General features: G+C 76.8%; 49 protein-coding genes and 1 tRNA gene (1 of these 50 only partly in view). 11 read left to right on the top strand and 39 right to left on the bottom strand.

Features of this window, described 5'->3' with window-relative positions:
• Positions 1-948, top strand: partial view of an EAL domain-containing protein gene (locus K5O09_RS09555; RefSeq protein WP_222169349.1) — the 3' portion only. The gene continues 366 nt to the left of window position 1, outside the view; 948 of the gene's 1,314 nt are visible here — the last part of the coding sequence; the start codon falls outside the window, past its left edge; the stop codon is at positions 946-948.
• A 25-nt stretch (positions 949-973) separates the two neighbouring features.
• On the opposite strand, the gene K5O09_RS09550 is transcribed toward K5O09_RS09555, so the two are convergent.
• The 3 genes from K5O09_RS09550 to K5O09_RS09540 form a co-directional block, all read right to left on the bottom strand.
• Entirely contained in the window at positions 974-1,831 is an 858-nt protein-coding gene (locus K5O09_RS09550) for an aminotransferase class IV (RefSeq protein ID WP_255595196.1), read from the bottom strand.
• A gap of 55 nt (positions 1,832-1,886) precedes the next feature.
• Positions 1,887-2,621, bottom strand: a complete 735-nt coding sequence (locus tag K5O09_RS09545; RefSeq protein WP_222169348.1) for an ANTAR domain-containing protein — start codon at positions 2,619-2,621, stop codon at positions 1,887-1,889.
• Between the two features lie 173 nt (positions 2,622-2,794).
• The gene (locus K5O09_RS09540; RefSeq protein WP_222169347.1) at positions 2,795-3,802 is read right to left on the bottom strand and encodes a phosphotransferase family protein; all 1,008 of its coding nucleotides are present in this window, start codon (positions 3,800-3,802) and stop codon (positions 2,795-2,797) included.
• A gap of 91 nt (positions 3,803-3,893) precedes the next feature.
• Here K5O09_RS09540 and K5O09_RS09535 point away from each other — a divergent pair, with 91 nt between their 5' ends.
• Entirely contained in the window at positions 3,894-4,766 is an 873-nt protein-coding gene (locus tag K5O09_RS09535) for a formate/nitrite transporter family protein (RefSeq protein ID WP_222169346.1), read from the top strand.
• Here K5O09_RS09535 and K5O09_RS09530 read toward each other — a convergent pair.
• The 10 genes from K5O09_RS09530 to K5O09_RS09485 form a co-directional block, all read right to left on the bottom strand.
• Complete coding sequence (locus tag K5O09_RS09530; protein ID WP_222169345.1) at positions 4,757-5,704, bottom strand: M15 family metallopeptidase; 948 nt, start codon at positions 5,702-5,704, stop codon at positions 4,757-4,759. The two genes, K5O09_RS09535 and K5O09_RS09530, sit on opposite strands and share 10 nt — an antisense overlap.
• 263 nt (positions 5,705-5,967) lie before the next feature.
• Positions 5,968-6,600 carry a DUF3618 domain-containing protein gene (locus tag K5O09_RS09525; protein WP_222169344.1) on the bottom strand — a complete coding sequence of 211 codons (633 nt, stop codon included), beginning with the start codon at positions 6,598-6,600 and terminating at the stop codon, positions 5,968-5,970.
• Positions 6,593-7,093 carry a phage holin family protein gene (locus tag K5O09_RS09520; protein WP_370635415.1) on the bottom strand — a complete coding sequence of 167 codons (501 nt, stop codon included), beginning with the start codon at positions 7,091-7,093 and terminating at the stop codon, positions 6,593-6,595. Before K5O09_RS09520 ends, K5O09_RS09525 begins: the two co-directional genes overlap by 8 nt.
• Positions 7,090-7,968, bottom strand: a complete 879-nt coding sequence (locus K5O09_RS09515; protein ID WP_222169343.1) for a hypothetical protein — start codon at positions 7,966-7,968, stop codon at positions 7,090-7,092. Before K5O09_RS09515 ends, K5O09_RS09520 begins: the two co-directional genes overlap by 4 nt.
• 11 nt (positions 7,969-7,979) lie before the next feature.
• Entirely contained in the window at positions 7,980-8,861 is an 882-nt protein-coding gene (locus tag K5O09_RS09510) for a manganese catalase family protein (RefSeq protein WP_222169342.1), read from the bottom strand.
• A gap of 208 nt (positions 8,862-9,069) precedes the next feature.
• Entirely contained in the window at positions 9,070-11,832 is a 2,763-nt protein-coding gene (locus K5O09_RS09505; protein WP_222169341.1) for a hypothetical protein, read from the bottom strand.
• Complete coding sequence (locus K5O09_RS09500) at positions 11,829-15,056, bottom strand: FtsX-like permease family protein (RefSeq protein ID WP_222169340.1); 3,228 nt, start codon at positions 15,054-15,056, stop codon at positions 11,829-11,831. The genes K5O09_RS09505 and K5O09_RS09500 overlap by 4 nt, the downstream gene beginning before the upstream one ends.
• Positions 15,053-15,733, bottom strand: coding sequence for an ABC transporter ATP-binding protein (locus K5O09_RS09495; protein WP_222169339.1), 681 nt, complete (start codon positions 15,731-15,733; stop codon positions 15,053-15,055). Before K5O09_RS09495 ends, K5O09_RS09500 begins: the two co-directional genes overlap by 4 nt.
• The gene (locus tag K5O09_RS09490; protein ID WP_255595193.1) at positions 15,730-16,659 is read right to left on the bottom strand and encodes an ABC transporter ATP-binding protein; all 930 of its coding nucleotides are present in this window, start codon (positions 16,657-16,659) and stop codon (positions 15,730-15,732) included. Before K5O09_RS09490 ends, K5O09_RS09495 begins: the two co-directional genes overlap by 4 nt.
• 64 nt (positions 16,660-16,723) lie before the next feature.
• Positions 16,724-17,185, bottom strand: coding sequence for a hypothetical protein (locus K5O09_RS09485; protein ID WP_222169338.1), 462 nt, complete (start codon positions 17,183-17,185; stop codon positions 16,724-16,726).
• 169 nt (positions 17,186-17,354) lie between these two features.
• On the opposite strand from K5O09_RS09485, the gene K5O09_RS19550 reads away from it, so the two are divergent.
• From K5O09_RS19550 to K5O09_RS09465, 4 genes are all read left to right on the top strand, one after another.
• Positions 17,355-18,968, top strand: a complete 1,614-nt coding sequence (locus tag K5O09_RS19550; protein ID WP_222169337.1) for a UbiA family prenyltransferase — start codon at positions 17,355-17,357, stop codon at positions 18,966-18,968.
• A gap of 110 nt (positions 18,969-19,078) precedes the next feature.
• Positions 19,079-20,146 (top strand): type III polyketide synthase, encoded by a 1,068-nt coding sequence (locus K5O09_RS09475; protein ID WP_222169336.1) that lies wholly within the window; start codon positions 19,079-19,081, stop codon positions 20,144-20,146.
• Complete coding sequence (locus K5O09_RS09470) at positions 20,143-20,673, top strand: isoprenylcysteine carboxyl methyltransferase family protein (RefSeq protein WP_222169335.1); 531 nt, start codon at positions 20,143-20,145, stop codon at positions 20,671-20,673. The genes K5O09_RS09475 and K5O09_RS09470 overlap by 4 nt, the downstream gene beginning before the upstream one ends.
• Positions 20,670-21,710, top strand: coding sequence for an NAD(P)/FAD-dependent oxidoreductase (locus K5O09_RS09465; protein WP_222169334.1), 1,041 nt, complete (start codon positions 20,670-20,672; stop codon positions 21,708-21,710). The genes K5O09_RS09470 and K5O09_RS09465 overlap by 4 nt, the downstream gene beginning before the upstream one ends.
• An 88-nt stretch (positions 21,711-21,798) precedes the next feature.
• On the opposite strand, the gene K5O09_RS09460 is transcribed toward K5O09_RS09465, so the two are convergent.
• From K5O09_RS09460 to K5O09_RS09445, 4 genes are all read right to left on the bottom strand, one after another.
• Complete coding sequence (locus K5O09_RS09460; RefSeq protein WP_222169333.1) at positions 21,799-23,931, bottom strand: iron ABC transporter permease; 2,133 nt, start codon at positions 23,929-23,931, stop codon at positions 21,799-21,801.
• A 10-nt stretch (positions 23,932-23,941) separates the two neighbouring features.
• Positions 23,942-24,937 (bottom strand): iron-siderophore ABC transporter substrate-binding protein, encoded by a 996-nt coding sequence (locus K5O09_RS09455; RefSeq protein WP_222169332.1) that lies wholly within the window; start codon positions 24,935-24,937, stop codon positions 23,942-23,944.
• Between the two features lie 227 nt (positions 24,938-25,164).
• A complete protein-coding gene (locus tag K5O09_RS09450) occupies positions 25,165-25,992 on the bottom strand; it encodes an ABC transporter ATP-binding protein (RefSeq protein WP_222172697.1) in 828 nt (275 codons plus the stop codon).
• Positions 25,993-26,060: 68 nt separating this feature from the next.
• The gene (locus K5O09_RS09445; protein ID WP_222169331.1) at positions 26,061-29,651 is read right to left on the bottom strand and encodes an ABC transporter ATP-binding protein; all 3,591 of its coding nucleotides are present in this window, start codon (positions 29,649-29,651) and stop codon (positions 26,061-26,063) included.
• Between the two features lie 105 nt (positions 29,652-29,756).
• Here K5O09_RS09445 and K5O09_RS09440 point away from each other — a divergent pair, with 105 nt between their 5' ends.
• The gene (locus tag K5O09_RS09440; RefSeq protein ID WP_255595192.1) at positions 29,757-30,512 is read left to right on the top strand and encodes a VOC family protein; all 756 of its coding nucleotides are present in this window, start codon (positions 29,757-29,759) and stop codon (positions 30,510-30,512) included.
• A gap of 3 nt (positions 30,513-30,515) precedes the next feature.
• Here the strand turns inward: K5O09_RS09440 and K5O09_RS09435 are convergent, their stop codons facing one another.
• From K5O09_RS09435 to K5O09_RS09330, 22 genes are all read right to left on the bottom strand, one after another.
• Positions 30,516-30,884 (bottom strand): hypothetical protein, encoded by a 369-nt coding sequence (locus tag K5O09_RS09435; RefSeq protein ID WP_255595191.1) that lies wholly within the window; start codon positions 30,882-30,884, stop codon positions 30,516-30,518.
• 86 nt (positions 30,885-30,970) lie between these two features.
• Positions 30,971-32,953 (bottom strand): ABC transporter ATP-binding protein, encoded by a 1,983-nt coding sequence (locus K5O09_RS09430; protein WP_222169330.1) that lies wholly within the window; start codon positions 32,951-32,953, stop codon positions 30,971-30,973.
• A complete protein-coding gene (locus tag K5O09_RS09425) occupies positions 32,950-34,683 on the bottom strand; it encodes an ABC transporter ATP-binding protein (protein ID WP_222169329.1) in 1,734 nt (577 codons plus the stop codon). Before K5O09_RS09425 ends, K5O09_RS09430 begins: the two co-directional genes overlap by 4 nt.
• A gap of 147 nt (positions 34,684-34,830) precedes the next feature.
• The gene (locus K5O09_RS09420) at positions 34,831-36,108 is read right to left on the bottom strand and encodes an MFS transporter (RefSeq protein ID WP_222169328.1); all 1,278 of its coding nucleotides are present in this window, start codon (positions 36,106-36,108) and stop codon (positions 34,831-34,833) included.
• 106 nt (positions 36,109-36,214) lie between these two features.
• Complete coding sequence (locus K5O09_RS09415; protein ID WP_222169327.1) at positions 36,215-36,373, bottom strand: hypothetical protein; 159 nt, start codon at positions 36,371-36,373, stop codon at positions 36,215-36,217.
• 90 nt (positions 36,374-36,463) lie between these two features.
• Positions 36,464-38,164, bottom strand: coding sequence for an FAD-dependent oxidoreductase (locus K5O09_RS09410; RefSeq protein ID WP_222169326.1), 1,701 nt, complete (start codon positions 38,162-38,164; stop codon positions 36,464-36,466).
• Complete coding sequence (gene trxA / locus K5O09_RS09405; RefSeq protein WP_222169325.1) at positions 38,161-38,538, bottom strand: thioredoxin; 378 nt, start codon at positions 38,536-38,538, stop codon at positions 38,161-38,163. The genes K5O09_RS09410 and trxA overlap by 4 nt, the downstream gene beginning before the upstream one ends.
• A gap of 116 nt (positions 38,539-38,654) precedes the next feature.
• Positions 38,655-39,227: a VanZ family protein gene (locus tag K5O09_RS09400; RefSeq protein ID WP_222172472.1), complete on the bottom strand. Its 573-nt coding sequence runs from the start codon at positions 39,225-39,227 to the stop codon at positions 38,655-38,657.
• Between the two features lie 257 nt (positions 39,228-39,484).
• Positions 39,485-39,558 (bottom strand) — tRNA-Pro (locus tag K5O09_RS09395).
• A 27-nt stretch (positions 39,559-39,585) separates the two neighbouring features.
• Positions 39,586-40,875, bottom strand: a complete 1,290-nt coding sequence (locus K5O09_RS09390) for an MFS transporter (protein WP_255596268.1) — start codon at positions 40,873-40,875, stop codon at positions 39,586-39,588.
• Entirely contained in the window at positions 40,872-41,531 is a 660-nt protein-coding gene (locus K5O09_RS09385; RefSeq protein ID WP_222172471.1) for a GntR family transcriptional regulator, read from the bottom strand. The genes K5O09_RS09390 and K5O09_RS09385 overlap by 4 nt, the downstream gene beginning before the upstream one ends.
• A gap of 126 nt (positions 41,532-41,657) precedes the next feature.
• Complete coding sequence (locus tag K5O09_RS09380) at positions 41,658-42,845, bottom strand: hypothetical protein (protein WP_222172470.1); 1,188 nt, start codon at positions 42,843-42,845, stop codon at positions 41,658-41,660.
• Positions 42,842-44,404 (bottom strand): ribosome biogenesis GTPase Der, encoded by a 1,563-nt coding sequence (der, locus tag K5O09_RS09375; protein ID WP_222172469.1) that lies wholly within the window; start codon positions 44,402-44,404, stop codon positions 42,842-42,844. The genes K5O09_RS09380 and der overlap by 4 nt, the downstream gene beginning before the upstream one ends.
• 114 nt (positions 44,405-44,518) lie before the next feature.
• Positions 44,519-45,226: a 1-acyl-sn-glycerol-3-phosphate acyltransferase gene (locus K5O09_RS09370; RefSeq protein ID WP_222172468.1), complete on the bottom strand. Its 708-nt coding sequence runs from the start codon at positions 45,224-45,226 to the stop codon at positions 44,519-44,521.
• A complete protein-coding gene (gene cmk / locus K5O09_RS09365) occupies positions 45,223-45,981 on the bottom strand; it encodes a (d)CMP kinase (protein ID WP_222172467.1) in 759 nt (252 codons plus the stop codon). Before cmk ends, K5O09_RS09370 begins: the two co-directional genes overlap by 4 nt.
• Positions 45,963-47,084, bottom strand: coding sequence for a prephenate dehydrogenase (locus K5O09_RS09360; protein ID WP_222172466.1), 1,122 nt, complete (start codon positions 47,082-47,084; stop codon positions 45,963-45,965). The genes cmk and K5O09_RS09360 overlap by 19 nt, the downstream gene beginning before the upstream one ends.
• On the bottom strand, positions 47,081-47,815 hold the full coding sequence (locus K5O09_RS09355; RefSeq protein ID WP_370635564.1) for a pseudouridine synthase: 735 nt from the start codon (positions 47,813-47,815) through the stop codon (positions 47,081-47,083). Before K5O09_RS09355 ends, K5O09_RS09360 begins: the two co-directional genes overlap by 4 nt.
• A gap of 456 nt (positions 47,816-48,271) precedes the next feature.
• Positions 48,272-48,946 (bottom strand): SMC-Scp complex subunit ScpB, encoded by a 675-nt coding sequence (gene scpB, locus K5O09_RS09350; protein ID WP_222172465.1) that lies wholly within the window; start codon positions 48,944-48,946, stop codon positions 48,272-48,274.
• Positions 48,943-49,821, bottom strand: coding sequence for a ScpA family protein (locus K5O09_RS09345; RefSeq protein WP_222172464.1), 879 nt, complete (start codon positions 49,819-49,821; stop codon positions 48,943-48,945). Before K5O09_RS09345 ends, scpB begins: the two co-directional genes overlap by 4 nt.
• Entirely contained in the window at positions 49,805-50,671 is an 867-nt protein-coding gene (locus K5O09_RS09340) for a ParA family protein (protein WP_222172463.1), read from the bottom strand. The genes K5O09_RS09345 and K5O09_RS09340 overlap by 17 nt, the downstream gene beginning before the upstream one ends.
• A gap of 29 nt (positions 50,672-50,700) precedes the next feature.
• Positions 50,701-51,765, bottom strand: a complete 1,065-nt coding sequence (locus K5O09_RS09335; protein WP_222172462.1) for a site-specific tyrosine recombinase XerD — start codon at positions 51,763-51,765, stop codon at positions 50,701-50,703.
• A 26-nt stretch (positions 51,766-51,791) separates the two neighbouring features.
• Positions 51,792-52,748 (bottom strand): heme o synthase, encoded by a 957-nt coding sequence (locus K5O09_RS09330; protein ID WP_222172461.1) that lies wholly within the window; start codon positions 52,746-52,748, stop codon positions 51,792-51,794.
• A 325-nt stretch (positions 52,749-53,073) separates the two neighbouring features.
• On the opposite strand from K5O09_RS09330, the gene tal reads away from it, so the two are divergent.
• From tal to pgl, 4 genes are read left to right on the top strand one after another with little or no spacing between them, the layout of a single operon-like run.
• Positions 53,074-54,192 (top strand): transaldolase, encoded by a 1,119-nt coding sequence (gene tal / locus K5O09_RS09325; protein WP_222172460.1) that lies wholly within the window; start codon positions 53,074-53,076, stop codon positions 54,190-54,192.
• Entirely contained in the window at positions 54,189-55,730 is a 1,542-nt protein-coding gene (gene zwf / locus K5O09_RS09320; protein WP_222172459.1) for a glucose-6-phosphate dehydrogenase, read from the top strand. Before tal ends, zwf begins: the two co-directional genes overlap by 4 nt.
• Entirely contained in the window at positions 55,727-56,644 is a 918-nt protein-coding gene (gene opcA, locus K5O09_RS09315) for a glucose-6-phosphate dehydrogenase assembly protein OpcA (RefSeq protein ID WP_222172458.1), read from the top strand. Before zwf ends, opcA begins: the two co-directional genes overlap by 4 nt.
• Positions 56,641-57,420: a 6-phosphogluconolactonase gene (gene pgl, locus K5O09_RS09310; RefSeq protein WP_222172457.1), complete on the top strand. Its 780-nt coding sequence runs from the start codon at positions 56,641-56,643 to the stop codon at positions 57,418-57,420. Before opcA ends, pgl begins: the two co-directional genes overlap by 4 nt.
• The last annotated feature ends 251 nt before the right edge of the window (positions 57,421-57,671 follow it).

The following is a 57,671-nucleotide window of genomic DNA, read 5'->3' as shown; positions in this document are numbered from 1 at the left end:
GAGACCCTCGCCCGGCGGGACCCGCACGTCCGCGTGGTCGTGGAGATCACGGAGCGTGCCCTGGCGCACGACCCGGCCGGCATCCTCGACGCGGCCGCGCTGCTCCGGGCGGCAGGCTGCGCGATCGCGCTGGACGACGTCGGCGCGGTACCCGACTCGCTCGCGTTCCTGCCGCTGCTCGCCCCCGAGGTGATCAAGCTCGACCTGCAGCTGCTGCGCACGCTGGAGGACCCGGCGACGATCACGGTGGCGGGGGCCGTGCGGGCCCGGGCCGAGGCCACCGGGGCCCGGGTGGTCGCCGAGGGCATCGAGACTCGCGACGACCTCACCCGGGCGCTCGTCCTCGGCGCGGACCTGGGTCAGGGCTGGTACCTGGGGAGGCCGCACCGCGTGCTGCCCGCCGGCGAGCGGCACACCGGCCGGTTGCACCGCGCCCCGGATCCGCCGGACGGCGACGCGACGCCCTACGACCTCGTGGCGTCCCGCCGGGCGGTCCGCCTGGCGCCGAAGCACCTCCTGCTGCCCCTGTCGCGCACGCTCGAGACGGCGGCCCTCGCGCAACGGGTGCCGCCGCTGCTCCTCGGCACGTTCCAGGACGAGCGGCACTTCACCGGCCAGTCCGCGCTGCGGTACGGGCACCTCGCCGAGCGGCTGCCGTTCGTCGGGGCGCTCGGCACCGGCTCCCCCGCCTCGGTGCCCGGCGGCGTGCGGTGGGCACGCGTCGAGCCGGACGAGCCGCTGGCCCGCGAGTGGGCCGTCGTCGTGCTCGGCGCCCACGAGTCGGTCGCCCTCGTCGGCCGCGAGGTCGGGCCGCCCCCGACCGCGCCCGCCGGCTCGCGCGAGGACCGGTCCCGCCAGTTCGAGTTCGCGGTGACGCACGACCACGCGCTGGTCGCGCAGTCGGCGCACGCCCTGCTGCGCCGGTTCGGGGCGGACGGCCGCGACTGACGCGGGCTCCACCGCCCCGCTCGCGTCAGGGGTCCCGGTGACGCCGCTGCCCCGCGGCGAAGGCCTCCGCCGCCGCACGCGTGACCGGTCCCGGCACACCGTCGGCCACCGGTGCGCCGTCCACCACCACGACAGGTTGCACGTCGCGACCGGACGACGTGAGGAACACCTCGTCGGCCGTGGCCAGCGCGTCGTAGGGGAGGTCCGCCTCCCGCCCGCCGTACCACTCGAGCACCAGCGCACGCGTCACGCCGGCGAGGCAGCCGGACGACAGCGGCGGCGTGAGCAGCTCGCCGTCGCGCACCACGAACACGTTGCTGCCGGTGCCCTCGCAGAGCATCCCGCGCGTGTTGGCGAACACCGCCTCGCTCGCCCCGGCGGCGTGCGCCTGCGCGAGCGCCAGGACGTTCTCGCCGTAGGACGTCGTCTTCAGGCCGGTCAGCGCGCCGACGTCGTTGCGGCGGTACGGCACCGTCACCACGGCGGTCTCGGGGTCCGGGTCGTGCCCGGGCGTCACCCCCAGCACCAGGGTCGGCGGGCCGTCGACGCGTCCGCTGCCCAGCAGGCCCGGACCCGCGGTGAACGTGATCCGGAGCAGGTCGTAGGCGCTGGTGAGGACGGCCGCGTTCGCCTCGAGCACCTCGTGCGCGGCCCGCCGCACGACCTCGGGGTCGAACCCGCGCAGCCCGATGCCCGCCGCCGACCGCGCCATGCGCCGCACGTGGCGCGTGAGCGCGAACAGCCGGCCACGGTCCACCTTGACCGCCTCGAACACGCCGTCGCCGACCACGAAGCCGTGGTCCCGGGCGGACGTCGTGGCCTCCGCGTCCGGCACCAGGCGGCCGTTCACCCAGAACGTCGTGGCCGTCAGGTCCTCCGCCACCGTGCTCTCCCTGCGTGCGCGTCCCGGTCCGTCCGCCGCAGCGTACGTGACCCGGTCACGCGCCGCGCTGGGCCGGCCGGCGGGCGTGCTCGAGCACCGAGGCCGCGACGGACTCCAGCGTGCGACCCTGCTGGCTCGCGAGAACCGTCAGCACGCGGCGCGCCTCCTCCTCGCCGCAGCCGCGCACCTCCATCAGCGCGCCGACGGCCGTCTGCACCCCGACCCGGGGCCGGTGCGCCGATCCCGGTGCCCGCGCCGGCGGGCGGCGCTCCGGGATCGTGCTGTGCAGAGCCACGAGCGAGGCGGCCTGGCGGGCGAACCGGCCGGCCCGGCGACGCGTCTCCGCATCGGCCGCACCGGGCGTCGTCAGGTACAGCGCCAGGGCCAGCCTCCCGCCGCGTGCCACCTCGGCGCCCACCACGGCGGCGCCACGGAAGCCCTCGCCCCGGGCCGTCGCCCGCCACGCCGACCAGCCCTCCGCCGCGTCGAGGTCGGGGAGCAGCACGTCGGGGCCGCCGCCGAGGACGGCGCCGACCGGCCCGTCCGGAGCGACCCTCCCCACCGCCGGGAGGGACCCTCCCGGGAGGTCGGAGACCGCCGGACCGTCGGCCCGACGCGCGGTCTGCGACGTGGCGGCGACCGCCTGGTCGACGTCCCGCCGTCGCACCCACACCGAGGCGACGACCGCGCCGCCCGTGGCCGCCGCGAGCCGTCGCGTCAGGACGTCGAGCAGCCCGCGGACGCTCCGGCCCGGCTCGGTGGCCGCTCTCGGCGCACGCGGCTCCGCCATGCTCCGCCCCCTGAGGCAGCGGCTGGCGCGGCCTCACCGACGGTGCCGCTGGTGGCGGACGCGCGCTGCCGACGCGCCCGGGTCATGGTGGCACGCCACGGGGCTGCGGCCGGCCGGTTCCGGCGGTGGATCCGGTCCCGAACCGACCCCGTCACCCGCACGGGTGACACGCCCTACCCCGCGAGCCGGTCCAGCACCGTCCGCAGAGTCGCCTCGCAGGCGGCGCGGTGGGCGTCGGCACCGGGACCGGCGTAGCCGCGCGGGGTCATCTCGACCAGCAGCACCAGGGTCATGGACATCCGGTACAGCAGCAGCCGCGCGTCGCCGGCGGGCGTCCCGAGCGGCAGGGGTCCGACGGCCCCCGCCGCGTCGGCGTACCCGGCTACGAGGTCGGCCGGCACCGGACCGAGCCCGGTCTGGTCGGCGCCCGCCAGCTCCAGCAGCGGGTCCCCCCACACGGCGCGCTCGGGGTCGATCACCCCGGTGAGGCGCAGGGTCGCCGGGTCCACGAACAGGTTGCCCGCCCACAGGTCGGTGTGCACGAGCGCGGGCCGGCGCACCTCCGCCAGAGCCGTCCGGTGCCGCGCCACCGCGGCCCGGACCTCCGGCTCCGGGAGCCCGGTCCCCCACCGCCGCGCGTCGGCGAGCAGCGCCCCGACGATGCGGTCGAAGGTGTCGGGCCAGGTGGTCCCGGCCAGGGCGGTCGTCGGGTCGGGGTAGCCGAACCGCTCGCCCGTGACCGCGTGGAGCCGGGCCATGAGCGCCCCGAGCTGCGGACGGACCCGCGCCTCGACGTCCGGCGGCAACGTCCCGTCGACCGCCAGGTCCAGCAGCGGGACCCCGTCCAGGTGGCTCGCGACCACGACGTCGGAGGGGACCGCCGCGCGCGTGAAGTCGGTGAGCAGCAGCCGGGGCATGAGGAGCTCCGGGCGCTCCCCGGCGAGGCGGTACACCAGCGCCTCGGTCCGCAGCAGGTCGTGCTCGTAGGTGAGCAGCCGCTCCGTCGCGGTCGGCGCCGTCTTGACCACCACGCGCGTGCCCCCGGCGAGGGTGGCGCGGAACGTCGTGGCGAACAGGCCCCCGGTGAGGCGGTCGAGGGCCACGACCTCCCCGAGCGGTGCGAGCACCCCCGGGAGGGCCTCGCGGAGCTGCTGGTCAGGTGCGACGTCGGCGTCGAGCATGGGCACACGCTAGCGGCGGCCGCGCTCCCGTCCGCAGGACCCGCGGCCCGCCTGCTGCGGGGCGGGTCGCGGGTGTGGCACCGTGTGCGCCGTGAGTCCCGCCGACCCGCAGTCCCTGTTCCCGGGCAAGCAGTTCATCAGCACCGCCCTGGAGGTCCTCGAGACCAAGACCACGATGTCCGGCGGTCTCGCCCGGCGCTACCTGCAGCGCGCCGCCATGGCGGGGGTGCTGATCGGGCTGCTCTACGCGACGTTCTACGCGCTGGTGGCGGCCTTCGCCGCGATCGACGTCGGCGACGGCACGCTGCGCACCGTGGGCCGCGTGGTCGGCGCGGTCGTCTTCGGCTGGGCGCTGGTGTTCATCTACTACTCCCGCTCCGAGCTGCTGACGTCGAACATGATGATCGTCTCGATCGGCGCCTACCACCGCCGCACGTCGTGGGGGCGGGCGCTGCGGCTGCTGGGCCTCTGCTACCTCGGCAACGTGCTGGGCGGGCTGTTCGTCGCGGTGCTGCTGCGGTTCTCCAGCCTCGTGGAGGGCGCCCCGGCCGCCGAGATGGCCGACTCCGTGGCCCACAAGCTGGCCTACGTCACCGACGGGCCCGCCGGCTGGGTCGACCTGCTCGTCCGGGCGCTGCTGTGCAACTTCTGCATCAACATCGCGATGCTGCTCGTCTACAACGGACTCATCACGGACGACCTGACCAAGTGCCTGGTGATGATCACGTCGGTGTTCATCTTCGCGTTCCTCGGGCTCGAGCACTCCGTGGCCAACACGGTGCTGTTCTCGGTCGTGGGGCTCCGCGACGGGATCGACCTCGGCGCCGCCGCCGGGAACGTCGGGATCGCGCTGCTCGGGAACTTCCTGGGCGGCGGTCTGCTGATCGGCCTGTACTACGCGTACGTCAACGACGACTCGCAGTGGCTGCGGCAGACCGGGGGCGGGGAGTCGTCTCAGGGGTGACCGGGCCCGCCGGGCAGCCGGAACAGCTCCTCCAGCGTGCCGACGCCGCGACGCTCCATCTCCGCCAGCAGGTCCTCGCCGACGTAGCGCAGGTGCCAGCCCTCCGGGGCGAAGCCCGTGACCGGCTGCCCCTGCGCCGTGTAGCGCAGCAGGAACCCGTGCTCGGCGGCGTGCTCCGCGACCCACCGGCCCTCGGGCGTCTGGGCGAAGCAGTCCTGGAAGTCGCACTCCGGCGCCGAACCGCTGCCGACGTCCACCGCGAGCCCGGTCTGGTGCTCGCTGTGGCCGGCGCGCGCGGAGACCTCGTCGGCGCGCTGCCCTCCGACCTGGGCGACCCACCCGGCGTGGACCTGCTCCTGGTAGGCCCGGGACCGGAACCCGCTGCGCAGCTCGAGGGCCACGCCGTCCGCCGCCGCGGCGCCGAGCATCCGGGCGAGCGGGTCCGCGACCGACGCGCGGACCTCGTACCCCGCGACCGTGACCAGGTCCGACGGCGCCCAGTCCACCGGGTCGAGCGGGCGCGACTTGTTCACGACGACCCACGGGCTCGCCGGGTCGCTCGTGGAGCGCGCGGAGAGGTCGAGCCCCGCCCGGGCCGGGGGCCGCAGCTCCGGGAGCACCAGCGGCACGGGTACCTCCGGCACCGCGCCGGGCCCGCCACGCGCGCGCGGGTCGGGGTCGAGCAGCCGGTCCTCGGGATCGGCCGCCGGCCGCGCCCCCTCCGCGACGTCGGCGGGAGGCACGGCGGCGGCGTGGTCCCGGGCGGCGCTCGCGGTCGCCCCCGCGAGCGCGGCGGCGAGGGGTGCGGCGTCCCGGGTGTCCGCCGCGCTCGCGGGCGCTGCGGTCACGCGTCCCCCGGGCGGGACGGCGCCGCTCGCGTCGTGGAGCGCCAGGCCGATCCCCAGAGCCCCGGCGACCAGCGAGGCGGCGACCTGCACGACCCGCGTCGGGGCGGTCCGGGACGGACGCCTCCGCCGCCCGCGACCGGAGCCGAGGAGCCCGGGGAGGGCGGCGACGGCGTGCCGGTCGGGCGCGAGGGGTGACACGGACCAGGTCTCCGGAGCAGGGGGCGGGGTCCCAGTCTCCGACGGACGGCGCCCGGAGGCCAGCCCCGCGCGCGGCCGGCCGCCGTCCGGGGGTCGTGCGGACGCGGCGACGCCGCCTGCGGGGCACGGGGTCCCGGAAGCGGCGTCGACGCGGCTCAGCCCTGCTGCGAGGCCCCTCGCACGTGCTCGGTGGAGTCCTGCGCCTGGTCGCGCAGCTCGTGAGCAGCCTGCGTGCCGTGCTCCTGCACCGTCCCGACGGCGTCGGAGCCGCGCTCCTTCACGGCCTCGACGGCGTCCTGCGCCGGTCCCCGCAGGTCCTCGGCCGACTGCCGGGCAGCCTGCTTCATCTCGGGGACCGCTGCCCGCACCTGCTCCTCGACGGTCTGCGCCGCCTGCTGCTCGCGCCGCGACGCCGGCAGCAGCGACGCGGCGAGCAGGCCCACCCCGAACGCGACCAGGCCTGCCGCGAGCGGGTTGCCCCCGGCGTGTCGCGCCGTCGCGTGCGGGGCGTCGCGCAGACCGGCCCCGACGCCGGTGGCGGTGGCGCCCGCGGCGTCCCGCGCCTGTCCGGCCGCCCCGCGCACCGACCCGCCGGCCGAGCCCGCGGCGTCGTGCACGCTGCCCATCACGCGGTCGCGGACCGCGCCGACGCGGCCGCGCACCCTGTCGGCCTGGCGGTGGGCGACCTGTCGCGGGTCGAGCGCGTCACCGACTGCGTCCACGTCCGCGGACAGCTCCGCCCGCGTCTGCTCGATCCGATCGCGGATCCGCTCCGGGTTCTCACTCATGGTTCGCCTCCTCCTCGCCCTTCAGCGCGTTCGGGATCTTCCTGACGGTCTCCGCCGTGCGCGGCGTGCCCTGCACCCGGCGGAGCTCGGCGCGTCCCCGGAGCGCCAGGACCGCCCCCACGACGCCCCACACCGCGGCCACCACGACGGCGGACCACGCCTTGCCGATCGGCAGCCCCCACCACAGGGCGACCGACAGGAACAGCAGCACGAAGTGGCCGGCCACGCCGGCGCCCGCGAGCAGTCCGCTGCCGCGCCCGGCCCTCCGGGCCGACTGCCCGAGCTCCGCCTTGGCGAGCTCGACCTCCTGCCGGACGAGCCGGGAGAGGTCCTGGGTGACGGAACCGATGAGGTCACCGAGCGACGGCCGCTCCGGCTCGGGACGCGGTGCGGGTCCGGCGCCCGTCCCGTCCGGGGGCCCCGCCCCCGGCGCCGGGCCTCGTGGCACCGCGCGCTGGTCGGCCGCGACGGTCGGGTCTCCCGGGCCGGTCACGGCTGGTCCTCGCGCTGCGCGCCCGCCAGCGGGTCGCCCCCGGCCGTGCCCGCGTCGTCGGCCGTGGGCAGGTGGCCGGGTGTCGGCGCCACCGGGGCCTCTCCCCCGCTCTGCGCCCACGCCCGCTCCTCGCCGAGGGCGGGACCCGGCTCCCGGTGCAACGGCTCGCCGTCGCCGGCGGCGAGCCCCTCGGCTCCCCCGCCGGGGACGGCACCCTGGCCACCCGGGTCTCCGGCGGCGGTGCCCGCGGCGGGCAGGGCGGACCCGCTATCCGGCGACCCGCCGGCCGACCCCGCGGACGGCGTCGACAGCCCGGTGGTCGATCCCGGCAGGTCACTACCCGCCGGCCCGCCGCCGGCCGGCCGCGATGCCGAGCCCGCGCCGCTCGGAGGGGCGTCCTTCAGACCCCTCGCGAGGCGACCGACGACGACGCCGGCCCCGGCGGCGAGCGCCAGGAACGTGCCGGGCCGCCGCCGTGCGAAGTCCGCGACCTCGCCGAGCACGTCGCCCGGCTCGCGGTCCTCGAGCCACGAGGCCACGGCCCCGGTCCGCCCCGCCACGTCCCGCACGAGGTCCTGGGCCAGACCCCCCTCCGACGCCTCGGCCATGCGTCCGAGCTCGTCGCCGAGGCTGCGCAGGCCCTGGGCGGCGCGCGCCTGCTGGTCCGCGGCCTGGGACCGGACGCCGTCGCGGGCCTCCCCGAGGAGGTCGCGCGCCTGCTGCGTGGCCTCGGCAGCGACGCCGCCGGCCTCGTCCTTCATCTCGTGCAGCAGGTCCTGGCCGGACTCCGCCGCCTGGTGGGCGATCCCCTGTGCCTCGTCCTTCGCGGTGCCGACCGCCGCAGCGGCCCCGCCACCCGTGTCCTGAGCGCTCATGGCGTTCTCCTTCACTCGCTCTTGAGGGTGTCCTTGACCTTGCCCGTGACCTTCTCCACGACGTCGGGCTGGGGGGTCGTGCCGTACAGCCGGGGGTCCGGCTGCGTGGGCGGCGGCATCGGCACGCCCGCAGGCGGCTCCGGCACGTAGGTGAACTCACCGAGGCCGTCCGGGGTCGGGCCGGAGGCCCAGGACCCCTCGCCCGCCTGGGCGCCGTCGGAGAAGTTGATGTACTGGTACGCCACCTCGCGGTCCTCCTGCCCGAGCGGGAAGTTGCTCGGGACGGGAAGCCCCTCGAGGCCCTCCTCCTGGAGCTCGCGCGCCGCGGCGATCCACTGGTTCTGGTGCATCGTGTCTCGCGCCAGCAGGAACGCGAGCAGATCGCGGACGCCGTGGTCGTCGGTCATGTGGTAGAGCCGGGCGACCTGCACGCGGCCCTGCATCTCGGCGTTCGCGTTCGCCGTGAAGTCGGCGAGCAGGTTCCCGCTGGCGGTGACGTAGCCCGCGCTCCAGGGGTTGCCCATGCTGTCGACCGGGCGCGCCCCGGCGCCCGCCACGATGGCGTGCTGCAGGTCCGTGCCGCCGAGCACGGCCGCGACGGTCGGGTCGTCCTGCACCGCCTCGTCGGTCACGCCGACCGGCGCCTTCTCCAGGAGCTGGGCGATCATCGTGGCGAGCATCTCCACGTGGCCGAACTCCTCGGCGCCGATGCCGTACAGCAGGTCGCGGTACTTGCCGGGGAGGTGGGTGTTCCAGGACTGGAACCCGTACTGCATCGCGACCGTGATCTCGCCGTACTGCCCGCCCAGGACCTCCTGGAGCTTGCGGGCGTAGACGGCGTCCGGGCGGTCGGGCTTGGCCTCGTGCTGGAGCTCTTGGCGGTGGAAGAACATCGCGACCTCCGCGCCCCGTGGGCGCTGGTTCGTGCGGGAGCGGTCACCGCGGTCGCGAGGGCGGGAGCCGTCCGGCGTCCGCCCCCGGGGACCGGGGATGGCGCCGACGGGCTTCCTCCGCCGGTGCTGTGGGGCGGACCTGCCGGCCCGCCGTGCTCGACGCTAGGTCAGCGGGTGAGGTCCCGCCACACGGCGGCGTCGCCGCAGGTCACGGCTCCGGGATCCGCAGGGACGCCCCGACACGGTGGTCGCGTGAGCCCGCCTGCTCGACGACGGCGAGCACCACGACCGCCGAGACGACGGCCGCGGCCGTGAGGCCCGCGGCGCCGAGCAGCCAGCCCAGGGTCGCCCGCACGGCCCCGCCGCCGACGACGACCGAGGCCGCCAGCAGGCCGCCGCCCGCGCCGAGCACGACCGCGGTCGCGGCGGCCGGCAGCAGCTCGGCCACCGCCACGGCCCGCGCCTCGCGGTCGCCGAGCCCGAGCGTCCGGAGGGTGTCCAGCGCCCGCCGGCGCGCCGGCCCTCCCGCCGCAGCCGCCTGCAGCGCTGCCAGGACGCTCAGCGCGAGCAGCAGCGCCGCAGCGACCACCGCGACGCCCAGCCGGGCCCGGAGCAGGACGCCGGAGCCCAGGTCCGCCAGCACGTCGGCCCGCACCGCGACGTCCGACCCCGGGGGCGGCGGGGCGTCGCGCACCGCGTCCGCGGCGCCGGGGCCCGTGAGCCAGGCGGCGTCCGGGGACCCCGCGTCCGGGGATCCCGCGTCCCGGACGGCGTCCTGCCCGGCGTCTGCCAGCGCGGCGGGGTCGACGACCACGGTGGGCCGGCCCGCCCCGCCCGCCCCGCCGGCGGACGGGACCGGTACGCCGAGGCCCTCGAGCGTCCGGTCGGCGCCCCAGAGGCCGGCCACGGTGACCGTCCCGACGACGGTGCCGCCACCCGGCCCGGCTCCTCCTGCCCGCGCAGCCACGGCGAGCCGCTCCAGGTCCGCGGGCGGGGCGACGAGCACCCGGACGCGCTGCGGGCCCTGCTCCGTCGCGGCCTGCACGTCGTCCTCGACCCGCGCCGCGACCACCGCCGTGACGCCGGGGGACGCCGCCCAGACGGCGGCCGCCTCCGCGAGGTCCGACCCCGGCGCGGCGCGGACGGCGACGTCACCGCCGACGGTGGTCCACGACGCGACCACGGCGTCCCGCCGGGCGCCGGCTCCCACGGCGCACGCGACGACGACGAGAGCGGCGCACAGCGTCAGGCAGACCACCGCCGCCGGCGCGGCGCCCGCCTCCCGGGCACGGGCCAGCCCGAGGACGGGGACGGCTCCGCGCGACCGCGCGGCCAGCGGTCCCGCCGCGCGCAGGACCAGGGGGACGAGCCGCGCGACGACCACGGCCACCACGCCCGCGACGAGCGTGGCTGCGGACGCCGCGAGCAGGTCCGTCCCACCGTCGCGGCGGGCGGCCACGGCGAGCACCGCGGCGACCAGCAGGGCCCCCTCCGCCGCCAGGCGGCGCCCGCGCCGTCCCGCAGCCGGACCGCGCGCCGACGTGCCGCCGCTGCCCGCCGGCCCGGACGGCCGTGCCCGGCGGCGGAGCGGTCGACCGTCCACCGCACCGGTGGCGTCGCGCGGCGGGTCGCCCGCTGCCCGCGCGACCAGCAGCCCGGCCACCGGGCTCGCCAGGACCGCCACCGCCGCCGGCACCAGGGCCGCGGTGCCGAGGGGCCCCGGGACGACGACCGCGGCGAGAGCCACGCCGGCCGCGGCGCCCGCGGCCGCGACCAGCACCGCTTCCGCACCGAGCTCGACGAGCGTCGCCGGCAGGGCCGACCCCCGTGCCCGCCGGAGCACCAGGTCGGGCTCCCGTCGCCGCGCGAGCACGCGTGCCGCGAGGACCAGCAGCGCGGACGTCCCCGCGCCCGCGGCGACGCCCAGGGCGAGGGACTGCGCCCGGGCCGCGTCGACGTCCGCCCGCACCCGCCGCAGGACGTCGTCGAGGCCCGTGAACAGGCTGCTGCTGGACGCCGCCTGCCCGAGCGCGGCCGGCGCAGCCTGCACCGCCGGGAGCTCGGCGAGCAGCCGGTCCGCACGCTCCGCCGACAGCGCGCCCGCGGTCACCGGGATCCGCACGACGCGCTGCACGTCGCGCGGGCCGACCGCCTCCAGGCCGTCCCGCAGCGACGTGTCCGGCAGGAGGGCGGCGACCTGGGTGGTGGTGGCGGGCCCCTGCCGGGTCACGCGCGGCCGGAGCACCTCCGGGGCGTCGACCCACCGCGACGACGCGTCGGTGCGGGACGTGCGGAACACCCCGGTCACCCGCAGCCTCAGGTCCGCACCGTCCGCGCCGCTCAGCACCAGCACCGACCCGGGGACCGCGCCCAGCGCCGCCGCCGTCTCCTGCGACAGGGCCACCTCGGGGTCGGCACCCGGTGCGTGCTGCGGTGACCGGCCCGAGACCCACGCGATCTCCGCCCCCGCCTGCCAGGCGAGACGGACCGACGTCTCCCCGGTCGCGGGCGCCGGGGCGTCGCCGGTCCGCTCCCCCGCCACCTCCCGGAGCCGCAGCGCCCGGGACACCTCGGTGGTCAGCGGCTCGCCGAGCACGGGACCGAACGTCGTCAGCGCGGCGGCGCGCACCGCCGCGGCGACCTTCCCGGCGGTCCCGGCGGGCTCGCGGTCCAGGCCGCCGTCGGATCCCTCGTACCCGACCGGACCGCTGAGGACGAGGTCCGCGTCCCGTCCGGCGTCCTCGACCGCGGTGCGCACCGCCTGGTCCTCGACCAGGGCCACCGCCCGCGGCGCGGCTGCGGCCAGCGCGGTGCCGACCGCGACCAGCAGCGCGAGCAGCACCAGCGGCCCGGCCTGGGCGCGCGACCGCCGCGGGAGGGTGTGCAGGTCCGTGCCCGTCGCCCGAGGCCGGCCGGGGGTCCGGGACCACGTCCCCCCGACGCCCCGGCGCGCGCGGTGGCGGCCCGTCACGCCGCGTCCCCGACCCGGAGGTGGGAGGCCGCGGCCCGCCGGACGAGCGCGCGGACCACAGGCAGCGTCACGGCCGTCGACCCGACGACGAGGGCGGCGAGGACCGCGCCCTGCACCGGCCACGGCCACACCACGAGCGCCGGCGGCACGGGCGCACCGCCGGACGCCGTGACGGTCAGGGCGGGCGCGAGCAGCCACGCCGTCGCCGCCCCGACCGCCGTCCCGACCGCCACGCCCAGCACGTCGAGGACGGCGTGCTGGGCGACGTGCGTGGCGGCGACCGCTCGCGGCGACGCGCCGAGGGCGAGCAGCCGGGCGACCTCGGGCCCCCGGTCGTCGGCGGACCCCGCGGCGTGCAGCACCGCCCCCACGAGGGCGAGCAGCAGAGCCGCACCCACGAGGAGGGCGAGCGCGGCGCCCACGGCGGCCTGCTGCGGCCCGTCGCGGAGCGTCGCGGCGACCTCGGCGCGGACCGTCACGTCGGCGCCCCTGTCCCGCAGGGCCGCGGCCGCGTCCGGCCCGGCGCCGTCGACCCACCAGACGTCCACCAACGTGGCCGTCTCCGCCTGCGCGAGGGCCGCCCGGGAGAGCGCGTCGAGGTCCGCCAGCACGGCGGGGCCCTCCGGCGCGCCCGGCAGGTACGGGGCCACGCCGACGACCCGGGCGGGCACCGGCGTCCGGCCGACCAGCACCTCCAGCAGGTCGCCGGCCCGCAGCGACGCGGTCGTCGCCAGGTCCTGGCTCACCAGCACCGGCAGCGGCCCTGGCCGCGGGAAGCCGCTCAGCACCAGGTCCGCGGGACCGGCGGACGCCGCGACGAGGTCGAGGGTCGCCCCGGCCCGCAGACCCTCCCGGTCGACCGTCGCGGACGACGCCGGCAGCGCGAGCGCCGAGGCCGTCGTCGGGGCCGCCCCCCAGGCGGCCGCGGCTCCGGCCCCGCCGCTCGCCGTCGGCGCGTCCCACCCCACGAGCACCTGGACCTGCGACGGCGCGGCGCCCGACTCCGGGAGCGGCGCGCCGGCGCGCAGGTGCAGCAGCACGGCGGCCAGGGCGCCGTCCCCCTCGGGCCCGGACGTCGGCGTCCCGGTGCGCCCCGGTGCCGCCGCCGGGACCAGCTCGTGGACGCCGCCGTCGAGCGGCACCTCCTCGGTGACGACCGCGGTGCGCACACCCCGCGCGTCCTGCAGCACCAGCGTCGCGACGGCGGTGACCGGCACCGCACCGGACGCCGTGCCCTCCAGCCGGAGCCCCCGCTCGCCCGCCGCCCCGAGCGCCAGGGTGGACGCGGGGCCGCCCGGCGGGAGGTCGGCCGTCAGGTCGGGCCAGCGGGCCCCGTCCGGCAACCGGCCGCGCAGCGGGGCGTCGTGTGCCACGGCCAGCAACCGGGTCGGCGCCTCCCCCGACCCGGCCCCGACGAGCGTCCCCAGCGCGGTCACGCGGTCCACGGCCGGCAGCCCGGCCACCCCGGCGGCGGTGCGCAGGGCCTCCTCCTGCTCCGCCGGCGTCCCGGTGAGGCCGGACGCGACCAGCTCCGCGGGGACCCGGACCTCGGCCTGCTCCCCCTGCGAGCGCGCCGTCGTCGCCCACCACGCCGCCCCGAAGGTGCTGCCCGCGGCCGCCAGCACCACCAGCAGCACCGCCGCGGCGGGCCGCGGGCGGCGCGCCACGTCCAGCGCGGCCAGCGGCAGCACGAACCGGCGCGACCGGCGGGCGGACCGCTCCGCGCCCCCGGCCACGAACGGCACCGCGCGCAGCGCGAGCACCGAGAGCGCGACGAGGCACAGGACCGGCGCGAGCGTGCGGAGCACGTCCGACGTCCCGCCGCGCAGCCGCAGCACGACCACGGCGGCCAGCGCGACCAGCAGCAGGTCGGCTCCCGTGCGCGCGACGCGGCGCACGCCCTCGACCCGGTGCGACGCCGCCGTGCGCGCGGCCGGGGCGCACAGCGCGAGCAGGAGCACGAGCGCCCCCGCCGCCGCGGTGCCGAGCAGGACGCCGGGCGGCGCCCCGACGGGCGGCAGCACCGGCACGACGGCCGCGGCGACGGCGTACATGGCGAGCGAGGCCGGGACGGCGAGCGCGGCCGCGACCCCGACCACGACGCCCGCCTCGGCCACCGCGGCCCGCAGCAGCCACGACAGGCCCGCGCCGCGGTCCTGCAGCAGCGCCCGCTCACCCGCCCGTCGCGCGGCGAGCAGCCGGCCGGCGAGCAGCAGCGCGGCGACCGCGAGCACCCCGCACAGCAGCCCGGCGACGGCTGCCGCGGCCCCGGTGACACCGTGCTGCGCGACGGCCGCGCGCAGCACCGCCGGCAGGGTCGTGCGGACCACGACGCGCTCAGCCGCGTCGCCGAGCCCGTCCGCCAGCTCGGTGCGTACGCCCGCGACGCGGCCCGCGACCCGGCTCAGCGTGGCGGCGTCGGCACGCGCGGCGCCCGGCTGCACCGCCACGCTGACCGGTCCGGGGCCCGCCGCCTCGAGGACCCCGCCGGCCGCGTCCGGGGCGACGACCAGCGGACCGTAGGCGGGCGACGCGCGGCGCCCCTGCGTCCCGGGGCGCCCGTGGTCGGGGTCGGCGCCCGCGCCCGCGATCAGGTCGCGGGTCCACGGCGTCGCCTCCCCGCCGGCACCCCGCGCCGCGTAGACGCCCGAGACCCGGACGACGAGGTCGGCGTCCGGCGCGGAGTCGGCGGACGGACCGAGGCGGAACACGTCGCCGACGGCCAGGCCGAGCGCCTCCGCCGCCGCGCGCGGGACGGCGACCGCCACCGGGGCCTGCGCGCCGCCGTCCGCGACGGCCCCGTCCTCACCCCCCGGCCACACGCCCCCGACCAGGCGGGCGACGTCCTGGACCCCGGGAGCGTCCGCGAGGTACGCGAACGCCGGCCCGTCGGTGGCCGGCACCCCCTCGAGGGCCAGCAGCGGCGTCTCCGACCACACCGAGGAGTCCGCCGGCAGCGGGTCGAGCGCGCCCTCGAGCAGCGCCGCCGTGCGGCCGGCCACCGCGTCGGCGTCCGCGCCGGGCGCCGGGTCCACCCGTGCCTGCACCGCGGTGGCGCCGGGCGGCGCGCCGGCGACGGCGGCCTCGAGGGCGCCCGACCGCCCGGGCCCGAGCAGCAGCGCGCACGTGCCGAGCACGGTCAGCGCGACGAGGGCCGTCGCCGTCACCGCGAGCAGCAGGCCGGCCTGCGCCCGGGCACGGCGCAGCAGCAGGGCGACCGTCATGCCGGGGCCAGGCGGCCGTCGACCAGCCGCACCGCCCGGTCCGCCAGGCCGATCATCACCGGGTCGTGCGTGGAGACCAGCGCCGCCATGCCCTCGGCCTCCACGACCGCACGGATCAGGGCCATCACCGCCAGGCCGGTCTCGCTGTCGAGCTGCCCGGTCGGCTCGTCGGCGACGAGCAGCCGCGGCGACCCGGCGAGCGCCCGGGCGAGCGCGACCCGCTGCTGCTGGCCGCCCGACAGCTCGTCGGGGCGCAGGGCGGCGTGCCCCTCGAGCCCGACGAGGCGCAGCAGCAGCTCCACCCGGCGCTCGCGGTCCGCCACGGGCAGCGCCCGCAGGCGCAGCGGCACCGCGACGTTCTCCGCGGCGCTGAGCACCGGCACCAGTCCGAAGGTCTGGAACACGAACGCCACCACGTCCCGCCGCAGCCGCACCTGGCCCGCGCGGTCCAGCGCGGACAGGTCCGTGCCGTCCACGTGGACGGATCCGGCGTCCGGCCGGTCGAGGCCCCCGACGAGGTTCAGCAGCGTCGTCTTGCCGGACCCCGACCGGCCGACCAGCGCCACGAGCTCCCCGGGCGCCACGTCCAGGTCGACGCCGCGCAGGGCGTGGACCGCCGCGTGCCCCGTGCCGTACGTGCGCCGGACGCCGCGCACGCGCACGAGCGGTGCCGTCATGCGCGACCCTGCCGGGGGCGGTCGGGGCGCACGGAGACGTGGTCGTCCTCGAGCGCCAGCCGGACCCGGCGGGTCAGGTCCAGCGCCTCCCGGTACTCCCGGGGCACCTGCACGCGGCCGGCCCGGTCCATCACGGCGTACTCCTCGGCGACGTCCCCCTGCTCGGCGTCGCGACGGCGGAGCACCTCGCTGCTGGTCCGGCCGTCGCGGATGGCCACCGTGCGCTCGACCTGCCCGCTGACGCCGGGGTCGTGCGTGACCACGACGACCGCCGCCCCGGCGTCGGACCGGGCGGCGCGCAGCACCTCCAGCACCTCCTGGCCGGTCGCCGTGTCGAGCTCGCCCGTCGGCTCGTCGGCGAGCAGCAGCCGCGGGCCGTTCGCCAGCGCGACCGCGATCGCGACCCGCTGCTGCTCGCCGCCCGACAGCTCGGCCGGACGCCGGTCGGCCGCGGACCGCAGCCCGACGAGGCCGAGCAGCTCGTCCGCGCGCCCGCGCGCCACCGGCCGGCGACGGCCGGCCAACGTGAGCGGCAGCATGACGTTCTGCCGCGCCGTCAGGTACGGGACGAGGTTCCGCGACGTCTGCTGCCGGACGGACCCGACCACGGAGCGCCGGTACGCGACGCGGTCCGCCCGCGACAGCGCTCCCAGGTCCCACCGCCCGACGCGCACCCGGCCGGCGGTGGGCACGTCGGCGGCCGACAGGATGCGCAGCAGCGTCGACTTGCCGGAGCCCGAGGCGCCCACGACGGCGACCATCTCCCCCGCGTGGACCAGCAGGTCCAGGCCCTGCAGCGCCTGCACCTCGACGCCACCGGTGCGGAACACGCGCACCACCGCGTCGCAGACGACCAGCGCGTCGCGCCCGAACTCCGTGGGCGCGCTCAGGCGTGCACCGAGCTCCTCCACGACGCTGCGCTGCACGGGTGCCCTCCTCGGACGCGACCCTGGATGCTAGCGCCGCGCGTGCCCCGTCGCGCAGGTGCCGTCACCCGGTCGGACCGGGCCGGGACTCGTGCCCCGGGCGGCCGTGCGTGCGGTTGCGCTCCTTGAGCTGCGACTCGTGGACGTGGCGGCGGCCCGCGAGGAGCTCGTCCCGGACCCGGCGCTCGGCGTCGGCGAACGCCCGGTGGTAGCCGTCGTCGAAGTCCTCCACCACCTGGAACGTCCAGCGCCCCGCCAGCACGTTGCGGCCGACGACCTCGGCGCGCACCTCCTCGGCGAGGCCGAGGTGCCCCGCCGCCTCGAGACGGTCCAGCGCCTCGGCCAGCTCCGCGTCCGCGCGCCCGATCAGCCGGTGGAAGGCGTAGAGCATCCCGCGGGCGTGCTCCACGACCTCGAACGCCGCCGTCACTCCCCCGACCGCCTCGACCACCGCCTCGGGGACGCCGTCGGGCGGCAGGTGGGCGGCGTCGGGGCGGTCGGGGGCGGGGGCGTCGTTCTCTGCCATGCGCCCATCGTCGGCCGGGACCCCGCACCGCGCGATCGGGGCCGCCCGGGCCCGAGGATCGCCCCGGCTGTCGTGGTCGGGCCCGGCCGCGTACCGTCGGGTGGGTCAGGTCCCCCGGGGTCGGGCACCGTGCCCCGGGGACACCGTGCCAGGGCAGGAGCGCGGACGCATGACAGACCCGACCGTCGTCGAGCACGCCCTCGCCGTGGGGACGCCCGTCCGCTGCGGCGCCTACCGGCTGGACCTCACCACCGGGGCGTGGTGGTGGTCCGACCAGGTCTACGCGATCCACGGGTTCGAGCCGCACGAGGTCGTCCCGACCAGCGAGCTGCTGCTCGCGCACAAGCACCCGGACGACCGGGACCGCGTGGCGTGCGCGCTCGACCCCGGGGCCGGTCCCGACGAGCCGTTCTCGTGCGTCCACCGCATCTGCGACGCCTCGGGGCGCGAGCGCCTGGTCGGCGTCGTCGGCGAGGCCCAGCACGGCGCGGACGGGTCCGCCGTCGCCGTCGGCGGCTACGTCACCGAGCTGACGGCCGTGGTCGACGACCACGCCCAGGCCACCGCGTCCGCGTCGATCGCCGCAGCCGCGCAGAGCAGGGCCGTCATCGACCAGGCGTGCGGAGCCGTGGCGCTCGCCGCGCGCACGGACCCGCGGACGGCGTTCGACCGGCTGCGCGTGGCGTCGAACGACGCGAACGTCCCCGTGCGGACCCTCGCCACCGCGATCGTCACGTCCCTGCCCGAGCTGGGCGGCGACCTCGGACGCCTCGCGCGGTTCCTCGACTCCCTGCTCGCCCCGGCCACCGCGCCGCCTGACGGACCGGCGGCCCCGCGGGCGGGTCGGGCGACCTCGGGGGACGATGGGGCCCCGCCACCGACGAGGAGCTCCATGCGCCAGCACGACGCGCCACCGCGGGCCGGGCACGCCGACGGGGCGCCGGGCCCGGCCGCTCCGGCCACCGCACGGCGCGCGACCGCGCTGCTCCGGGCGTGCCACCCCGCACCGGCGGCGGCCGTCACGCTCTTCGCCGGCGCCTTCGCCGCCGGGGCCGCCGGAGCGGCGCCGGGGCGGGCGGTGCTCGTGGCGGCCGCTGTGCTCGCGGGCCAGCTCTCCGTCGGGTGGTCGAACGACTGGATCGACGCGGCGCGCGACCGCGCGGTCGGACGCGTGGACAAGCCGGTGGTGTCCGGCGACATCTCGCCCGCCGGGCTGCGTGCCGCGGCGGTGGGCGCCGCCGCCGCGTGCGTCGTGCTGTCCGCGGCACTCGGGGCCGTGCCGGGCGCGCTGCACGTCGGCCTCGTCGCCGTGGCCTGGTCGTACAACGCCGGTCTGAAGTCGACCGCCTGGTCCTGGGTGCCGTACGCCGTCGCGTTCGGTGCCCTGCCGTCGGTCGCGACGCTCGCCGTGCCGGATCCCGCGCCGGCGCCCTGGTGGGTGACCGCGGGCGCCGCGATGCTCGGCGTCGGCGCGCACCTGGCCAACGTGCTGCCCGATCTCGAGGACGACGCGGCGACCGGCGTGCACGGGCTGCCGCACCGGCTGGGGCGCCGCCGGACCGCGGCCGGCGCCGCCGCGGTGCTGCTCGCCGCCGCAGCCGTCGTCGTGCTCGCCGCCCCGGGTCGGCCGGGGGGAGGCGGCCTCCTGGCGCTCGCCGGCGCCGCCGCCCTCGCCACGTCCGCCGCGACGGTCGCGCTGCGCCGCCCGGCCAGCCGGTGGCCCTTCCGCGCGGCGATGCTGACCGCCGGTGTCGTCGTGGTGCTCCTGGTCGCGACGGGCTGACCGGCCGCCCGCGCACCGGGCGCGGGGCTCCCGGCCGGTCGTCGCACCGACGCCGCTCCCCGCCCGGCCTCCCGGTCGCGGGGCCCCGTGCCCCGAGGGAGGATCGCGCCATGTCCCGGATCCTCGCCGTCAGCCCGGCCCTCCCGCCGCACGCGTACCGCCAGGCCGAGATCACCGCGGAGATCGGCGGCCTGCTCACCCGGGACCCCGGGCGCCGGGCGCTGCTCGACCGGTTCCAGGGCTCCTCCGGGGTGGACACCCGCCACCTCGTCCTGCCGCTGGAGAAGTACGCCGGGCTCAGCTCGTTCGGCGAGGCCAACGACCTGTTCCTGCGTGAGGGGGCCGAGCTGGCCACCGGGGCCGTGCTCGACGCGCTGCGGGACGCGGGCCTGCGCCCCTCGGACGTCGACCACCTGCTGTTCACGACGGTCACCGGCGTCTCCGCGCCCTCGCTCGACGCCTTGCTGGTCGAGCGGCTCGGCCTGCGGCCGGACGTGCGGCGGTCTCCCTCGTTCGGGCTCGGGTGCGCGGGTGGGGCCGCGGGGCTGGCGCTCGCCCACGACCGGCTCACGGCGCACCCCGGTGACGTGGCCGTGCTGCTGTCCGTGGAGCTCTGCTCGCTCACGTTCCAGCAGGACGACGACTCGACGGCGAACCTCGTCGCGACCGGGCTGTTCGGGGACGGTGCGGCCGCCGCGGTCCTCGTGGGCGAGGAGCGCGCGGCGCACGCCGGCCGTGACGGCCCCCGGGTGGTCGGGTCACGCAGCGTCCTGTACCCGGGCACCTCCGGCGACCTCGGCTGGCGCGTCGGCGAGCAGGGCCTGCGCATCGTGCTGTCCGGCGGCATGGCCGACACCGTCGCCTCGCACGTCGCCGCCGACGTCGACGCCCTGCTCGCGCCTCTCGGGGCGACGGTCGCGGACGTCGACCGCTGGGTCGTCCACCCGGGTGGTCCCCGCATCCTCGACGCCGTCCAGGAGGCCCTCCGGCTGCCGCCCCAGGCGCTCGCCGTCAGCCGCGCGACGATGGCCCGCACCGGCAACCTGTCGTCGGCCGCGGTGCTGCACGTCCTGGCCGCGACTCCTCCGCCCGACGACGGTGGCCTCGGCGTCGTCCTGGCATTCGGGCCGGGCGTCGGGGCGGAGCTCGTCGCGCTGCGCTGGGGAGCGGCCGCATGAGCTCCCTGGTGTGGTTCGACGTGCTCGTCGCGCTCACCGCGCTCGAGCGGCTCGCCGAGCTGGTCGTCTCGACGCGCAACGCCCGCTGGTCCGTCGCCCGCGGAGGCGTCGAGTCGGGCCTCGGCCACTTCCCGGCGATGGTGGCGCTGCACACCGGGCTGCTCCTCGCGTGCGTGCTCGAGGCGCACCTCGCCGAGCGCCCGTTCGTGCCGTGGCTCGGCTGGCCGGCGCTCGCGCTGGTCGTCGCCAGCCAGGCGCTCCGGTGGTGGTGCATCGCGACCCTCGGGCCGCGATGGAACACGCGCGTCATCGTCGTCCCGGGGCTGCCGCTCGTCGCCGGCGGGCCGTACCGCTGGCTGCGCCACCCCAACTACGTCGCCGTGGTCGTCGAGGGCGTCGCCCTCCCGCTCGTCCACACCGCGTGGGTGACGGCCCTCGCGTTCACGGTCCTGAACGCCGTCCTGCTGCTGGGGTACCGGATCCCCGCCGAGGAGCGGGCGCTCCGGCTGGCGGGCGAGCGCGCGTGACCCCCGACGCCGACGTCCTCGTCGTCGGCGGCGGGCCCGTCGGGCTCGCCGCCGCGGTCGAGGCGCGGCTGGCGGGCCTGACCGCGCTCGTCGTCGAGCCGCGCCGGCCGCCCGTCGACAAGGCGTGCGGGGAGGGTCTGATGCCGCAGGCGGTGAGCGCGCTCGACCGGCTGGGTGTGCAGCCGCCGGGTCGCCCGCTCGCGGGCATCGCGTACGTGCGAGGCGCGCAGCGCGCCGAGCACCGGTTCGCGGGCGAGCCGGGCCGTGGAGTGCGCAGGACGGTGCTGCACGAGGCGCTCGACCGTCGTGCGGCCGGGCTCGGCGTCGCGCGGCACGCCGCGAAGGTCGTGGCCGTGGAGCAGGACCCCGGCTCTGTCACGGCGCGGTGCTCCGACGGGCGCGCGCTGCGCGGGCGCTGGTTGCTCGGCTGCGACGGCCTGCACTCCGCGGTGCGCCGGCTCACGGGGCTCGAGGCCGCGCCCGCACGGCGCCGCGTGCGGCGGTACGGCGTCCGGCGGCACTACCGCGTGGCGCCCTGGACCGACCTCGTCGAGGTGCACTGGGGCCGGAGGACCGAGGCGTACGTGACCCCCGTCGGGCCGGGGCTCGTCGGCGTCGCCCTCCTCGGTCCGGCGCCGATCGACGTCGACGAGGAGCTGGCCGCGATGCCCCGGCTCGCCGCGCACCTCCGAGGAGCCCCGGTGGAGGCCGCCGACCGCGGCGCCGGGCCGCTCCGGCAGGCCACCCGGGCCCGTGCGTCCGACCGGGTCCTGCTGGTGGGCGACGCGTCGGGGTACGTCGACGCCCTCACCGGCGAGGGTCTCCGTCTCGGGTTCGCGCAGGCCCGGGCTGCTGTCGCGCACCTCGACGACCCCGCCGGCTACGAGCGGGCGTGGTCCGCCGCGACCCGGGACTACCGGCTGCTGACCTCCGCGCTCGTGGCCGCGGCGACGTCGCCGCTGCGCGGAGCCATCGTCCCGGCTGCCGTCCGGCTGCCGCCGGTGTTCGGCGCGGCCGTCGAGCGCCTCGCGCGCTGAGCTCCGACCGGCGGACGTGTGCGCGAGCGGCTTCCCGGCGGACGGGGGCCCCGCCGCCCGGCGTCGTGGTGGGGCCGGACGAGAGCGGTCAGCGCCGCGCCGTCGCGCGCATGCGCCACAGCAGCCACAGGAAGTACGGCGTGCCGACGACGGCCGTCACGAGGCCCGCCGGGAGCTGCGCGGGAGCGATCGCCGTCCGGCCCACCGTGTCCGCGACGCACACCAGCGTGGCGCCGAGGACGACCGTCATGGGCACCAGCCACCGGTGTCTGCGGCCGATCACCATCCGCGCCGCGTGCGGGGCCACCAGGCCCACGAACGCCACCGGCCCCATGGCCGCGGTGGCTGCGGCCGTCAGGAGGACGGCCACCGCGACGTGCAGACGGCGGGACCGGGGCAGGTCCACGCCCAGCACCCGAGGGGTGACCTCGTCGACCTGCACGAGGTCCAGGTCGCGGTGCGTGCGGGCCACGACGAGCCCGGCGGCGGCGAGCGCCACGACGAGCGGCACGATCTGCGGCACGCCCGCGCCGAAGGTCGAGCCTCCGAGCCACGTGATCGCGCGGTTCTGGTTCCAGGGGTCCGTGCGGACCAGCAGCAGCGTCGTGACCGCGCTGGCTGCCGCCCCGGTGCCGAGGCCGACCAGGACGAGTCGCCCCGACGCCATCCCGCTGCCCGCGGTCGCGCCGAACACCAGCAGGCCGGCCAGCACCGCGCCGAGCACCGCTCCCGCGAACACCGCCGCGAAGGCGGGTCCGGGCACGGCCACGATGACGGCCACGGCACCGAGCCCGGCGGCGTGAGCGATGCCGAGCACGCCGGGGTCGGCGAGCGGGTTGCGGGTCACGGCCTGGACCAGCAGCCCCGCCAGTGCCAGGCAGGCGCCGGCGAGCAGCGCCACGGCGACCCGGGGCACCCGCGAGTCCAGCACGATGTCGAGCCGTACCGACGCCCGGCCGGCGAGCCAGTTCTGCACGTCGCCGAGCAGCACCGTGGAGTCCCCCAGCAGCACGCCCGCCACCACGGCCACGACCGCCAGCAGCACGGCGGCGCCGAGCAGGAGCGCCGGGGCACGCCTCGCCAGCGCGCTGCCCGAGCGCAGGGTGACGAGCGTGTCCGGCTCGAGCGCGGCCCGCGCGCGCCGGGCGAGCAGCACGAGCGCGACCGCGCCGATGAGGCTCGTCACGACGCCGGTCGGCACCGTCACACCGCTGACCGGGCCGAACACCTGCCGCAGCGCCACGTCCGCGGTCAGCACCAGGGCGGTGCCCGCGACCGCGGCGGCCGGGACCAGCACCCGGTGGCGGGTCAGCGGGCGGACCCACGTAGCGAGCAGGCGCACGAGCAGCGGCGCGCACAGGCCCACGAACCCGATGGGTCCGGTCACGGCCACCGCGCAGGTGGCGAGCAGCACCGCGAGCACGACGCCGACCAGCCGCGTGCGCGCGACGTCGACCCCGAGCGACCGTGCCGCGTCGTCCCCGAGCTGCAGCAGGTCCAGGCGCCGGCCCAGGACCAGCAGGCCGATGAGGGCCACGGCCGCGACGGGCGCGATGCTGCGCACCGTGCCCATGCCGTTCTGACCGAGCGAACCCGCGCCCCAGGCGAACAGCCCCTGCGTCTCCCACGGGAACAGCACCAGCAGGGCCTGCGTCACCGACGCGAGCCCCAGCGTGATCGCCGACCCCGCCAGCACCAGGCGGACCGGGGAGGCCGCGGGGCCGCCGGAGAGCCCGATCACGACCCCCGCCGCAGCGAGGCCGCCCGCGAACGCGACCGCGACGCCCGGCAGGGCGCCCAGCGAGGCGCCGGCCACCGCCGCGACCGTCACCGCGAGGTGGGCGCCGGCGTTCACCGCGAGCGTGTCCGGCGCGGCGAGCGGGTTGCGTGCGATGCCCTGCAAGGCCGCGCCGGAGGCCCCGAGCGCGCACCCGACCAGCACACCCGCCGCGAGCCGGGGCAGGCGCGACGCCGTGACCACCGCCGCCGCCTGGTCCAGGTCGCCCTGGCCCGTCAACGCGCGCCACAGCTCGCCCACGGTGACGTCGGCCGTCCCCTGGGTCAGGTGCCACGCCGCGGCCACGACGAGCCAGGCGACGAGCAGACCGAGAGCGACGCCGGTGCGGACCGGCTGGCGCGGCGCGGCACCGCCGCCCCCGCCCCGCAGCGGGGAGGGGACGGCGCCGCGCCGTGTGCCGGCGTGAGGTGGTGAGGTGGTCACGGCGCCGGCGTCACTCGGCGGTGAGCTGCGCGACGAGGTCGTCCGACCAGCCGGCGAGCGACTCGGGACCGCCGTACGCCCAGATCCCCACGCCCGCGCGGTGCACGTGCTCCTGCTGGACGAAGGGCAGCGACTGCCACACGGGGTTGCCGGAGAGCGTGGTGGCGACCACGTCGTCCTCGTCGTCGTTGCCCCAGTACAGGAAGCGGGTGTCCTCCGGCAGCGCCGTGAGCCCCTCGACGTCCACGTACGACAGGCCGTACGCGTCGTCGCCCGGGTCCTCCCAGGCAGCCGCCAGGCCCATCTCGTCCGCCACGGCCTGGAACGCCGTGCGCGGGCCGTGCATGCGGATGGTCACGTTCGCGCCCTCGGCGTACGGCGAGGCGAACACCACGGGCGTGCCCTCCAGCCCGGCGTCCGCGATGGCGGCCGCGTTCTCGTCGATGGTCGCCTGCGAGGCCGCCATGACGTCGTCCGCGGCGTCGTCCTGGCCGACGAGCGTCGCGATGCTCCGGAACGTCTGCTCGACGTAGCCGAGCGGGTCGGAGGCGTCGGCCCCGTCGAACAGGGCCACCGGGGCGATGCGCTCCATCTGCTCCATGGCCCCCTCGGGGATCGAGGAGGTCACGCCGACGATGAGGTCGGGCTCGAGCCCGGCGATCGCCTCGACGGACGGCTCACCGCGGGTGCCGACGTCCTCGGGCTCGCCCTGCAGCGGCACGACGGCCCCGACCCAGGAGGTGTACCCGGCGACGTCCGCCGCGCCGACCGGGGTCACGCCCAGCGACGTGAGCATCTCGGTCTGCATCCACTCGAGGGACACGACGCGGGTCGCCGGGGCGTCCAGCTCCACGGTCTCGCCGCGGTCGTCGGTGATCGACACCGGGCCGGAGGCGTCCGCGGTGCTCGGCGCGTCGGAGGTGGGCTCGTCGGTGGTGCCGCAGGCCGCCAGCAGGGCCAGCGCCCCCACGGCCGCCAGGGCCGTGAGCGTGCGTCGGGTGGTCATCGTTCCTCGTGTCTGCGCGGGTGGGATGGGCGCCCGCGCGTCGCGCCCCGGGGAGGCCGCGCCGGTGGCGCGGCGGTGGTCGTGGTGGTCGTGGTCCGGCTGGGTCGTGCTCGTCGTGGCCGGGTTGGTCGTGGCGCGGCGGGTCGCGGCCGTCGAGGCGGCGCGCTCGGGCGACGCCTGCGGCCGTCCCGTCCCCCGCGCCGGAGGCCGGACGGTGTTCCGGCCCGTCAGGCCGGAACGGCGGTGGGCGCCCGGTCGGTCGCGGCGGCCGCCAGGTGCCGGAGCTGCAGCCGCGGGGTGTGGACCGCGACGTGGCCCGTGCCCGGGTCGGTGCGGACCTCCACGTCGATCTCGTACACCTCGCTCAGCAGGCGTGACGTCAGCGCCCGGTCCGGCACCCCGTCCGCGACGACCCGGCCGGCGTGCAGCACGAGCACGCGGTCCGCGACCGCCGCCGCCTGCTCCAAGTCGTGCAGCACCACCCCGACAGCGACGTCGTGCACGTCGGCGAGCGAGCGCACGAGCTCCAGGACCTCCACCTGGTAGCGCAGGTCGAGGTGGTTCGTCGGCTCGTCGAGCAGCAGCACGCCGGTGTCCTGCGCGAGCGCGGAGGCGAACCACACCCGCTGCACCTGGCCGCCGGACAGGGCGTCGACGTCGGCGTCCGCGAGGTCGGCGATCCCGGCGAGGACCAGCGCCCGGTCCACGGCAGCGCGGCCCTCGGGGTCGGTCCCCCGCCAGCCGCTGCGGTGCGGGTGCCGGCCGAACTCGACGGCGTCGCGCACGGTGATGCCGGCCGGCGTGGGCCGGGACTGCGCGAGCAGCGTGACGCGCCGGGCGAAGTCGCGCGCCGAGAGCGCACCGGCATCGGCGTCGTCCAGGGTGACGTGCCCCGCGGACAGACGCTGCAGCCGTGCCATGCCGCGCAGGAGCGTCGACTTGCCGGAGCCGTTCGGCCCCACCAGCGCGGTGACCTGCCCCCGGGCGAGGGTCACGCTCGCCCCGGTGACGACGGGGTCGCCGCCGTAGCCGATGCTGACGTCGGCGGCGGACATCGCGGTGGCGGTCTCGAGCACGCCGCCGACCTTAGCCAAGCCTTACCTCATCAGGCAATCACCGGCGCTCAGCCCGCGAGATGGCCCCAGCGTCCCGCGAGCTCACGCCACGGCCCCACGGAGGCCACCGCTCCCTCCTCCAGGACCACGACCCGGTCGGCCCGTGCGAGCGCGGACCGCTTGGCGGACGCGCCGACCACGGTGGTCCCCCGCGCGCGGAGCGACTGCCAGAGCTCGATCTCGGTCGCGGCGTCGAGCGCGCTCGACACGTCGTCGGCCAGCAGCAGCTCGGACCGGGTCGCGAGAGCGCGTGCGAGCGCGAGCCGCTGCACCTGCCCGCCCGACAGGCGCACCCCGCGGTGCCCCACGAGGGAGTCCGGCCCCCCGGCGTCCGCGACGTCGGCCCCGAGGCGGGCGTCCTCCACGGGCCCCGCGACGTCACGGTCCGCGTGGTCGAGGCGCACGTTGTCCGCGAACGTGCCGGACAGCACGCGCGGCACCTGCGCCACGTGGGCGACCCGCCCCGGTCGGAGGAACTCCTCCGGGTCGGCCACCTCCACGCCGTTCCACGCGAGGCCGCCGGTGTGCGTCATGAGCCCGGCCAGGGCCGACAGCAGGCTCGACTTCCCGGACCCGACGCGACCGAGCAGGAGCACCAGCTCGCCGCGCCGGACGGTCAGGTCCACCGCGGCGACCCCGACGGTCCCGTCGTCGTGCACCGCGGACAGCCCCCGCAGCTCCAGGTGCTCGAGGCGGTCCCGCTCGTCCGCCCGTGGCGCCGGTGCGGAACCCTCGGGCAGGTGGACGCCGGGCGGGACGGCGCACAGGTCGGCGCCACCGGCGAACTCGGCGGTCGCCCGCTGCCAGGCGCGCGTGCCGGGCGCCTCGGTGACGACCGCGCCGGCGACGACGCCGAACCAGTTGAACCCGGCGACCGCGCCGGCGACCAGCAGCGTCGACGCGAGGTCCCAGACGCCCCCGAGCAGGGCGGCCCAGGCGACCACGACACCGGCCTGCACGGCGATGATCGGCACGCCGTCGAGCACGGCCTGCACCCGGTGCTCGCGCACGGCCGCCTCGACCCGGCCTGAGTCCACGCGCCGCAGGTGGGCGTGGACCTCCGGCGTCCGTGCCGCGAGCTTGACCGTGCGGGCGGCGTCCAGCGCCGAGACCAGCGCCCGCCCGAACGTCGCGCGGGCGGCCGCCGAGAGGGTGGCCGACCGGCCCGCCGCCCGGCGTCCCGCGAGGGCGCACGCGGCGCCGACGACGAGCACGCCCAGCAGGACCGCTCCCGCGAGCAGGGACCACGACAGCACCGCGGTGACCGCGACCAGCACCAGACCGTTGGCGAGGTCGACCCACCGGTCCGCGTAGCGCACGAACCGGTCCGCGTCGAGCGCCCGCGCGACGACCTCGCCGGGCGGCGTGCGACGCAGCCGGTGCTGCTGCGTCTGGCCGACCAGGACGGCCATGCGGACGCGCAGCAGCACCTCCACCCACCAGCGCGGGTACAGCCGGAACGCCAGCGCCCCGCAGGGCGCGACCAGCAGCAGGAGGACGACGAGCACCACCACGAGAGGGACCGGGGCCTCGCCCGCGCGCAGCCCCTCGACCGTGCGTCCCCACAGGAACCCCGTGACGGCTCCCTGCGCCGCGACCAGGCTCGCGGCCAGGAACAGCAGGCCGCCGCCGATGCCCCAGCGCGGCGTGACGCGCAGCGCGTGGGCGATCCCGCGCGCCAGGCTCAGGCCGGGTCCGGGCTCCCGCAGCTCCGGGGGCGGGCCGGTCCGGCGGCGGACGCCGACGGACCCGCTGCCGTCCGGCACGCGGGCGTCCGGCACGCGGACGTCCAGTACGTCCGGGTCGGTGACGTCGGCACCGGTGACGTCGGCCCCCGGTGCGTCCTCGCGGTCGAGCCCGTCGCTGCGCGACGCGGCCAGCAGCGCGCGGAACGGGCCCTCCGTCGCGGCCAGCGCGGCACGCGGCCCCTGCTGCACGACCCGGCCGTGGTCCAGCACGACCACCTGGTCGGCGCGGTCCACCGTCCCCAGGCGGTGCGCGACGAGCACGCCCGTGCGACCTCCGAGCAGCCGGTCAGCGGCCGCCACCACCCGGGCCTCGGTGAGCGGGTCCATCCGCGCGGTCGCCTCGTCGAGCACGACCACCTGCACGTCGCGGACGAGCAGCCGTGCGAACGCGACGAGCTGCTCCTCGCCGGCGGACAGCGTGGTCCCGCCGGGTCCGAGCAGCGTGTCCAGCCCGTCGGGGAGGCCGGCCACCCACTCCTCGAGGCGCAGCTCGCGCACGGCCGCCTCCACCTGGGCCCGCGGCACGTCCGCGAACAGCGCCACGTTCTCGGCCAGCGTGCCCGCGAGGATCTCGGTCCGCTGCGTGACCACGCCGACCGCCGCCCGCAGCTGCTGCAGGTCGAGGTCGCGCACGTCGACGCCACCGAGCAGCACGGCGCCGCGCGGCGGCTCGACCGCGCGGGACAGGAGGGCGGCGAGCGTCGTCTTGCCCGAACCGGTGCGCCCGACGAGGGCGACCGTCTGCCCCGCGGGCACGCGCAGCGAGACGTCGCGCAGCGCGAACGCACCCTCCTCGTAGGCGAAGTGGAGGTCGCGCAGCTCCAGGCCGACCGGCCCGGACGGCACCGGGAGGCCGCCCTCCGGCTCCGGCGGGGACTCGAGCAGCTCCCGGATGCGGATCGCCGCGCCGATGCCCTCCTGCAGGTCCGGCAGGTTGCGCGCGAGCTGGTCGAACTGCCCGACGAACGACGCGGTGACGAGGAACAGCGTGACCAGCTCGGCGACGGACAGCCGACCGCCGGCGGTCAACGCGACGCCCGCCACGGCCACCGCCCCGAGCAGGGCGTGCAGCAGCAGCCCGGCGCGGGCGGTCATGAGCGTCTCGACGGCGAGGACCCGGTCGAGCGTGCGGTGCACGAGCGCCGAGGACTCCGCGAGGCGCCGCACCGCGAACGCCTGCCCGCGGCTGGTGCGCAGGTCGTCGCGCGCGGCCACGGCCTCCTCGAACGCCGCCGCGTTGTCGGTCCACGCGCGCTCCTCGACGACCTTCCGGCGCGCGATCTCCCCGAGGGACGGGCGCACGACGAGCACCGTGAGGGCGCCGAGCAGCGGGAACAGCACCCACGCCGGCCACCAGGTCACGCCCGCGACCACCCACAGGGGGACGCAGCCGACGACGGTGCGGCCCATGCCCCAGACCTGCCGCCGCACCAGGGCGCCGACCGCGTGGGTGTCGTCGTCGACCCGGTCCAGCACCTCGCCCACGGCCTGCTCGGTCAGCGTCGCGAGCGGCTGGTGCAGCGCCGCGCTCAGCAGGTCGCCGCGCAGCCGCCCCTCGGCGCGGTCCACGACCCCGGCCCACACGACCTGCCCGACCGAGTCGACGAGCGCCGCCCCCACCAGGCAGAGCGCGAGCAGCGCGAGCCCGGTCCCCGTCGGGTCCTCCGCGAGGCGCCCCGCGACCACGGCGCCGAGCGCGGACCCGACCGCGCCGACGGTCAGCGCGATGAGCGCGAACGCCGCGGCACGGCCGCCGAGGCGGCGCACGTCGAGGCGGCGGGCCCGGTCGTCGGGACGGCGGGGCGCATCCGGGGTCGGCGGAGCGGTGGCGGTCGTGGCGGTGCTGGTCATCGTCCGACGACCCTAGACACCGGGTCCGACACGCCCCCACACTTTTCCACCGGCAGCGGCCGCGACGTCGTCGCCCGGGCGATCCCGGTCGCTACCGTGGGCGCCGTGATCGTGTGGACCACCGCCTTCCTCGACGGCGGAGCAGCGGCCTGGCCCGCCACCCTCGACTTCTGGACGCGGGCGACCGCCACCCGGCTCTCGGCGCCCCGCGGTCCCGACGACGAGTTCGTCACCCTGCTGCCGGACGACGGCGTCGCGTTCCTGCGCGCGCAGCGCACCGCCACCGCCGCGCCGCACGTGCACCTGGACCTGCACGTCGACGACGTGCGGCGCGCGGCGGACGACGCGGTGGCGCTCGGCGCCCGGCAGGTGCTGAGCGCCCGGCACGTCCTGCTGAGCTCGCCGGGCGGCCTGCCGTTCTGCGTGGTGGCGGCGGACGGGAGCGCGGGCCCCCGCCCGGCACCGCGGCGGTGGACCGCGCCGGACGGCCGCACCCACACGAGCCTGCTCGACCAGCTCGCGGTGGACGTGCCCGCCGACCGGTGGGAGCCGGAGCTCCGGTTCTGGCAGGCGCTCACCGGGTGGGCGGCGCGTCACCACGATCCCGGTGCCGCCCTGGTGCCGCTGGTCCGCGGGGACGGCATGCCGCTGCGGATCCTCCTGCAGCGTCTCGACCAGGCCACGGGCGCGGTGCGGGCCCACCTCGACGTCGCGTGCGACGACCGACCGGCCGAGACCGCGCGGCACGTGGGCCTGGGCGCACGCGTCGAGCGGGTCCGCGAACGGTGGACGGTGCTCGTGGACCCGGCCGGGCGCCGCTACTGCCTGACCGACCGGGACCCGGTGACGGGCGAGGGCTGACGATCAGCGACGCGGCCGGTCGACCAGCACCGCCGTCCCCGCCGCGAGGACGCCGCTGACCAGGGCCACGGCCGGCCACGCGCCGAGCTCCGGCGCGAGCAGGTGGGACGCGACGAAGCAGCCTGCGCCGAGCGCGAGCACCCCGGCGACCCGGGCCGGGCCGGCGGCCGGCAGCGCGCGCCGCCCGCTCCACGCGACCCCGGCGACGAGCACGGCGCCGCCGACGGCGCGCACACCGGTCGCCTGCGCCGCCGCGAAGCCCCCGGCCAGGGTGGCCGCCGCGACGACGGCCGTCGGCACCCCCGGCCACGGTCCCCGGGGCACCGCCCGGCGGGCCGACGCGGTGCGGGCGGGGTTCGACGGAGACGTCATGCGCCCATCCTCCCCCGGCCCACCGGTCGCGGCCACGCCCGGGCCCGGCGCTCTCACCTCCGCCGGTCCCGGGCGCTCCGCGCGGGTCAGACCTGCTCCTCCACGACCGCGCCGGCGAACTGCGACCGGTACAGCCGGTGGTAGGCACCTCCGGCCTCGATGAGCGCGTCGTGCGTGCCCTGCTCCACGATCGCCCCGTGCTCCATGACGAGGATCAGGTCCGCGTCGCGGATCGTCGAGAGCCGGTGGGCGATGACGAACGACGTCCGCCCCTCGCGCAGCGACGCCATGGCGTGCTGCAGCAGCCGCTCCGTGCGGGTGTCGACCGACGAGGTCGCCTCGTCGAGGATCAGCACGGACGGCTGGGCGACGAAGGCGCGCGCGATCGTGATGAGCTGCTTCTCGCCCGCGGACAGGTTCGCCGCGTCCTCCTCGAGGACCGTGTCGTACCCGTGCGGCAGGGAGTGCACGAACCGGTCGACGTAGGTGGCCTGCGCCGCGGCGAGGACCTCCTCGTCGGTGGCCGACTGCCGGCCGTAGCGGATGTTCTCCCGGATCGTCCCGGAGAACAGCCACGGGTCCTGCAGCACCATGCCCGTGCGCGCGCGGGCGTCGTGGCGGCTCAGCTCCGCGATGTCCTGGCCGTTGACGAGGATGCGCCCGCCGTCGAGCTCGTAGAACCGCATGAGCAGGTTGACCAGCGTCGTCTTGCCTGCGCCGGTCGGCCCGACGATCGCGACCGTCTGCCCGGGGCTGACGGTGAACGACAGGTCGGTGATGAGCGGCTGGTCCGGGCTGTAGGAGAACGACACGTGCTCGAACTCGATGGTGCCGTCGCCGTCGGCGGGCGCCGGGGCGTCCGCCGCGTCCGCGCTCTCCTCGTCCTCGTCGAGCAGCTGGAACACCCGCTCGGCCGACGCCGTGCCGGACTGGACGACCGCGGCCATGCCGCCGAGCTCGGACAGCGGCTGGGTGAACATCTGCGTGTACTGGATGAACGCCTGCACGCTGCCGAGGCGGAGGCTGCCGTTCGCGACCATGAGTCCGCCGAGCACCGCGATGCCGACGTACGTGAGGTTGCCGACGAACGACATGCCCGGCCAGATGATCCCGGACAGGAACTGCGCCTTGAACGACGCCCGGTAGAGCTCCTCGTTCTCCGCGCGGAACCGGTCGGCGAAGTCACGGCGGCGGCCGAACACCTTGACCAGCGCGTGGCCGGAGAACGACTCCTCGACCCGGGCGTTGAGGCGGCCGACCTTGCGCCACTGCGTGCCGAAGGCCTTCTGGGACCTCGGGCCGATGACCCCGAAGATGACACCCATCAGCGGCAGCGACACCAGCGCGACCAGCGCGAGCTGCCAGGAGATCGAGAACATCATGACCAGCACGCCGACGACCGTGAGGATCGAGGTCAGCGCCGTGGACAGCGACTGCTGCATGGTCTGCGTGATGTTGTCGATGTCGTTGGTGACGCGGGAGATCAGCTCGCCGCGCTGCACACGGTCGAAGTACGCGAGCGGCAGCCGGTTGATCTTCTGCTCGACGGACTCGCGCAGCCGCCACATGGCGCGCACCATGACGACGTTGATGATGTAGCCCTGCAGCCACATGAGCAGGGCGCTCGCGACGTACAGCGCCAGGACCGTCAGCAGCAGGCGCCCGAGGTGGTCGAAGTCGATCCCCCGACCGGGGACCAGCCGGTCCATGGCCGCGACCATGTCGGCGATCCGGTCCTGCCCGTCGGCGCGGAGCCCGGCGACGGCCTGCTCCTGCGTGATGCCCTCCGGGAGCTGCCGCGACACGAAGCCGGTGAACACCGCGTCGGTCGCGCGCCCCAGGATCCGCGGGGCGAGCACCGTGAGCACGACGCCCGCGGCGCCCATGAGGGTCACGGCGACGAGGGCGAGCTTGTGCGGGCGCAGCAGCCCGAGCATGCGGCCGAACGACTCCTTGAAGTTGTCGGCCTTCCCGGGCGCGACACCCTCCCACGAGTCGGACGCGAGACGCGCCTGCTCGCCGAGCTCGATCTCGAGCTTCTCGTCCTCGGTCAGCGTCTGGTCGCTCATCGGCCGGCCTCCACGGAGAGCTGGGACTCCGCGATCTCGCGGTAGGTCTGGTTGGTGGCGAGCAGCTCCTCGTGGGTGCCCAGCCCGGCGACGCGGCCGTCCTCCAGCACGAGGATCGCGTCGGCGTCGGTCACGGTCGACACCCGCTGGGCGACGACGATCTTCGTGACCTGCGGCAGCTCCCGCCAGAGGGCCTGCCGCAGGCGGGCGTCGGTCGCGAGGTCGAGCGCGGAGAAGGAGTCGTCGAACACGAGCACCTCGGGCCGGCGCACGAGGGCCCGCGCGATCGCGAGCCGCTGGCGCTGCCCGCCGGAGACGTTGGTGCCGCCCTGTGCGATGCGCGCCTCGAGCCCGCCGTCCATCTGGGACACGAAGTCGCTGGCCTGCGCGATCTCCAGCGCCCGCCACAGGTCGCCGTCGGTGGCGTCCTCCTGACCGAGCCGCAGGTTGGACGCGACGGTGCCGGCGAACAGGAACGGCCGCTGCGGCACCAGGCCGATGCCGGCCCACAGGTCCTCGAGCGCGGCGTCCCGGACGTCGACGCCGCCGACGCGCACCGTCCCGCCGGTGGTGTCGAACAGCCGCGGGATCAGCGAGACGAGCGTCGTCTTGCCCGCGCCGGTGGAGCCGATGACCGCCACGGTCTGCCCCGGGCGCGCGGTGAACGTGATCCCGGACAGCACGGGGTGCTCGGCCTCCGGGTACGCGAAGGTCACGTCCTCGAACGCCACCTCCCCCGGGCGGGGACGCCCGCGCACGGGCTGCTCCGGCTCCGCGAGGGTCGACGTGCTCGCCAGCACCTCCGCGATGCGCTCGGCCGAGACGGCGGCGCGCGGGATCATCACGGTCATGAAGGAGGCCATGAGGACCCCCATGAGGATCTGGCCGATGTACTGCATGAACGCGAGCAGCGTGCCGATCTGCACGTTCCCCTCGTCGACCTCGATCCCGCCGAACCAGATGACCCCGACGACGGTGACGTTGAGCACGAGCATGGCCAGCGGGAACAGCAGGACGAACAGCGACCCGATCTTGCGGCCGACCACCATGATGTCGGTGTTCGCGACCCGGAACCGGTCGGCCTCGATCGACTCCCGGACGAACGCGCGCACCACCCGGACGCCGGTGAGCTGCTCGCGCATGATCCGGTTCACCGCGTCGAGCTTGCCCTGGTAGGACCGGAACAGCGGCACCATCCGGCTGATGATCAGACCGGCCACCACGAGCAGCACGGGGACGGACACGGCGATGAGCCACGACAGCCCGACGTCCTGGCGCAGCGCCATGATCACGCCGCCGATGGCGAGCATCGGCGCGGACACGAGCATGGTCGCGCCCATCATCGTGACCATCTGGACCTGCTGGACGTCGTTGGTGTTGCGGGTGATGAGGGAGCCGGCGCCGAACTGCGAGATCTCCCGCTCGGAGAAGCCGCTGACGCGCCCGTAGACGTCGTCGCGGATGTCCCGGCCGGCCTGCATGGCGGCGCGGGCGGCGAAGTACGTCGCGACGACCGCGGCGAGGATCTGACCGAGCGACACGGTCAGCATGAAGGCGCCCGTGCGCCAGATGTAGCGGGTGTCGCCCTGGGCGACGCCCCGGTCGACGATGTCGGCGTTGAGGCTGGGCAGGTAGAGCATCGCGAGCGCGGAGCCGAGCTGGAACACCAGCACGCCCGCGAGGAGCCATCGGTAGGGGCGCAGGTAGCGCCAGAGCAGTCGGGCGAGCACGGGGGTCTCCATGGTCGAGGCGGCGTGGTCACGGCCACGGCCGGTGGGGGGACCGTCCGTATCGGCGAGCACGAGGGTACGCACACCCACCGACACTCCCCGCCGCCTTTTCGCGTCCCCGGCCCGCGACGTGCGAACCTCGTCCGCTCAGGTCCGCGCGGAGGCACCCTCGGCGGCGGCGGACGCACCGCCGCGCGCGTGCACCAGCAGGACACCCACGGACCCGGCTGCCGCGACCGCGCCGGCCCCGGCCGCCAGGCCGCCGTACCCCGCGCTCGCCAGCACGAACCCGGCGAGAGCGCCGCCGCCGGCACCGGCGGCGGACATCAGCGCATCCGACAGACCCTGGATCGCGACCCGGCCGTCCCCCGGCACGGCGGCCGCGATGATGCTCGAGCCGGCCACGGTCGCCGCGGACCAGCCGAGCCCGAGCAGCACGAGGCCGGTCGTCACGACGGAGGTGCTCGGGCCGGAGACGGCGGCCGTCGCGGCGGCGGCGACCAGCACCCCGAGGCCTCCGACGAGCACGGCGAGCGGACCGAGCCGGTCGCTGAGCCACCCCATCACCGGCGCGAGCGCGTACATGCCGGCGATGTGCAGGCTCACCGTCAGACCGACCACCGTGACCGTCGCACCGTGCCCGGCCATGTGGACCGGTGTCATCGACATCACCGCGACCATGACCGCGTGCGCGACGACGACGCCCAGCAGCGCCGCGACGGCGCGGGGGAACCGAGCCAGCGTGGCGACGGCCAGGCGGAGCGGGACGTGGCGGCGGACCCCGGTCTCCACGGAGGTGCCGTGCTCCGCCGCACGCGCCACCTCGAGGGGGTCGGGGCGCAGCCCGAGCCACAGCACCGCGGTCGCCGCGAGCATGCCGGCGGCGGAGAACAGGAACGCCGCCCCGAGCTCGGGCAGCCCGGTCAGCCGCCCGAGCGGCCCGCCGAGCCCGACGAGGTTCGGCCCGGCCACGGCGCCGACCGTGCCCGCCCACACGACCAGCGACAGGTCGCGCGCCCGGGTGCCCGCCGTCGAGAGGTCGGTCGCGGCGAACCGGGCCTGGAGGTTCACCGCGGAGCCGGCGCCCATGAGCACGCCGCCGGCGACGAGCAGCGGGAAGCTCTCCAGCACGGAGGCGAGCACGAAGCCCAGGGCGCCGACCGTCGCCACGACCAGCCCGGAGCTGAGGGCGGTGCGGCGTCCCCGGGCGAGCGCCAGGCGGGACAGCCCGAGCGCAGCCACCGCGGCACCCAGTGTGGCGGCGGTGGTCACGGACCCGGCCACGGCCTCCCGCCCGGTCAGCTCCACGGCCAGCAGCGACCCGATGGACACGACCGAACCGGCGGCGAGACCGCTGAGCACCTGTGCCGCGGAGAGCAGCGCGATCGTCCGGCGTCGCAGGCCCGTCGGGGTCTCGTCCGTCATGCGGTGCCCGCTCCTCGCGCTCCGTGGTCCCGGACGCGACGGGCCCGCCGCGTCCGGGGCACAGAGTGCCACGCGCGGCGGGCCCGGCTCGTCACGGGACCGGCGCTCACCGGCCCCCGAACAGGCGGGCGAGGAAGCCGGGCTCGCTCTCGTGGCCCTCGCAGCGCTGGGACTGCGGGACGCCGCGCATGACCTGGTCGACGTGCTGGCCGCAGCCGGACCAGGTGACCTTGCCGCACGTCCGGCACGTCACTGCCTGACACATGGGTGTACCTCCAGGGGGGTCGGGGGCCGGTCGTGGCCCGGGTCCCGAGCGGATCTCGGGGGGTCGTGGTCGCCCGTGGGGCGGCTGCGGTCAGACGGCGTGCACCGGCTCCGGGACGACGAGCACCGCGCCCGCCGCGCCTCCGAGCCACGCCCGCAGCGTCAGCATCCCGCCGGAGAGGTGCGCGACGTCGGCGAACCCCTCCTGCGCGAGCACCCGCAGGGCGAGGTACGACCGCATCCCGGACTGGCAGTGCAGTCGCACCGGCCGGCCGCCGGCGGCGTCCCGGATCTCGGCGAGCCGGTCACGCACCTGCGTGTGCGGCACGTTGAGCGCCCCGGGCAGGTGGCCGGTGGCGAACTCCGCGGGCGAGCGCACGTCGAGCACGAAGGCCCGCTCGAGGACGTCGTCCAGGTCGGCGGCGTGCCAGAGCCGCACCGTCCCGGTCGCCACGTTGTCCGCGATCATCCCGGCGAGGTTCACGGGGTCCTTCGCCGAGCCGTAGGGCGGCGCGTACGCGAGGTCCAGGTCGATGAGGTCCGCCGCGACGGCCCGGTGCCGCATCGCGGTCGCGAGCACGTCGATCCGCTTGTCCACCCCGTCGGCGCCCACCGCCTGCGCGCCCAGCAGCAGGCCGTCGCCCGTGCGGACGTGCAGCACCAGGTGCACCTGCTCGGCGCCCGGGAAGTAGCCCGCGTGGCTGCCGGGGTGCAGGTGGACGGTCTCGTAGGCGGTGCCCGCGGCGTCGAGCGCGGCGCGGTTGGCGCCGGTCATCGCGGCGGTCAGCGAGCCGACCCGCACGACCGCCGTCCCGAGCGGCTGCGGCAGCGGCCGCGCCGTCCCGGGCCGCAGGATGTCGTCGGCCACCAGGCGCCCGCCGCGGTTCGCCGGCCCGGCCAAGGCCACCGGCCGCCGCACGCCGGTCACCGCGTCGGTGCTCACGGTGGCGTCGCCGGTCGCCCACACCCCGGGCAGGTTCGTACGGCCGTGCTCGTCCACGACGATCGCGCCGCGCTCGCACGCGACCCCGGCCGCCTCGAAGGGCGCCGTGTCGGGCCGCACGCCGACGGACAGCACGACCGTGTCGGCCGGCAGGCGCGTGCCGTCGGCGAGCACGACCACGTCCGCGTCGGCGCCCTGCTCGACCGCCGTGGCCGCCACACCGTCGTGCACCGTGATCCCGAGCCGGCGCAGCTCGGCGGTCACCAGGGTCGCGAGCTCGCGCTCGAGCGGCGGCAGCACGTGGTCCGCGAGCTCGACGACGTCGACCTCCAGGCCGCGCAGGCGCAGCGCCTCGGCGGCCTCGAGCCCGATGAACCCGGCGCCGAGCACGACCGCGCGCCGGGCGGCCCCGGGCCCGGTGACGGCCTCGCGCAGCGCCACGGCGTCGCCCACGGTGCGGAGCGTGGTCACGCGCGGCGACCCGATCCCCGGGACCGGTGGCACCACCGCGCGGGCGCCGGGCGCGAGCACCAGGGCGTCGTAGCCGATCACCTCGGTGCCGGCGGGCGTCTGCACGGTGACGGTGCGCGCGCCGGCGTCGAGACCGGTGACCTCGTGCCGGACGCGCACGTCCAGGTCGAGCGCCGCGGCCAGGGAGGCGGGCGTCTGCACCAGCAGGCTCTGCTCCCGCTCGATCTCCCCGCCGACGTAGTACGGCAGGCCGCAGTTGGCGAAGCTCGGGTGGTCGCCCCGCTCCAGCACCACGATCTCGGCGTGCTCGTCGAGCCGCCGGGCGCGGGCCGCGGCGCTCATGCCGCCGGCGACCCCGCCGACCACGACAAGCCTCATGCGCGTGCCCCGGCCTGCTCGCGCTGCGCGATCTCGGCACGGACCGTGTCCATGTCCAGGTCCTCGACCGCGGCGATGAGGCTCTCGAGCTGCGCCGCCGGCAGCGCGCCGGGCTGGGAGTACACCAGCACGCCGTCGCGGAAGACCATCAGCGTCGGGATGGAGGTGATCCGGAACCCGGCCGCGAGCTCCTGCTGCGCCTCCGTGTCGACCTTCCCGAACACCAGGTCCGGGTGATCCTCGGACGACTGCTCGAACACCGGGCCGAACATGCGGCACGGTCCGCACCAGGCTGCCCAGAAGTCGAGCAGCACGATGCCGCCGCCGCGGATGGTCTCCTCGAACGTGTCGAGGGTGATCTCTCGTGTGGCCATGGCACGAGCATACCCCCGGGGGTATCCAGTGCCAAGCCGGCGGACCGGGGCCCCCACCTCGGTGTCGGCGGACCGGCACCCGCCGACCGCACCGACGACGCAGCGGGTCGGTCCTCCTAGACCGGTGCCGGGGTGGCGGCGGATCGGGGCGCACCCGCCCAGCGGAACCGGTCGACCAGCGCGGCGACCCGGGGGACCCGGACGAGCGCCGCGAGCACGCCGTACCCGACGGCGCCGCCGACGACGTTGAACAGCAGGTCGTTCACGTCGGCGAGGTGCCCGCCGCCCAGCGCGTGGGCGGTGACGTACTGGGTGGCCTCGATGCCCAGGCTGACGGACGCCGTGACCAGCACCGTCCGCCGCCACGAGGGCCGGGCGGTCAGCAGCGGCACCAGCATCCCGAGCGGCACGAACACCGCGACGTTGATCATCGCGTCGTCGACCTGGTACCCGGCCAGCGGCACGAGAGCCAGGTGGTGCATCCAGCCGCCGTCGCGCGCCGGCTTGTCCAGGAAGATCGGGAAGACGGTGTTCGCCACGATCCCCGCCGCGTACACCCCCAGCGCCAGGGCGACCGCGGCGCGCGGCGCCGAGAGCCGCCCGCGCCGGGTCAGCAGCACGAGCAGAACGGCGACGACCAGCGCGGCCAGGGGGACGACGACGGGCAGGACGGGGACCTGACGGAACACGTGGACGGACCTCTCGGGAGCGGCTGCGGCAGCGCGCCGGCGTGACCCGGCGACGTGCCACCGTGCCACCGACCAGCGGGGTCCTGCATCCACCCGTCGTCGGACGTGGCCGTGCGACCCGTCCGACCACGGGAGCGGATCAGCGGAGGGGACGGCCGCAGGCCCCCGCGCGGTACCGACGGGGGACGCGCCCCTCCGGACACGGCGAGAGGCCGCCTCCGGTGATCCGGAGACGGCCTCTGACCGGCGACTCTACGTCGGGCTGACAGGATTTGAACCTGCGACCCCTTGACCCCCAGTCAAGTGCGCTACCAAGCTGCGCCACAGCCCGATGGCCCCCGCAGGAGCCTCGGCAACTCTACCGTATGCGGACCGTGCCGCTGTCCCCCGCCGGCAGGTGCGCGCGCCAGGCACACGCGACCACGACCAGGCAGCCCGTCGCGATGACGGCACCGCCGAGGAACATCGCGGGGTACGCCCAGCGCGTCGACAGCCACGCGAGCACGGCCGGGATGAAGAACCCGAGGTACGCCGCGGAGTAGTACACCGCGGTGAGGCCCGCGAGGTCCGCGGGAGTCGCGATGCGCTGCACCTCGGACAGCCCCGCGACGAGCGCCAGGCCGTACCCCGCGCCGAGCACGGCCGCCGCCGCCAGCACCACGGGCAGCGTGAGGGCGGCCGAGGCCCAGGACGCCAGCGCCATCCCGACGACGAGGATCCCCAGCGCCACGACGGATGCGCGGGCGCTGCGACGGGTGTCGATGAGCCGGGCGACCGACTGCACCGCGAAACCGACGGTGAGCGTCACGACCGTGAGCAGCGCGGAGAACGCGATCGGCATGCCGCCGGCGTGCGCGCGCATCAGCCCGGGCAGGACGGCGTAGGCGCTGCCGACGGCGCCGAACACCCACGGGGCGAGCGGCAGCACGACGCGCAGGAACCGCCGGTGGCCGACGGCCGGCACCCGCAGGTCGTCGCTCAGCCGGCCGCGCTGCGCCGGCCCGGCGTGGGTCTCCGGGACCGCCAGGACGGCGACCCCGGCGGCGACGGTCAGGGCCGCGTGCACGAGGTACGGGGTCCCCGTGCGCCACGGTCCCCACTGCGCGAGGACGCCCGCGAGCCCGGCGCCGAGCAGGAACCCTGCGGTCAGCGCGAGCGACGCCCGCCGGGCACCGGTGCGCGGCTCCCCCGCCGCGGCGCTGAGCTCCGCGACCCACGTCGTCCCGACCGCCATGACGAGACCGAGCGCCAGGCCTGACAGCACCCGGCCCGCGGCGAGCGCCGGGACGGACGCGGGGCCCAGCGCCAGGACGAGCGACCCGACCACGCCGAGCGGCGCGGCCGGCAGCAGCAGGGGCCGGCGCCCGAAGCGGTCGGACAGGGGGCCACCGACGAGCAGCGCGGGCACGATGCCGAGCACGTAGGCGCCCAGCAGCACGTTCACCGTGAGCGCGGACAGGTGGCTGACCTCGCGGTACATGACGAGCAGCGGCGTGAACTCGTTGCCGCCCCACGCGATGGCGACCATGAGCGCCGCGACGCGCCGCCAGGCGCGCGGGTCGGCACCGCCCGTTCCCCCGCCGGCTCCGGACGCCGCGGGGGCGTCGGCCGCCCGCACGTCCGCCGTCCGCACGTCTGCGGCGGTCACCGCGCGCCGCCGAGGTGCGCCGCGTGCAGGTGGGCGCGCAGCCGCTCGCGGAAGCCGGCGGCGTCCCCCGCCTCGATCGCGGTGACCAGGCCCTCGTGCTCCTCGACGAACCCGGGCGCCCGCTCCCCCGACCGCCCGACGGAGAGCGCGATCATGCGCTGCTGCCGCTCGCGCAGCGTCACGGCGAACCCGGTGAGCAGCGCGTTGCCACCGGCGGCGACGACCGCGAGGTGGAACGCGGCGTCGTGGTCCGCGTAGCCGTCCAGGTCGCCGGCGTCCACGGCCTCCTGCTGCCGTGCGAGCAGGTCCCGCAGGCGGGCGACGAGCGCGGTCCGCGCGGAGGCGTCGGCCGCGATCGCGTCGACGGCGTGCGACTCGAGCAGCAGCCTGGCCTCGACGGCCGCCTCGGCCTCGCCGGGCGCCAGCGGGACGACCAGCGCGCCGCGCTTGGGGAACAGGCGCAGCCAGCCGTCCGCCGCCAGGCGCAGGAACGCCTCCCGCACGGGCGTGCGGCTCAGTCCGAGCTCGTCCGCGACCTCGCCCTCGCTGACCATCTCCCCGGCGGGGAGCCGGCCCGTCAGGAGGGCGTCCTTGACGTGACGGTAGGCGAGCTCGGCCGCGGGGGCTGCCGGCGCCGAGGGACGTGCGAGATCCATGGGCACTACATGTATCTCAGTCGTGCACGAGCAGCGGGGACGCGTCCGCCCCGTGGGACGGCCCCGTCCCGCGGAGCGGTCGCCGAGACCGCCGGTCCCGCGCGCTCGGCGCGGCCGGTCCGCGCGTCACCCGCGGACGGTGTCCTCCGCACGCGCACCGGGCTCGCCGGGCTCACCGGGCTCGCCGGGCTCCTCGCCCTCGCCCGGTGCAGCGTCCGCCTCGTCCGCCGGCCCCATCCGGTCGGTCCCCGACCGGCCGCGCAGCACGTCCAGCTCCGCCGCCACGAGGCCCAGCAGCGCGAGGTCCACCAGGAGGCCGCTCACGGCGCCCCACTGGTCGACGCGGAACAGGAAGATCTGCGTCAGGAGCAGGTTCACCAGCATGGCACGCCGGAACCACTCGTACCCGCGCGTGCGGTCGCGGCCGACGTGGTGCAGGCCCACGCCCGAGCACGCCAACGAGGCGGCGGCGCTGACCAGCATCCCGGCGAGGGCCCACCAGGGCAGGTCGGTCCCGGTGGCGACCAGGACGATCCCCCGCGCCACCGTCGCGAGGGTCACCACCGCCAGCACCGCCACGGTCACCCGCGGCAGCCACCGCACCCGCACCACCCGCCGGGACGCCCGGACGACCGCGCGGGCGACCGCGCTGATCGGGTCGGGCAGCTCGCGGGCGTCGTCCTCGACGACAGCGAGCAGAGCCCGCACCTCCGCGGCACCGCGCACGTCCCCCGCGGCGTCCACGAGCTCACGGGCCTGCCGCCGTGCACGGTGCGTGAACCCACCCGCCAGCCCCGCCACGGCCAGGTCGGTGGCGGCGGCGAGCGTCTCGCGGGGGTCCCGGCGCCTGCTGTGGATCGCCTCGCCGACCAGGACCAGCAGCACCACGACGACGTAGATCAGCGACGCCGTCGGCTCGTAGAAGTAGTCGTTGTCGGCGGTGACGAACTTGCCGATCTCGTCGACGAACAACCCGAACCCCACGCCGCCGACGAGCGCGGCGGCGGGACGCACCACGGGCCCGGCCCACGACAGGGCCGCCACCACGGCCACGGCCATCAGCAACCCGCCCCACAGCACGTGCGCGACGTGCAGACCCCCGCCGCCGAGCTGCGGGAAGCCGGTCAGGGCGAGCAGCCCCCGGGTGACCAGCACCGTGAGCACCGTCACGGCCAGGAAGCCGGCGACGTGCCGGGGGCCGGCCGGGTCGCGCGGCAGGCCGAGGACCAGCAGCGGCGACCGGTGCGGCGCGTGCGGGCGTCCGCCGCCCGGTCGTGCCGCCCGCTCCCCCGGGTCCGCCGCCGCGCGGGTCACCGCTTGCGCTTCTCCCGCACCCGGACGGAGATCGAGATCGGCGTCCCCTCGAAACCGAAGGTCTCGCGCAGCCGGCGCTCGATGAACCGCCGGTACCCGGCCTCCAGGAACCCCGTGGCGAAGATGACGAACCGCGGCGGACGGGTGGACGCCTGCGTCGCGAACAGGATCCGCGGCTGCTTCCCCCCGCGCAGCGGGTGCGGGTGCGCCGCGACCAGCTCCCCGAGGAACGCGTTCAGCCGGCCCGTCGGCACGCGGGTGTCCCACGACTCCAGCGACCGCGTCAGCGCCGGGACGAGCCGGTCCGTGTGCCAGCCCGTCCGCGCCGAGATGTTCACGCGCGGCGCCCACTGGATCTGCACGAGGTCCCGCTCGATCTCGCGCTCCAGGTACGGCCGGCGGTCCTCGTCCATGAGGTCCCACTTGTTGTACGCGATGACCAGGGCGCGCCCGGCGTCGATGACCTGCTGGATCACGCGCGTGTCCTGCTCGGTCAGCGGCTGCGACGCGTCGAGCAGCACCACCGCCACCTCGGCCTTCTCGATCGCGGCCTGGGTGCGCAGCGACGCGTAGAAGTCGGCCCCGGACGTCTGGTGGACGCGCCGCCGGATGCCCGCGGTGTCCACGAACCACCACGGGACGCCCTTGAGCTCGACCAGCTCGTCCACCGGGTCGCGCGTGGTGCCCGCGGTGTCGTCGACGACCACCCGGTTCGTGCCGAGCACCTTGTTCAGCAGCGACGACTTGCCGACGTTGGGCCGCCCGACCAGCGCGACGCGGCGGGGGCCGCCCGGACGCACGGTGCCGTGCTGCGACACGCGCGGCAGGGCGTCCATCGCGGCGTCCAGCAGGTCGCCCGTCCCGCGGCCGTGCAGCGCGGAGACGGGGTGCGGCTCGCCCAGCCCGAGGCTCCACAGCTCGGAGGCGTCGGCCTCGACCCGGGGACCGTCGACCTTGTTGGCGCAGAGCACCACCGGCTTGCCGGACTTGCGCAGCAGGCGCACGACGCGCTCGTCGGTGGCCGTCGGCCCCACGGTCGCGTCGACGACGAACAGCACGGCGTCGGCCAGGGAGATCGCCACCTCCGCCTGCTCCGCCACGCGCGCCTCGATGCCCGCGACGTCGACCTCCCAGCCGCCGGTGTCCACCAGGGTGAAGCGCCGCCCGGCCCACTCCGCGGGGTACGACACGCGGTCGCGGGTTACGCCCGGGCGGTCCTCGACCACGGCCTCGCGGCGACCGAGGATGCGGTTGACCAGCGTCGACTTGCCGACGTTCGGCCGGCCGACGACGGCCAGGACGGGGAGGGCGACCTCGATCCCGTCCTCGTCGCCGTCGCCCGTCGCACCCGACAGCAGCGCGACGTCCTCGTCCTCGAGCTCGTACTCCTCCAGGCCGGCGCGCAGCGCCCGCTCGCGGGCCTCGTCGTCCGCCGGCTCACCGTCCGCGGCGCCGACCGGCACGTCGGCCGACCCGCCCTCGTCGAGGTCGAGGTCGACGTCGGCGTTCCCGTCGACGGGTCCGCTGGTGGTCGGCTGGGCCGGCTCGCTGTCACGCATGGGCACCATTGTCCCCGACGGGCGGGCCGCGGACGACCGGCCCCTGCGTCGAGCCCGGCGCGCCGGGTCGCCGCGCCCCGCGCCCGGGGTCTCCGCGCCCCGCGTCCGGGGCCGTCAGGCGCTCGGCAGCGACGTCCCCGTGCGCTCCGCGGCGGCCGCGACGAGGCTCTGCAGGGCGATCCGCACCGCCTCGGTGCCGGCCGCGATCGCGTCGCGCCGCGACTGCCCCGCAGCCGGCTGGACGTCCAGCGGCTCCCCGATCTGCACGTGCAGGCGACGCCGCGGGCCGGGGACGTGGCCGACGGACTCCCCCGTGCGCCGGGTGCCGAGGATCGCGACCGGGACGACCGGCGCGTGGCCGTTCACGGCGAGCCAGGCGACGCCCGCCCGCGCGGACGCCGCGTCACCGCGCCCGCGGTTGCCCTCGGGGAACACCCCCACGGCGTCCCCGCGCTGCAGCACACCGAGCGCGGTCACCAGCGCCGCGCGGCCACCGGAGCGGTCGACCGGGATCTGGCCGGACCAGCGCAGGATGCCCGCGAACGGTCCCGCGAACATCTCCTCCTTGACCAGGATGTGCACCGGTCGCGGGGTGACGCCGGCCAGCAGCGGCCCGTCGACGACGCTCGTGTGGTTCGCGGCGAGCAGCACCGGGCCCGAGGTCGGCACGTGCTCCGCCCCGGCCACCCGCGCGTCCCACAGCGCGTGCGCCAGGAACCACCCGATGGCCCGGGCCCCGCGTGGGACCGGTCGCTCCGCGTACCGGCGCTCCGGCGCCGCCGGCCGGGCGCCGGCGCCCTCGGCCCGACCCGCCGCGGTCACGCGTGGACGTCCGCGACGCGGGCCACCACGTCGAGGACCGCCTGCACGGTCTGGTCCAGGTCGAGCTCGGACGAGTCGACGGTCACGACGCCGTCGGAGGCCACGAGGAACTGGGAGACCGTCGAGTCGTCCGCGTCGCGCCGCACCACCTGGTCCCGGGTGGCCTCGACGGCCGCCGCGTCGTCCGAGCCGTGCACCTCGCGGGCGCGCCGCGCCAGGCGGGCCTCCTCGCTGGCGGTGAGCAGCAGCCGCACGTCGGCGTCGGGTGCGATGACCGTCGTGATGTCGCGGCCCTCGGCGACGACGCCGCGCCCGCCGGAGAACGAGGACGGCACGGCCTGCGCCGCGATCTCCTCGCGCTGCCTGCGCCCGAGCTCCGCGCGGACCTCGAGGTTGGTCGCGACGGCGCTCACGGCGGACGAGATCGCGGTCTCGCGGATCGCCTCTCCCACGTCGTGGCCGTCCACGTGCACGCTCGGCTCGCGCGGATCGACCCCCATGACCAGCGGCATCTCGCGCACGAGCGCGGCGACCGCCTCGCCGTCGGCCAGCGGGACACCGCGGTGCAGCGCCCACCACGTCGCCGCGCGGTACATCGCACCCGTGTCCAGGTACGCCAGGCCGAGCCGCTCGGCCACCCGGCGCGACACGGTGGACTTGCCGGACCCGGACGGGCCGTCGATCGCCACCACCACACCGCGGCGTCCCGTCCCCGTCGTCGCGTCGTCACGCGTCGTCACCTCACCAGCCTCCATCCGCGGGCCGTCAGCTCCGCCTCCAGGTGCGCCGAGCGCGCCGGGTCCACGGACACCGACGCCATGCCGACGGGCCGTCCCGCCGCGTGCTCGAGCTGCAGGTCCTCCAGGTTCACGCCCGCGGCACCGACGTCCGTCAGCAGCCGGGCCAGCTCGCCGGGCTGGTCGGGGACCAGCGCCGTGACGACCGCGTACGTGCGCGGGGCGCCGCCGTGCTTGCCGGGCACCAGCGCGACCCCGGCGTTGCCGTCGGCGAGCAGGCGGGCCAGCCGCGCGAGCGCACCCAGCTCGACGTCCTCCGGCCCCGTGGAGCGGGCGGCGCTGTCGATCGCGGCCAGCACCTCGTCCAGGTCCTGGCGCAGGCCCGCGAGCACGTCCCGCACGGCCCCCGCGTTGGCCGCGAGGATCGACGTCCACAGCGCCGGGTCCGAGGACGCGATGCGCGTCACGTCACGCAGACCCTGCCCGGCGAGTCCGAGCGCCTCCGGTTCCGCGCCACGCAGCCGTGCGGCCACGAGGCTCGCGGCGACCTGGGGCACGTGCGACACCACCGCGACCGCGGCGTCGTGCGCCTCGGCGTCCATCGAGACCGGGACGGCCCCGAGGTCGGCGGCGAGCGCGCGGACCGCGAGCAGCGCGTCGGGGCGCGTCTCCCCGGAGTCGACGACCACCCACGGCCGCCCGACGAACAGGTCCGGCACGGCGGAGGCGGGGCCGGAACGCTCCCGTCCGGCCATCGGGTGCGAGCCGACGTACCGCGTGAGGTCGGCCCCGGCGGCGCGCAGCTCACGCAGCACGTAGCCCTTGACGCTCGCCACGTCGGTGACGACCGCCCCGGGGTGCGCCGCGAGCTCCGCCAGCACGACGTCCGCCGTGACGTCCGGGGGCGCGGCGACCACCACGAGCGCGGGATCGGCGTCACCGGCCGCGGCCGGTCGGCCCGCGCCCACGTCGCGCGCGAGCGCCAGGGCGGTCCGGGACGGGTCGTGCAGCGTGACGTCGACCCCCCGGGCGGTCAGCGCCAGGCCGACGGACGCCCCGAGCAGGCCGGTGCCGACGACCCGGACGGGCCCGCGGGTCGCGACGGCGCCGTTCCCGCTCACATGCCCACCGACGTCATCAGGGAGCCGACCTCCGCCTTGCCGAGCACGCGCGTGCGCCCCGGACGCAGGTCGCCCAGCTTGATCGGGCCGATCTGGGTGCGCAGCAGCCGCGTCACCGGGTGCCCGACCTCCTCGAGGAGTCGGCGCACCACACGGTTGCGGCCCTCGTGGAGCACCAGCTCGACCATGCTCGCCTGCGGCGTGGCGTCCACGACCCGGAAGGAGTCCACGGTCACCACGCCGTCCTCCAGCTCCACGCCCTTGCGCAGCACCGACCCGAGGTTGCCCGCGACCCGGCCCTCCACGGTCGCCAGGTACGTCTTCGCGACGCCGTGCGACGGGTGCGACAGCCGGTTCGCCAGCTCGCCGTCGTTGGTGAGCAGCATCAGCCCCTCGGAGTCGGCGTCGAGCCGCCCGACGTGGAACAGGCGCTCCTCGCGGTTCTGGACGTACTGCGCCAGCGACGGGCGCCCCTCGGGGTCGTGCATGGTCGACACCACGCCCAGCGGCTTGTTCAGCGCGAGCGTCACCACGGACCGGTCGAGCTGCAGCCGGAGGCCGTCCACGTGGATGACCGCCGACCGGGGGTCGACGCGCACGCCGAGCTCCACGACCACCTGGTCGTCCACCGAGACACGGCCCGACGTGATCAGCTCCTCGCAGGCCCGGCGCGAGCCGAGACCCGCCTGCGCGAGCACCTTCTGCAGCCGCACGCCCTCGGGGTCGTGCACGTCGAGGTCCTGCTGCTCGCGCTGCGGACGCGGGCGGCGCTGCTGCGGCGGACGGGACGGCCAGGCCGCGCCCGGGCGGCCCAGGTCGGGACCGCGCCGCGGGCCCGCGCCGCCACGGGGTCCACCGCCACCGCGGGGGGCGTCCGACCCGCTGCGGGGTGCACCGGCGCCGCCACGGGCCGGCGCACCACCGCGGGGCGCACCGGCGCCGCCCCGTCCGGCCGCGCCTCCCGCCCCGCGCGGCGCACCCGCGTCCCCGCGCGGAGCGCCGCCCCGGCCCCCGCTCCGCGTCCCGCCCCGCTCACGCCACCGCCGTCGCGACCACCGCGGGCGCCACCGCCCGCCCGCCCCGGCCCGCGCCGGCGCCGCCGGGCCGACCCGTCGCGCCACCCCGCGGGCCACCGCCGCGACGTGCGCCGCCCGACCCTCCGCGACCGTCCTGCCCTGCTGCACCCATCACCTGTCTCCGTTCGTCCTGTCGGCCCCGTCCAGCCCGTCGAACGCATCGATCTCGGGCAGGTACGGGGCGAGCGGGGGCAGCTCGTCGAGGTTCGTGAGGCCCATCCGCTCCAAGAAGTATCCCGTGGTCCGGTACAGGACCGCACCGGAGGCCGGGTCGACGCCCGCCTCGGCCACCAGACCACGGGCGGTCAGCGTGCGCACGACACCGTCCACGTTGACGCCCCGGACCCCTGACACCTGCCCCCTCGTCACGGGCTGGCGGTACGCGATCACGGCGAGCGTCTCGAGCGCTGCCTGCGTCAGGCGGGCGGTCTGGCCGTCGAGCACGAACCGGCCGACCACCTGGTGGTACGCGGGCGCCGAGTAGATCCGCCAGCCGTCACCCACCTGCCGCAGCTCGAAGCCGCGGGCGCGTCCGCCGTGCTCGCCCCGGTACTCCTCCGCGAGCGTGCGCAGCAGGTCGACGACCTCCCCGGTCGGCAGGCCGAGCACCGTCGCGAGACGCACCGCCGGGACGGGCTCGTCGGCGACCATCAGCACCGCCTCGAGCGCCGCCAGCGCCCCGCCGGGCAGGTCGGCGACGTCGAAGGCGAGCTCCTCCGGCGCGGGCGCCTGCTCCCCCTCCGCGAGGGGCGGCACGGGCGCGCCCCCGGTCGGCTCGTCCGTCATGCGTCCGTCCCCTCGTCGAAGTCCGACTCCACCGCGACGTCGCCGTCGTCGGCCCCCGTCCACCGCACCGTCAGCTCGCCGAGCGGCGCCATCTGGTCGAAGCCCACCGCGCCCTCGCGGAACAGCTCGAGCAGCGCGAGGAACCGCGCGACGACGACCAGCGTCGAGTCGGCGTCGGCCGTCAGCGCGCGGAACGTGGTCGCGCCCGAGTGGCGCAGGCGGTCCACCACCAGGGCGGCCTGCTCCCGGACGCTCACCGCGGGCGCGTGCAGGTGGCTGATGTCGACACCCGGCGGGGGCGGCGGCGGGGAGAGCGCCTTCGCGGCCAGCACCGCGAGCTCCTGCGGCCCGATCTGCCAGACCAGCTCCGGCAACATCGCCGCGAGCTGCGGCTCGAGCTCGACGGTGCGCGGGAACCGCCGACCCTGCTCGAGCAGCCGCCGCCCGATGTCCGCGGCGACCACCTTGTAGGCCCGGTACTGCAGCAGCCGCGCGAACAGCAGGTCCCGGGCCTCGAGCAGCTCGAGGTCCTCGGCGTCCTCGACGTCGCCCGCCGGCAGCAGCCGCGCCGCCTTGAGGTCCAGCAGCGTCGCCGCCACGAGCAGGAACTCGCTCGCCTGGCCGAGGTCCCAGGTGCGCCCGCCCGCGGTGGCCGCGCGTTCGGCGGCGCGGATGTGCGCGATGAACTCGTCGGTCACGACGGCGAGGGCGACCTCGGTGATGTCGAGCTTGTGCCGGGAGATCAGCCCGAGGAGCAGGTCGAACGGGCCGGAGAAGTTGTCGAGGTGCACCTCGAACGCGCTCGAGCCGACGGGGGCCGCACCGGTCGTCCCGTCGGGCTGCGGCGGCGCGGGCGTCTCAGGCGGCGTCGCCACGGGCGACGAGCTCCCGGGCCAGCTGCCGGTACGCGTGCGCCCCGGCGTGCGTCGGCGCGTAGGTGGTGATGGGCTCCGCCGCCACGGACGCGTCGGGGAACTTCACGGTCCGGCCGATCACGGTGTGGAGCAGCGTGTCCCCGAATGCCTCGTGGACGCGGGCCACGACCTCGCGGGCGTGCAGCGTCCGGGGGTCGTACATGGTGGCCAGGATGCCGTCGACCTCGAGGCGGGGGTTCAGCCGGTCGCGCACCTTCTCGATGGTCTCCACGAGCAGCGCCACGCCACGCAGGGCGAAGAACTCGCACTCCAGGGGGATGAGGACGCCGTGCGCCGCCGTGAGCGCGTTCACGGTGAGCAGGCCGAGCGACGGCTGGCAGTCGATGAGCACGACGTCGTAGTCGTCCAGCACGGGACGCAGGACGCGGGACAGGATCGACTCCCTCGCCACCTCGGACACGAGCTGGACCTCGGCGGCCGACAGGTCGATGTTCGCCGGCAGCAGGTCGAGACCGGGGATCTCCGTGGGCCGCACGAGGTCGGCGATCGCCGCGTGCCGGTCGACGAGCAGGTCGTAGACCGTGCGGTCGAGCTCGTGCGGGCTGATCCCCAGGCCGACGGAGGCGGCGCCCTGCGGGTCGAAGTCGACGATGAGCACCCGGCGCCCGTACTCGGCCAGCGCCGCGGCGAGGTTGATCGTGGTCGTCGTCTTGCCGACGCCGCCCTTCTGGTTGCACATCGCGATCACGCGGGCGGGCCCGTGCGCGGTGAGCGGCGCGGGGACGGGGAAGTCCGGCAGGGGCCTGCCCACCGGGTCGAGAGCGGTCTCGGTCGTCTCCTCGCGTGCCACCCGCACAACCTACCGGAGCGGCGCCCCGGTCAGCCGCGTCCCGCGCCGGTGGCGGCGTCCCCGTCCGGTGCCTCCGCGCGCTGCGCGGGCCGGTCCCGCGCCTGGTCCCGGCGTGCCCGCGGGTGGCTCGTCGCGTAGACCTCCCGGAGCGTGTCCGGGGTCACCCGCGTGTAGATCTGCGTCGTGGTCACCGAGGCGTGCCCGAGCAGCTCCTGGACCACGCGCACGTCCGCACCGCCGGCGAGCAGGTGGGTCGCGAAGGAGTGCCGCAGCGTGTGCGGCGACACGTGCGTCGCCCCGGGGAGGCCGGCCCGCTCGGCGGCAGTGCGCAGCACCGCCCAGGCACTCTGACGCGACAGCCGCGCCCCGCGGGTGTTGAGGAAGACGGCCGACCCGCCACGGCCCGCGGCGGCCAGCGCCGGCCTCGCGCGCACGAGGTACGCCTCGACGGCCTCGACCGCGTAGGCCCCGACCGGCACGACCCGCTCCTTGCTCCCCTTCCCGAACAGCCGCACCGCCGCACGACCGGGGGTCAGCTGCAGGTCGTCGACGTCCAGCCCGACGGCCTCCGAGATGCGCGCGCCCGTGGAGTACAGGAGCTCCAGCAGGGCGCGGTCGCGCAACGGGGCCGGGCCGTCGCCGAGGGAGGCGGCGCCGAGCAGCCGTTCGACGTCGTGAGTGGTGATGGCCTTCGGGAGGCGCTGCGGCTGCTGAGGGGGCCGGACGGCACGAGCCGGGTCGTCGGGTGCCCGGCCCTCGAGGACGGCGAACCGGTGCCAGCCGCGCACCGCCACCACGGCCCGGGCTGCGGACGACGCGGACAGCACCGCCCGCCCGTCGGAGCCCGTGCGCACCGCCGTGAGGAAGTCCTCGACGTCGGCCTCGGTCACGTCGCCGATGCCGTCGCGTCCCGCCGCGGCGAGGTGCTCGACGTACCGTGCGAGGTCGCGGCGGTACGCGGCCAGCGTGTTCGCGGACAGCCCCCGCTCCACGGTGAGGTGGGCCAGGTACCCGTCGAGGTCCGCCCGCAGCGCCCGCGGGACCTCGGGCGCGGGACGGGGCGGCGCGGGCGCGGACGTGCCGTTCTGCCCCATGGCCGTCCTCCCGGTCCGACGTCCGCCTACAGCGGGAGGAACACGTCCACCGCCACCGCGACGGACAGCAGCGACAGGTACGTGATCGACCCGTGGAACACCGACATCGCGCGCAACCGGCCGCGGCTCGGGTCCTGCGCGCGACGGTACAGCGCGATGGTCGACCCGAGGAACCACGCGCCGAGCCCTGCCGCGACGACCGCGTACACCCAGGTCATGCCGGCGACCGGGACGAGCAGCAGCGAGCAGGCGATCATCGCGATCGTGTAGGCGATCATCTCGCGTGCGACCTTCGCCTCGGCGGCGACGACCGGCAGCATGGGGACGCCCGCCGCGGCGTAGTCCTTGCGGAACTTCATCGACAGCGGCCAGTAGTGCGGCGGCGTCCAGAAGAAGATCACGCCGAACAGCAGCACCGCGGCCCACGACAGGCCCCCGGTGACCGAGGACCAGCCGATGAGCACGGGCATGCAGCCCGCCGCGCCCCCCCACACGATGTTCTGCGGGGTGCGGCGCTTGAGGATCATCGTGTAGCCGACGACGTAGATGAGGATCGCGGCACCGGTCAGCAGCGCGGACGGCACGTTGACCACCAGGGCGAGCCACGTGAGCGACGCCACGCCGAGCGCCAGGCCGAACAGCAGCGCCGCGAGCGGTGTCACCTCCCCCGTGACCAGCGGGCGGCGCTTCGTCCGGTTCATGACCTGGTCGATGTCGCGGTCGAGGTAGCAGTTGAGGACGTTCGCGGAGCCCGCGGCCGCCGCGCCCCCGACGAGGGTGGCCAGCACGAGCCCGATCGGCGGGAACCCTCCCTGCGCGAGGATCATCGTCGGCAGCGTCGTGACGAGCAGCAGCTCGATCACGCGCGGCTTGGTCAGGGCGACGTAGGCACCGAGCCGGCGGCGCAGCGTCCGCGGACCCGCGTCGGCGCCCGCCGGCCGCACCTGCGGGCGGGAGGACCCGGCGGGAGCGGCAGGGCTCATGGTGCGCACGCTCCGGTCCTCCGCCCCTGTCGCTCGGCCCCGCGGCGGTCCGCCAGCGGATGGTTCCCGCCATCGTACGGCCCTTTCGGCAGCAGAGGGCGCCGTCGCGCGCATGGGACCTCGGTCCCAGAGGTGTGACGTCCGTCGCCCCAGCGCCTCCGGGCTGTGGACGGACCGGCGATCGCCCGTGCTCGGGTCTAGGCTCGAAACCGCACGCCAGGCGCAGCGGAGCACCGCCCGGCGTGACCGGTGCCCGGCCCCCCGACCGGGCGCCCGTCCGTCGACGTCCCGGTCCGTGCGGGACGAGAAACGAGGTGGCACGACGATGACTCAGGGCACCACGCCGCTCGACCAGGTGGCCGACGCCGGCGTCGCGGTCTGGCTGGACGACCTCTCGCGGGAGCGGCTGCGCACCGGCAACCTGGAGCAGCTCGTGGCCGAGCGCCGCGTCGTGGGGGTGACCACCAACCCGACGATCTTCGCCAGCGCGCTCGCGAAGGGCGACGCGTACGACGAGCAGCTCCGGCAGCTCGCCGCGCAGGGCACCGACGTGGACGGCGCGGTCTTCGCGATCACCACGGACGACGTGCGCGAGGCCGCGGACGTCCTGCGCCCCGTCCACGACCGGACCGACGGCGTCGACGGCCGCGTCTCCATCGAGGTCGACCCGCGGCTCGCGCAGGACGCGCAGGCCACCGCCGACTCCGCCCGCGCGCTGTGGTCGACGATCGACCGCCCGAACGTCTTCATCAAGATCCCGGCGACGCTGGACGGGCTGCAGGCCATCTCCGACGTGCTCGCCGACGGGATCAGCGTCAACGTCACGCTGATCTTCTCGCTCGAGCGCTACCGCGCCGTGCTCGACGCGTTCCTCGACGGCATGGAGCGTGCCCGCGCCAACGGGCACGACCTCGCGCCCATCGCCTCGGTCGCGTCGTTCTTCGTCTCGCGCGTCGACGCGGCGATCGACCCGCGCCTGGACGAGATCGGCTCCCCCGAGGCCGCCGCGCTGCGCGGGAAGGCGGCCATCGCGAACGCCCGCCTCGCGTACGGGGTGTACCAGGAGGTCGTGGCGGGAGACCGCTGGCAGGCCCTCGCGGCGGCCGGCGCGAAGCCGCAGCGCCCGCTGTGGGCGTCCACCGGCGTCAAGGACAAGGCCTACCCCGACACGCGCTACGTCGACGAGCTCGTCGTCGCGGGCGTCGTCAACACGATGCCGGAGGCGACCCTCCAGGCCGTCGCCGACCACGGCGACTTCCAGGGCGACACGGTCACGGGCACTCAGGCCGAGGCGCAGCGGGTCGTCGAGGGGCTCGCCGCGCTGGGCATCTCGATCGACGAGGTCACCGACCAGCTCGAGCGCGAGGGCGTCGAGAAGTTCGAGAAGTCCTGGACGGAGCTCCTCGAGACGGTGCAGGACGGCCTGGGCCAGGTGACCGAGTGAGGCCCGCGAAGGTCACGCCCGAGCACAACCCCCTGCGCGACCCCCGGGACCGCCGGCTCCCCCGGATCGCCGGCCCGTCGGGCCTCGTGATCTTCGGTGTCACCGGTGACCTCGCCCGCAAGAAGCTCATGCCCGCGGTGTACGACCTCACCAACCGCGGCCTACTGCCCCCCGGCTTCGCGCTCACCGGCTTCGCGCGGCGCGACTGGGAGGACCAGGACTTCGCCCAGATCGTCCACGACTCCGTGAAGGAGCACGCCCGCACCCCGTTCCGCGAGGCCACGTGGCGGCAGCTCTCCGAGGGCATCCGGTTCGTCCAGGGCTCGTTCGACGACGACGACGCGTTCGACCGCCTCCGCACGACGGTCGAGGACCTCGACGTGTCGCGCGGCACGGCGGGCAACCACGCGTTCTACCTGTCGGTACCTCCCAGCGCGTTCCCGGTGGTCTGCAAGCAGCTCTCGCGATCCGGCCTGTCGCAGCCGGTCGAGGGCGCCTGGCGGCGCGTCGTCATCGAGAAGCCGTTCGGGCACGACCTGCAGTCCGCGCGTGAGCTCAACGACGTGGTGTCCGAGGTGTTCAGCCCGGACGACGTGTTCCGCATCGACCACTACCTGGGCAAGGAGACGGTCCAGAACCTGCTGGCGCTGCGGTTCGCGAACCAGATGTTCGAGCCGATCTGGAACGCCAACTACGTCGACCACGTGCAGATCACGATGGCCGAGGACATCGGCGTCGGCGGCCGCGCCGGGTACTACGACGGCATCGGCGCGGCCCGCGACGTCATCCAGAACCACCTGCTGCAGCTCCTCGCGCTCACCGCGATGGAGGAGCCCGTCACGTTCGACGCGAAGGACCTCACCGCCGAGAAGATCAAGGTGCTCTCCGCGGTCCGGCTCCCGAAGGACCTCGGCAAGCACACCGCGCGCGGCCAGTACGCCGCCGGGTGGCAGGGCGGCGAGCGCGTCGTCGGCTACCTCGACGAGGGCGGCTTCGACCCGAACTCGACCACGGAGACGTTCGCCGCCATCCGCGTCGACGTCGACACCCGCCGCTGGGCCGGCGTGCCCTTCTACCTGCGCACCGGCAAGCGGCTGGGCCGGCGCGTCACGGAGATCGCGGTGGTGTTCAAGAAGGCGCCGCACCTGCCGTTCGAGTCCACCGCCACCGAGGAGCTCGGCAAGAACGCGCTCGTCATCCGCGTGCAGCCGGACGAGGGCGTGACCCTGCGGTTCGGTGCGAAGGTCCCCGGCACGGCGATGGAGGTCCGCGACGTCACGATGGACTTCGGCTACGGCCACTCGTTCACGGAGGCGTCGCCCGAGGCGTACGAGCGCCTGATCCTCGACGTGCTGCTGGGCGACCCGCCGCTGTTCCCGCGGCACGAGGAGGTCGAGCTCTCCTGGAAGATCCTCGACCCCATCACGTCCTACTGGGCGGGCAGGGGCCGACCGGACGCGTACCGCGCCGGCACCTGGGGGCCGGAGTCGGCCGACCGCATGATGGAGCGCGACGGACGAGCCTGGAGGCGACCGTGATCATCGACCTGCCGAAGACGACCACCCGCGACATCAACAAGCGGCTGGTGCAGGAGCGGGACGAAGGCGGCGCCGTCGCCCTCGGTCGCGTGCTCACGCTCATCATCGACGTCGGCCCGCACGACCCGGAGGACGCGATCGCCGCCGCGAACGACGCCTCCCGCGAGCACCCGTGCCGCGTCATCGTGCTGACCGAGGAGCGTCCGGGCGACGACTCCGAGCTGGACGCGCAGATCCGGCTCGGCGGCGACGCCGGCGCCTCCGAGGTGGTCGTCCTGCAGCCGTCGCAGGCGCAGGCGCGGCACCTCGACACGCTCGTGCTGCCGCTGCTGCTCCCGGACGCGCCCATCGTCGCCTGGTGGCCGTACGACGTGCCGGAGGTCCCGGCGCAGCACCCCATCGGGCAGCTCGCCCGGCGCCGGATCACCGACTCCACGGAGTGCGCGCACCCCTCCCGGACGCTGCACCGGCTCGCGGAGACCTACGCGGAGGGCGACACCGACCTCGCGTGGACGCGGACGACGCTGTGGCGCGGCCTCATCGCCGCGACGCTCGACCAGCCGCCGTTCGAGCCCGTGCAGCGCGCCGTGGTCGCCGGTGAGAGCACGCACCCGTCCGTCGACCTGATGGCGGCGTGGCTCGGGTGGGCGCTGAACTGCCCGGTCGAGATCGAGCGGCAGGCCGACGCCCCGGCGATCACCCAGGTGCGCCTCGAGCGCCGGTCCGGGCCGATCGTGCTGGACCGGCCCGACGGCAAGACCGCCGCGCTGCGCCAGCCCGAGCAGCCCGAGCACCGCATCGCGCTGCCCATCCGGCAGCTGCGCGAGTGCCTGGCCGAGGAGCTCCGTCGGCTCGACGCCGACGAGGTCTACGGCGAGGTGCTGCGCAAGGGCCTGACGAAGGTGGGCGCGTGACGGCCGGGGCCGGCGCGCCGCGCACCGTGCTGGTCCACCCGGACGCCACGGTGCTCGCCGAGGCCACCGCGGCGCGGCTCATCACCCGGTTGGTCGACCTGCAGTCGGCGACCGCCCCGGTGCACGTGGTGCTCACGGGAGGCACGGTCGGCATCGCGACCCTCGCGGCCGTCGCCGCGTCACCGGCCCGCGACGCCGTGGACTGGTCCGGCGTGCACCTGTGGTGGGGCGACGAGCGGTTCCTGCCCGACGGTCACGCCGACCGCAACGAGACCCAGGCGCGTGACGCCCTGCTCGACGCGCTCGGCGACGCCCTGCCGGTCGCGAACGTCCACCCGGTGCGCCCGCTCGACGAGGCCGCCGGCGTCGCGACCCCGGAGGACGCCGCCGCCGCGTACGCCGCGGAGCTCGCCGCCTTCGCCCCCGACGGCGCGGACGTGCCGGCCTTCGACGTGCTCATGCTCGGCATGGGGCCGGACGGCCACGTCGCGTCGCTGTTCCCCGGTCACGAGGCGCTCGGCGTGACGGGCGTCCCCGCGGTGGGCGTGCACGGCTCCCCCAAGCCGCCGCCGCTGCGCGTGTCGCTGACGTTCGAGGCCCTGCGGGCGGCCCGGGAGGTGTGGGTCGTCGCGGCCGGTGCCGAGAAGGCGGGCGCGGTCGCGTCCGCTCTGGCGGACGCCTCCGTGGAGCGGACGCCCGCCGCCGGTGCGCGCGGCACGGAGCGGACGCTGTGGCTGGTCGACGCCGCCGCCGTCTCGGAGGTCGGCGCGGGCTGACCCCCACCGCGCACGGGCTCGTCCCCCGTGCGCCGCCCTGCCGTCAGCGCACGAGGTCCTCGCACCCGGCCGAAGTCGTCACCTCCGGCCGAGGTCGTCACCTCCACGGGACGACCTCGGCCGGAAGTGACGACCTCACCGGACCGGGCGCCGGACCGGGCGCCGCGCCGGGTCAGCGGGCGCCGAACCGGGCGCCGCTGACGGGAACGGCCCCGCAGCATCACGCTGCGGGGCCGTCCTCCTCCGTCGTG

The sequence above is a fragment of the Cellulomonas sp. C5510 genome, from assembly GCF_019797765.1.
Taxonomy (GTDB): Bacteria; Actinomycetota; Actinomycetes; order Actinomycetales; family Cellulomonadaceae; genus Cellulomonas.
The sequence above is the reverse complement of the archived record's forward strand: the minus strand, read 5'-3'. Positions and strand labels throughout refer to the sequence as shown.

Excerpts from the sequence above, each read along its gene's own strand:
- K5O09_RS09525 (WP_222169344.1), bottom strand. The coding sequence starts at position 6,600 with ATGAGTGAGAACCCGGAGCGGATCCGCGATCGGATCGAGCAGACGCGG.
- K5O09_RS09450 (WP_222172697.1), bottom strand. The coding sequence starts at position 25,992 with ATGTCCGCCGCCGACGTCAGCATCGGCTACGGCGGCGACCCCGTCGTC.
- K5O09_RS19550 (WP_222169337.1), top strand. The coding sequence starts at position 17,355 with ATGACAGACCCGACCGTCGTCGAGCACGCCCTCGCCGTGGGGACGCCC.
- cmk (WP_222172467.1), bottom strand. The coding sequence starts at position 45,981 with ATGGAGGCTGGTGAGGTGACGACGCGTGACGACGCGACGACGGGGACG.
- K5O09_RS09445 (WP_222169331.1), bottom strand. The coding sequence starts at position 29,651 with ATGACCAGCACCGCCACGACCGCCACCGCTCCGCCGACCCCGGATGCG.
- scpB (WP_222172465.1), bottom strand. The coding sequence starts at position 48,946 with ATGACGGACGAGCCGACCGGGGGCGCGCCCGTGCCGCCCCTCGCGGAG.
- K5O09_RS09410 (WP_222169326.1), bottom strand. The coding sequence starts at position 38,164 with ATGAGGCTTGTCGTGGTCGGCGGGGTCGCCGGCGGCATGAGCGCCGCG.
- K5O09_RS09470 (WP_222169335.1), top strand. The coding sequence starts at position 20,143 with ATGAGCTCCCTGGTGTGGTTCGACGTGCTCGTCGCGCTCACCGCGCTC.
- K5O09_RS09475 (WP_222169336.1), top strand. The coding sequence starts at position 19,079 with ATGTCCCGGATCCTCGCCGTCAGCCCGGCCCTCCCGCCGCACGCGTAC.
- K5O09_RS09495 (WP_222169339.1), bottom strand. The coding sequence starts at position 15,733 with ATGACGGCACCGCTCGTGCGCGTGCGCGGCGTCCGGCGCACGTACGGC.
- tal (WP_222172460.1), top strand. The coding sequence starts at position 53,074 with ATGACTCAGGGCACCACGCCGCTCGACCAGGTGGCCGACGCCGGCGTC.
- K5O09_RS09335 (WP_222172462.1), bottom strand. The coding sequence starts at position 51,765 with ATGGGGCAGAACGGCACGTCCGCGCCCGCGCCGCCCCGTCCCGCGCCC.
- K5O09_RS09510 (WP_222169342.1), bottom strand. The coding sequence starts at position 8,861 with ATGTTCTTCCACCGCCAAGAGCTCCAGCACGAGGCCAAGCCCGACCGC.
- K5O09_RS09485 (WP_222169338.1), bottom strand. The coding sequence starts at position 17,185 with ATGGCAGAGAACGACGCCCCCGCCCCCGACCGCCCCGACGCCGCCCAC.
- K5O09_RS09435 (WP_255595191.1), bottom strand. The coding sequence starts at position 30,884 with ATGACGTCTCCGTCGAACCCCGCCCGCACCGCGTCGGCCCGCCGGGCG.
- K5O09_RS09330 (WP_222172461.1), bottom strand. The coding sequence starts at position 52,748 with ATGAGCCCTGCCGCTCCCGCCGGGTCCTCCCGCCCGCAGGTGCGGCCG.
- K5O09_RS09500 (WP_222169340.1), bottom strand. The coding sequence starts at position 15,056 with ATGACGGTCGCCCTGCTGCTGCGCCGTGCCCGGGCGCAGGCCGGCCTG.
- K5O09_RS09385 (WP_222172471.1), bottom strand. The coding sequence starts at position 41,531 with ATGGATCTCGCACGTCCCTCGGCGCCGGCAGCCCCCGCGGCCGAGCTC.
- K5O09_RS09455 (WP_222169332.1), bottom strand. The coding sequence starts at position 24,937 with ATGACCACCCGACGCACGCTCACGGCCCTGGCGGCCGTGGGGGCGCTG.
- der (WP_222172469.1), bottom strand. The coding sequence starts at position 44,404 with ATGCGTGACAGCGAGCCGGCCCAGCCGACCACCAGCGGACCCGTCGAC.
- K5O09_RS09415 (WP_222169327.1), bottom strand. The coding sequence starts at position 36,373 with ATGTGTCAGGCAGTGACGTGCCGGACGTGCGGCAAGGTCACCTGGTCC.
- K5O09_RS09430 (WP_222169330.1), bottom strand. The coding sequence starts at position 32,953 with ATGAGCGACCAGACGCTGACCGAGGACGAGAAGCTCGAGATCGAGCTC.
- K5O09_RS09545 (WP_222169348.1), bottom strand. The coding sequence starts at position 2,621 with ATGGCGGAGCCGCGTGCGCCGAGAGCGGCCACCGAGCCGGGCCGGAGC.
- trxA (WP_222169325.1), bottom strand. The coding sequence starts at position 38,538 with ATGGCCACACGAGAGATCACCCTCGACACGTTCGAGGAGACCATCCGC.
- K5O09_RS09420 (WP_222169328.1), bottom strand. The coding sequence starts at position 36,108 with ATGACGGACGAGACCCCGACGGGCCTGCGACGCCGGACGATCGCGCTG.
- K5O09_RS09515 (WP_222169343.1), bottom strand. The coding sequence starts at position 7,968 with ATGAGCGCTCAGGACACGGGTGGCGGGGCCGCTGCGGCGGTCGGCACC.
- K5O09_RS09540 (WP_222169347.1), bottom strand. The coding sequence starts at position 3,802 with ATGCTCGACGCCGACGTCGCACCTGACCAGCAGCTCCGCGAGGCCCTC.